Genomic DNA, 57,671 nt, shown 5'->3' with positions numbered 1-57,671 from the left:
TGAGATGATAAATCCCGGTGCACAGAACCCAATGCAGAAATGCATGGTTACTGTGTATCGGGATTTTTTTTCATAAAGAGGTATATGTATTGAATAATGTAGTTGTAGAGATTCATTGGTAAAATATCACAAAAAACACGTACGGATTTTGTGATGGGTTACACGCTTAACCTTTGTAAAACACACATTTCTGTTGTACCATATAATCAGAATATAAGAAAAAAGAGGAAATCGATATGGCACAGAACAGGATTCGAATTGCGGATGTTGCAGATGCGTTGGGTCTTAGTACAGCGACTGTCTCAAAGGTGATTCACGGCAAAACAGAAAAGATTTCGGATGAGACGGTAAAACGTGTCCAGCAGGAGCTTGAACGCTCAGGGTATATCCCTAATATGGCAGGCATTCTGCTTGCAAGAAATAATTCAAGAATCATCGGTGTGGTGGTGAATGAACATGAAAAATATGAAGGCAGGGTTTTAGAAGATGGATTTGTGATGTCTTCACTGAATGCCCTGTCCCATGAGGTAAATGAAAAAGGATATTTTCTGATGATAAAAACGACATCTGACATCAGTGAGATTCCGGTATTTGCATCCATGTGGAATATGGATGGGCTGATTCTGATGGGCTTTTGTGAAGCTGATTATGAGAAGCTAAGAAACCAGATGAGGATATCGTTTGTTGTGTATGATGGTTATTTTGAAAAATGCTCCAAGGTAGTAAATCTGGTCATCGATCATTATGATGGCGGTTATCAGGCTGGGAAATATTTAAGGGAGCTGGGGCATAAAAAAGCGTTGTGCATAGCGGATAATTTTATCTGCATGGACAAAGAGCGCATCGAGGGCTTTCGCAAAGCATTTGGACCGCAAGAAACATTAAGATGGGAAATACCTAGGACAGAAAAGGAAAGAATGCGCTTTTATGAGGATAAATATAGAGAGCTGATAAAGAGCAATGTTACCGCTGTTTTTGCAGTATCGGATTTTTACGCACTTGAGCTTATGAGGTTTCTGCAGGGAAAAGGCATGCAAATTCCAGAGGATATCCAGATCATTGGTTTTGATGACAATATGGCAAGCAGGGAAAGTAATCCTGCGCTTACAACGATTCATCAGGAGGCAGCCTTGAGAGCAAAAACAGCAATTGAATGTCTGGAGGCAATGCGTGATGGAGCAGAATGTGAGACAGAAATTGTGTTGCCGGTTGAGTTAATAAAAAGAGAAAGTACGAGGGGATTATAATGTCAAAGTTTATGAAATCATTGTGTAAAATTGCAATTCCGGTCACATTGCAAAGTATGCTGCAGGCTTCGTTCTCCATTGTAGATCAGATTATGATCGGGCAGTTAGGCGAGACAAATATAGCAGCAGTTGGATTATGCGGTAACTTTTCTTTAATATTTTCTGTGGTGATTGGTGCGGTAAGCACGGTTGCAGGAATTTTGATCGCACAGTTTATTGGGGCTGAAGATACAAAAGAGGCATGGTGCAGTTTTGATGTGAGTCTTATTTGCGGAATGGTGATATCAGCATTATTTCTGCTGGCAGCAGGAGTTTTTCCATTACAGATTCTTGGATTGTATACGAAGGATATGAGTATTATAAATTCGGGGGCAGTCTATTTTAGAATTGTAGCAATTTCCTATATTCCAATGGCGGTCAGCAATGTTTTATCTGCATGGCTGCGCTGCAGGGAGCATGCCACAATACCATTTTTAGCAAGTTTTGGAGCAGTTGCTGTAAACACAGGCCTTAATTATCTGCTGATATTTGGAAAATCTGGATTGCCATGTATGGGAATAAAGGGTGCTGCGATTGCAACGCTTATTTCCCAGTTGTTTAACCTGATATTTATTGTCATTGGATTTGTTTTATGCATCAGAAAAGATGGAGACCAGCCGGTACTGTCACTGCATTTTAGAAAGATTACCATCAGGGATTACCTGATCATGATTATGCCGATACTGGTCAGTGAATTTTTGTGGAGTCTTGGACAAAATGTGGAATCTGGTGTGTATGGTCATCTTGGCACATCAAATCTGGCAGCATACACACTTACCTGCCCGATACAGGGGCTTATTGTAGGAGCACTTAGTGGATTGTCGGCGGCTGCCGGTGTAATGGTCGGCAAGCGGCTTGGCAGGAAAGAATACGATGCGGCTTACGCAGAGTCAAAGAAGATTATGTATGCAGGCTTAGCAGGTGCGGTAGCCGTTTCTGCACTCCTTATTGTACTGGCAGGGGTCTATACCGGATTGTATCGTGTGGATGACAGCGTAAAAGCACTTGGAAAGATACTGCTTATTGTATTTGCTTTGTATGCACCGGTCAAGGTGGAAAATATGATCCTGGGCGGCGGAATTATAAGAAGCGGTGGCAACACTAAAATTATCATGATGATTGATATTATTGGCACATGGTGCATCGGAATCCCGTTGTGTCTGCTTGCAGCGTATGTATTTGAGTGGGGGATTGTGGGTGTGTATACGCTGCTTACCACAGAAGAAATATTCAGGCTGGTTGTATCACTTGTTATTTTCAAGAGGCGCAAATGGATGATCAGTTTAGCATAGGGGGGGCAAGCTGGATAGATTCGATGCTTTGGTTATTTCAACAAAGAGGTATATGCCCTGGCAGGTGATTTTCATATATATATCAATATGTGCAAATTATGTTGCGTAAGTATTGTGCATAGAGTTGCAGAGCTGGTTATGCCGGAACAGATGGAAACAGAAGAATTGAGTGAGACAGAGCAGATCAAGACAGAGCAGGATGAGGATGCAGAGATTGCAGTGGAGCCTATGGATGAGCAGCCTAAGCCCGTGGTGGATGAAAGTCCCAGGCAGGAAGCGGATGCGCAGGCTCCTGCGGATGTACAGGAGGAACCACAAAATCCGACTTCAGAAACTGCAGAAGCTGTGGCTCCAGCGCTTACCGTATACGATACAGGAAATGAGAGTTTAAATCAGCTTTGTGATGGAATCGTATATTCAATAGCGAATGATTCCATGTCCCAAAGAGATAAGGCGAGAGCAGTGTACGACTGGGTAGAAAACAATATCCGATACAGTGGAACAACACCGATCACAGACTGGATCACGGGGGGATCTCCACGCTGAATTCAAGAAAAGGAAACTGCTTTGGGTTTTACAGTGTTTCTGCATCGTTATTGACAAGGCTTGGAATTGAAAATATAGAGATCCATGAAGATGATGATTCACATTTCTGGAATCTGGTGAACATCGACGGAGCCTGGTATCATTTTGATACAACAAAAGGCTGGGGTACAGAACGGTTTTTATGGACAGATGCCCAGATGGATGCATATGAATATGATAATGGAACCTATGGTGTGATCCGCTATAACTGGGATCACAGTAAATATCCGGCGACACCGTAAGCTGATAGTACATGAAAGAAAATGAGGATTTAAAGTATGAAAAAGAAGAGAATATCTGTAGTAATAATGGTTGTATTAACAATGCTTTTGGCCGGATGTGGTCAGAAAAACAGCTCAGCTCAGGGGGAAGATACAACTGTAAAAGAACAAAAGCCGGATACACTTGGAGACCAGTCTGTAAAAGTCGGAGACAATGTGATTTCACTTGGGGATGAGATGAGTGATGTGACAGACAAACTTGGTGAAGCACAGGATGTCACAGAGGCAAAAAGCTGTATGTATGATGGGTATGACAGAACTTATTCCTATGACGATCTCACAATTATTACCAACGAAGAAGGAGAAAAAGAAATTGTCAATTCCATTTCTTTTTCCGGAGGGGAAGAGATAAAATGCGGACTCCATGTTGGGGATGCGGCATCAGATATTCCGGAATCGCTGAATGAGGGGAATGTTACAGAATCAGATACGGTGAATACTTACGAATTTTCGGACTATGGAATTGCCCTGTATCTGGAGAATCAGAAAATCAGTCAGATTGAATTGTATACAATTGCAGAGTAAAGATGGCGCAGGAGAGAAAAGATGGTATTTAGCTCATTATTGTTTATTTTATTTTTTTTACTGTTGACATGCCTGCTTTATTATCTGCCATTTGGGATTAAGTATAAGAACGCGATACTTCTTGTTATGAGTATCGTGTTTTATACGTTAGGGGAGCCTCGTTTTATCTGGCTGATTCTTGGATCATCGGTTGCAAATTATCTTGCAGGAATGGGGATTGCTTCCGGGAAGCATCCCAAAGTGTTTTTGGCAGTGATATTGATATTGGATCTGAGTGTATTGATCCTTTTAAAATATACCGGGATTGTACACAGTATGCCGGTTGGGCTTTCATTTTACACATTCCAGATGATTTCGTATATTGTTGATGTTTACAAAGATCCGACAATTGTACAGAAAAATCCGTTTTTGCTGATTTTATATATTATTTTCTTTCCACAGCTGATAGCGGGACCGATTGTAAAATATCATGCAATCCAAAAACAGTTGATGGAACGGACACATTCTGTGGAGTTATGGGTCAGCGGATGCAGGCGTTTTATCCTGGGGCTGGCAAAAAAGGTGATCATTGCAAATACCACAGGATATATGGTTGATTACGCATTTTCCATTACAACACATGTGACGGCTTTTACATCGTGGACAGTCGCAATCTTATACTGCCTCCAGATTTACTATGATTTTAGCGGATATAGCGATATGGCTATCGGGCTTGGGGAAATGTTTGGAATCCATATTGAGGAGAATTTCTGTGCACCATACCGGTCGACCAGTATTAAAGAATTCTGGCGGAGATGGCATATTTCGCTCGGAACATGGTTCCGTGATTATCTGTACATTCCTCTGGGTGGAAATCGTAAGGGAAAAATGCGTACTTACCTGAATAAATATATTGTTTTTTTTGCAACGGGTCTGTGGCATGGCGGGAATCTGACATTTATTTTGTGGGGTCTGATTCATGGAACCTGTGCAGTTTTTGAAGAGACAAATGCTGGAAAGGTATTACATAAAAACAAGGTGGTGGCATGGATCTGTACTGCTTTGGTGGTAAGCATTACATTTTTGGTGTTCCGTAGTCCGGATATTGGAACTGCTGGAAAGTGGATCATGGGACTTTTCCAGTGGAAGACCAATTCGGAAAATGTGAAATATTTTACAGTGTTTACCCCGTATCGTATTCTGATCTGCCTGATTGGATTACTTATGTCATGGCATGAGAGAAAAACAGATATATCAGAGAAACAGGGAATATGGAAAGAGGGGATTTCTCTGGCTGCAAGTGTGTTCTTATTGTTATTTTGCATTATGACACTTGGAACTGAGAGTTATAATCCGTTTATTTATTACAGGTTTTAAATGCATGGAGATATGAGATGAAGAAAAAAATTCAGATTATTTATATCATTGTGATCACCTTCATGACGGTGGCAATTGCGGTTGGAACATTTGTTATTGATAATCGTTCAGATAATGAAAACAATTCGTCTGCGCTGGAAGATACGGCATCATCCGGACTGGTTGAGCAGATGGAAAGCCGTATTTCCGGGAATTTTGGGTTTCGAAAACAGCTGATTGCACTGGATACTTTTTTACAGGAAAAAATATTACATACTTCGAATGTTTTGGATGTGATCATCGGGGAAAATGGCAATCTGTTTTTCGCAAAAACATCGGATGATTATCAGGGTATTGTTACGATGTCACAAAGACAACAATATAATACGGTGCGTACTCTGGAACTTATGCAGCAGTCGATAGAGAAAGACAATGGGAAGTTTCGGTTTGTGATCGCTCCGAACAAGAATTCTTTATATGATGAGATGCCGTTTAACTACCAGAAATATTCGGATAAGGGAAATGCGGACATAGTAATGCCTCAGCTTTCTGATGTGGATACGGTAGATCTGTTTCAGACATTTTATAATGAGCCGGAACAGATGTATTTCAGGCAGGATACGCATTGGAACAGTAAAGGTGCACTTCTGGCATACGATACCATTATGGCGGGTCTAAAACAGGAACACCCGGACTTTGATGGATGCGATTTCACAAGCCGGCGGGATTTCACGGGGGATCTTGAGAAGATGTTAAGACCGGAAGATCCTTCAAAAGATCTGGAATATTATCTGGATTATGATTTTGGGTATCATTATCTGACGAAGACGAGAAGTGTAGAGCAAAGTTATATTGAATCAGAGAATCCAGATGGAACAGGAAGCCTGTATATGTTCCGGGATTCTTTTGGGAATGCACTTTTACCATATTTTGCAGAGACATACTATCATGCAGTTTTCGATAAAAGCAGTAATTACAATTTACTGTTAAAACAGAAATACAATGCGGATACCGTCGTTCTTGAAATCGCAGAACGTAACTTGCCGCTTATTTCGCAAAGCCGGCCGGTATTTTATGCGCCGGAGTGTAAACCGGATCAAACGCAGCTTGTGGACGTTCCAGAATCTGCTGTTTCTGGAGAAGAAAACAAAGAAGGGACAGACAAGGAGATTAAAGAAGTGTCCCAGGAAAGTTACACAGGGTTTGCCGGTATACTGGATGCCGATTGGATTTCAGAAATGAAAGACATCGAAGAAGCACATATTCTGATCCGCTTGAAGGATAGATTTTATGAAATGACACCTCAGACAATAGAGGAAAATGACTATGGATTTTGTGCATATTTTCCGGAAGGCACAGATCTGACAGACTATGAAATCTACATTGAGCCAATGCTCAAATAGAGGCACCAGTTTTTAAAAAAATGTAAAAATATAAAACCTGTGGCAAAATTGACTCGTCTTATAGGTGAATCAAACAAAAGAAAGGAAGAAAAAAGCATGTTTTTCAATGAAGTATATTTTTCGCCGCAGGTACAAAAAGAGAGAGACCAGGTGGCTGCGGAAAGAGGGGATCTGTCTGCATTAATTCGGTTTAATTATAAACATGAGGAAATTTCCCATTTAAAAGAATTGGAGAGATGGGGCGTGAAGTTAAAATATCTTCCCATTGCAGATATGTGCGTGAAACAAAATAAGATGAACGATGCAGAACATTTTCTGCAAATGGCATATCAGAATAAGGAAGAGAATGCAGCGTATAAATTTGCTTTGTTCTGGGAAATGGCAGGAAACAGAGAAAAAGCGATTGAAAAGTTAATGGAAGTGTATCAGACACCGAAGGAGAAATGTTATCTGAGTGCCTGCCAGCGGCTTAGAACAAAATACCAGGTGAAGATACAAATGCCTCAGGAGATAGTGGACAAAGAGAAAAAGGTGAGAGATAGTGTGCTGGATATGAGCGAGCATCCGTTCAGTCAGTATCCGGTCAGATACATTGTGTGGTATGTTATGCTGGGAATAGCAGGTTTTATGGCTCTGTTTGTGAGTATCATCTTTGCAATACCATTTGCCATCACCATTTATCTGTTCAGGAAAAACCGTTACAGAAAGCCGATGCTTGAATGGGAGGATTTGCAGTCAGAATATTTGGATTATTGCAATGAATTTGGGCAGGAGTATAAAGACGATCCTGATCTTGGCCCGGTGAATGCGGATGATGCAGAGAATGAGCCAAAGCAGAGGGATTACCAGAAAACGGTTTTAGGATGTGATGGAGTCGAGTTTAAAGATGATGAGGAGGCATATGCTAAGGCACTGGCACAACATCGCATAGACAGGGATGAATTAACTAAAAAAATTCATCACATCAAAATGAATCACCTAATCCAGCGGTTTTATAAAGGAGAAAAGTGGCTTATGCCAATACTGGTCATTATGTATCATCTGAAATTTGATGGGGAAAAATTTATAGGTGATGCATATGGGCAGGCGGACTTCCCGATTGTATCGATGGATATGACAAAATCAAGCACTCTGAAAGAGGCAGATGAACCGTTGCAGGGTACATGTTTTTATTCAGATCAGATTTAAAAAAGACCTTCGGGTCTTTTTTTATATTTTTTTGAAAATTAAAACCTGATGTAATCTGGATTCGTCTTATAAGTGAAAACGAAAGGTTTATGAGAGGAGGAGAAGAGATGTCTGTGTATAAAATGTGCAAAGAAAACGAGAAATTAAAACAAATCTATCTCGAACAACAGCGCAGACCGCAGGAATATTTTCAGATTTCAGATGGAAACAGACTGACTGGAATGATGAATAAGTCGCTGAATTATGTGTTCGTGCCGGAGACGGTAACTGAAATTGGTGCTTTTGCATTTGCGGGCTGCAGACAACTGACCGGAATATTTATTCCGGATACGATAAAACACATTGAGGAGTGTATTTTTCCGAACTGTCCGAAACTGGCGGTGATCGTGGTGGATAAGGAAAATCGCTATTATGACAGTCACTGTGCATGCAATGCGATTATCGACAGACGGACAAATGAATTGATTGCGGGATGTATAAATACAATTATTCCACCAGATATCAGAGGAATTGGAAGATTTGCTTTTTACAGGCAGACGGGATTAAAGAGCATTACGATCCCGGGAAATATATTTTATATTGAGGCGTGTGCTTTTCGGGATTGTATACAACTTGTGGATGTGAAGCTGGCACAAAATCTGCACAGAATTGGAACCGAAGTATTTGCCGGCTGCGTGAGTCTTGAAGACGTGTATATTCCGCAGAATATTGTCTGTATAGAAGAAAATGCATTTGAAAGTGTGGATCATGTGTGGTATTGCGGAAAGTCAGCGGATGCACCATGGGGCGCATGGAAGCTGAATTAGAAATAAAACAGGAGAAAACTGGCAGATAAAACTACCGGTCCTCCTTGTTCAAATTGTCAAGTGCGAATTCACAGGATTGAACGACGAGTTCATTGACGGAAATGTCTTCTTCTTGTGCAACCTGTGACAACCGTTCTGCCAATTCTTTTGGAATCCGGTAAGTACGGTTTACATATTCCGTTTTTTTAATTTGAAATTGCATGATATCACCTGCCTAAAATCTTTCTTTACATCACTTATTTTAGTGACAAAAAGAGATGAAATATACACAGTAAAATTGCACGAATAAACTGTTGTGTTATATTGCAAGTATATAATGGCTAAGATATAATTATTTTGAAAAAATTTTAAAAATATAAAACCTGGAGAGGATTTCTTTCGTCTTAAAAGTAAAAGAAACAAAAAATGAGATTTTAGGAGGCTTGGAAAGCGCTATGAAAAAAGTATATGATTGTGGAATCGACCTTGGAACTACCAATTCCTGCATTGCGGTTTCGAAAGATGGGAACAGTGCAGAGATCATTGAAAGTACAACGGATAATCTTAGTACGACACCGTCAGCAGTTTATGTCAGCAAATCAGGAAAAATCATGGTTGGTCAGGCTGCATATCAGAATTTAGATCGTAAAAATGTTGCACTGCAGTTTAAACGTCTGATGGGAATGAATGAGAAAAATCTGTTTGCAGGAAGCCAGATGGAAAAATCCCCGGAGGAACTGTCCGCAGAGATTTTAAAAAAGCTGCGACAGGATTATCTGATCAGAGAAGGAAAAGAGGCACGGGATGCAGTAATCACGATTCCGGCGGCTTTTACTTCCATGCAGAATGAAGCAACACAGAAGGCTGCCAGGCTTGCAGGTTTTTCCAATGTACTGTTATTACAGGAGCCAATTGCGGCATCTATTGCATACGGAATGAAGCCGGATACGAAAGATCATTTCTGGATGGTTTTTGATTATGGCGGAGGAACTCTGGACGTGGCGATCGTTTCAACGTTTCACGGAAGATTGAAGGTGCTTAATACAGAAGGTAATAATTTCTTTGGGGGATGTGATCTTGACAGAGAAGTACTGGAGAAGATTGTGCTTCCAAGGCTGCGAAGAGAATATACGATTGGAGAACCGGTCAGACCGGCTCTGAAGAATCGTCTGCTTTTTGAAATTGAAAATGTAAAGAAAGCACTGGGAAGTGCGGAGTCGGCGTCGCTCTTTTTGTCAGGAGTTGTTGATGATGAAATGGAAGAGATTGAATTTGACTGTGATATTACAAGGAAAGAGTTCGATGAGGCGATAAGAGATGTGGTAGATGAAGGAATCAGAATTGCAGAAAAGGCATTGCAGGGAAGCAATATCACAGCAGATCAGCTTGAAAAGATCATTCTGGTCGGGGGAAGTACTTATGTGCAGCTGGTAAGACAACGGCTGGCAGAAGTGTTTGGAAAAGAAGTAGATTCGTCGGTTAATCCGATGCATGCGGTTGCGATCGGAGCTGCGATTTTTGCATCCGGCAATTATGTAGATGTCGAAGAACCGGAGCTGGACGCTTCACCAGAACAGGAAACAGAAGGAATCCGTGCGGAAATTTCGTATCTGCCACAGACTGACAGTGACAAAGCAGCAGTGCGCTGTGTGTTTCATGGAATAAAGGAAGAAGGATTTTCTGTCACCATCTGTAGTGAAGAGTGGGAAAGTGGTAAACTTGCGGTCAAAGATCAATGCGTAAAGACAAGACTTGAACTGCCGGAAGAAGGAATAAACAGATTTTCGGTTAAATTGTTTGACACAAATGGAACTCCTTGCGATTATGCGGGCGAACACACGATTGAGATCATGCGGAAAAAGCAGAATATGAAAATCTCCAGTGCACCACTGACGCATTCGGTATGTGTGGGAGTTATGAATAATGGATATGAGCAGTTGGATGTTGTGATTAAAAAAAATACGCTTTTACCAGCTGCAAACAGCGTTATATATCAACTGAATAAGACAATTCACAAAGGGTCTGAGGATGAGATTACCTTTAAGATCTATGAAGGCGAGATCTATGATAATCCGATTGCGAATACGGTTGCAGGGGTGATTCATATTAAGGGAAAAGATTTGAGCGAGGACCTTCGTGCCAATACAGAAGTGGAACTTCATCTTGCAGTCGATGAAAACCGTATCATCCATGTGTGGGGATGCTTTCAGGAAACAGGCGTACAGATTCCGGAAACGCAGCTTTTGGAAAAGACACAGCCGGTTCTGGAGGAAAGTCTGTATGGACTGGAACAGTACATGGAGGGAATGAGGATCAGTATCCGTAATATTCAGAATGCAGATCAGAAACAGGCTGCTTTTTACCAGAGCCGGTTTGAAAAAATGTATGAGCAGTATGAAAAGTATCTGGATCAGTATGATGCCGGAGAAGCGGATCCGGAATCGAATGATGTATATAAGTTTATCGAAGAATTTTATGGTCTTCATACGAGCATCGTCCGTGAAGAAAGAAAACTGAAAAAAGTTTCCGGAGCATCGGAACGTATGAACAAGGTTTTAAATCTGGAAAAAATGCAGCAGAATTACGGAACTCCCGAGGGAAGAGAAGTGACGAAGGAATGGAAACTCAGAATCGAACAGGCCAGATCCGAGGAAGAAGCAGAACGTTATATGAAAGAATTGTATGCCGCATGGGACAGGGATTGTTCACAGAATATTGAGTTTATCCACAACTGGTTTTCGAATCTGAAAGTCCGTGTGAGTGAACGGCAGATGGAGAATGATCCACGCTGCCAGAAGCTGTGCAGTGAATGTGAGGAAGCCTATGAGGAAAGAAATCTGGAGAATATGATGGGACTTGTCCGGAATCTGGAAACTTATATCTACTCCGAGCACAATGCTTTCACAGAAGAAAAAGAATTATTAGAACAATTAAAAGAGGATACTGGATTAGATATTGGAAGCAGAAAGGTTCAGATGCTGATCCATGACGGGGAAGAGGCAGTCAGAACTCAGGATATAGAGAGGTTAAAAGAAATTAATCAGCATTTGAAGAGTCTGCGAAGATTCAGTGCAACACAGCAGGTAGAGAACAGCAGATCAGATCTGAAAAAAGGATAGGTGACGATATGAATGAGAATTTTATGGAATTTTCGGAGGAATTATTTTCTGGGATGTACGATGTATACAGTACGTTGACCGGTGGCATGAAACAGGATCTGGGGCAGCTGCAGTGGATTGATACAGATCATATGTTAGTTGCGTATGACCGGATACTCAGTGAATGTTTTTTTCAGGTGGGAGCTGCAAAAGGTGCTCTTTCAGAAGAAGATCAGTATATGATAAAGAATTTCCCGGATCATGTAATGGATATTGCTGCGGATACCCACAGATATGCATTTTTACTTCGACATATCTCACTGGAGAACTATGAGAAAAACCGGGAAGAAGTATTCCCAAGGACGGAGTGGGATTTTTTTAAACAAACTTATGCAGAACTCAATTTGGAGAGACCTAAAGGTGGAACAGGCGATAATGAATATATCTGTGAGATTGTTGACCGCACAAAAGAACTTTTTTCCATATATACAGAAGATGAGCGGGGATTAGTAGCATGTTCGGCTTTTCTTGACAGTATTTTTGCCGACAATGTTTCAGACAGCAGAGAGGAAGAAAATCAGGAAAGCGTTGTGACCGGAGCCGAGGCGGCTGCGATACTGAAACAGGAGAAAAAAACAATCAGTGCAGAGGATAAGCGTAAGGCTTTGCTCGAAGAAAAGCTGCAGGAATTAAATGAACTGATCGGACTTGATCCGGTGAAAGAGGAAATATCAGGACTTGTTTATTCTTATCAGGTGAACAAAATGCGGAGAGAAATGGGGATAGATGTAAAGGATGATCTGTCCTATCATCTTATTTTTTCCGGAAATCCAGGAACCGGAAAAACGACCGTAGCCAGAATTGTCGCAGATATCTACTATTGTCTTGATATAATACCGGAACCGAAGTATACGGAGACAGATGCGGAAGGTCTCGTTGGACGATATGTCGGTGAGACTCCGACAAAGACGAAACGTATTGCGCAGGAGGCAATGGGAGGCGTTTTATTTATCGATGAGGCATATCAGCTTGTGGATGGAAGCCTTGCAGAATCTTATGGTCAGGAGGCGATAGATACACTTGTTAAGATTATGGAGGATCACAGGAATGAACTGATTCTGATTGTTGCAGGTTATCCGGAGGATATGAAAAAGTTTTTGCGGGCAAATGCAGGTCTGGAATCCCGGTTTAAAAGAACTATTGAATTTCCAGATTATTCACCGGAGGAAATGATGCAGATTCTGGAGCATTTCCTGGAAGGATGGATCTTATCGGAAGAGACAAGAGCATATATTCTGGAAAATTTATCGGAAGAGACAAAAAAGCGTGGTTTTGCAAATGGGCGGACAGTGCGTAAAATAGCAGGAAAATTGAAACAGTCTGTGGATGAGCGGATCGGACGTATGATGAGTGCAGGAAGTCTGGAGATCAGAAAAGAACTTCTTCAGACAATCACAATGGAGGATGCTGCCAGAGCATTCGAGGAAGAGGAGGATTCCGCAAGAATTGGATTTTGTGGAGGAGTTATGTAATGCAGAGTGAACGATGGATAAAATGGATGCTGGACAATCCGTTTCGGGTATTTTCGGTTCCGGCGGATATTTCAATGGAAGAACTGGATGAAAAAATTGAGGATATGCGCAATGACTTGCAGATCTTTGGAGATGAGGACGAACAGGAGACGGAATACGATCTGGAGGAACTGCCACTGCCAAAACGGTCATTGGAAAAGCTTTCAGTCGCACAGAAGCAGCTGCAGGATTCAGCGGAAATGTACAGGATGTTCTGGTTCGCGGATTCCAAATACTGTAAAAACTGGACGAAAGCGCAGGTTTACGAAGATCGTATCAGGGAAATACCGGATGCATCCAATTACGATGCGTTTCTGGCATATTTTTTGTTTTTTCTCACCATGCAGGATCAGCCAGATACGCTTAGCAACAAATTGCCACTTATATTGCGGTATATGGAACATTTGAAGGATGCCTCCTGTTTTCAGAGTGTTTATTCCGGCCGAAATCCGGAGGGGCAAAACGTCGGACACATACACAAGCAGCTGCTGGCAGAACTGGAAGATTGTATTTTTCAGGTAATCTTGGACGGAAGAAGATTCGGGGATTGCATAAAGACAGCAAAACAATGGGAAAATCAGGAATTTGCCATATATATCATCAATGACTGGTGTAAGAAATGGACCGCGAGATGGGAGAACATGTTAAAGTTGTTCAAAGAAGATCATAATTCCGTTTATCAGGAGAATCGGCCGGGAAGCCTGTACGTTCAGAATTTCGAGTATCTCTACTATAAAATATATTTGCCGGTAAGAAATATTTATCAGCTTTGGAATCATACAGAACTTGAAAGCTTATATTGTGATTCGTCAGTACAGTTAGGGATTGTCTATGAAAGTGCCACAAGGAAATTTGAAGAGACGGGGCAGGAAAGTTGTCGGTCTGATATGGAGTATATTGAAAAAAAATGTGGCAGCTGAGGACGATCTGGCGGAACATATCGTTATGTGTTTTAAGGAACGTACCAGAGGCATTCCTGTAGAAGTAGCAAAATGGGCAAAGATGGGTGCCGATTATGGAATCTATTATATGCTGGCCAAATATTTGGAGGCGTGTACAGTTTTAGAGGATTATAAAGAGGTATTGGAATATGTGGGGAAATACCGGACAATGAATCAACGGGAAGCTGATTATTATGAGGGAAATGCACGTGTCCATTTGGGGTATCTGGAGGAGGGAGAGAAACTCTTAAAACCTTTATGCGAAGGGGAAGACTTTATTGCGTGGAAGGCATTGGAACCTCTTGCTGTCAGCTATATTGGTGAAAAAGAAAATTTTAAGGCTGCACGTTGTTGTGCAAGAAGAATTTATCTGTATCCGGATTGGAACGAAAGTTATGATCGTACTGCACTGGGATTATTTCTTATGCTTGGGGCAGGGAACCCGGAATGGCTGGCTTTTCTTATGAAAAAGCTTACATTGATTTCATTTGATGAAAACTCTGAGGAAATTGGACTGCTGAGAGAACAGGGATATGATTATGATTTTACAAAGAGGGAGATCATTGGAGACGGAAGTGTTTTACGGAATTTTATGATCTTAAAGGCAAAAAACTATGATTTTGCAGTACTTGGCGACAGACTTGAAGATGCGGTGTATAAGACGGAAAAGATGATTCAGCAGGGAAAAGGAGACTATTGGATTTATAAAAAAGCATTTTACCTGAGGGAGCGTAAAATTTTTGCGTCAAAACAGACCGTACAGGGAGATCTGGCTGACCAGAAGCTTGCATTGCAGTGGCTGGAGAAAACACTGGAGCTGATGCCGCTACAGGAAGAAAGAAGACCGTTTGAGATTTTCCGTGAGAAGGTGATCGAGGATATTCAGAAGCTGGAAACGTTCTGCCGGCAGGAAGAACAGGATCCTTATACCGCATATCAGGGACTTATGGAATATTATAAAAACGCGTCTTTTATTCTTGGGCAGGATGCCGTCCCTTTCATGACGGATGACAAGCGTGCCTATTATAAAGAAAAATTGCAGCAGCTTGAGGAAACATGCACAAAGCAGAAACCGGTAGAGTCCATGACAAAGGCTCAGAAAATGGAATATGTGATTCAGCTGATCGGTAGTACGATAATCCCAAATGAAGAATTTAAGTGCATGTCAAGGGAGCAGCTGGTCACAAGGCTGAAACAGGATATCCAGAGTCTGCATGAAGCGGAACGGGTGATCCTGAGCGATGCATATCTGCTTAGAACGACAGACACGGATGAGATATTGAACCTTAGAAATGAAAAGATCACGCAGCTCCATATAGTTTGTGAAGAAATAAAATAGAGGGGAAACATACATATGAATAAAGAATTGAAAAAAATGATCTGGTGTCTGAACCTGTTCTGCATAATATCACTGGCGGGAACTATTGTGTCATCCGTGCCGGTCATTCTTATCTATCAGGCGATAAATGGAAATACAGATGGAAATGTACCAGATTCTGTAGTGATGCTTGGAATGGCAATTTATCGTGTGATAGAATCTTTGGTATTTGTCATGTTATTCCGGAAATGCACACTCACGGAGTTTAGGCAGGAGAAAGTTACAAAACAGATGATTGTGCCGTCAATCAGCCTTATGATGTTTTTCATAAGCTGCTACATACTGGCTGTGAATCAGCCGGTGGGGGTTGAGGATGCCGCTTCTGTTTTGAGAAATGTTTTGATTGCTCCGATATTTGAGGAATTGATGTTTCGTGGAGCCTTACAGAGAACCTTTCGTAAGTATTGTGGCCCGGCATTTGCAATTTTTGCCTCTGCATTGCTTTTTGCCATGTATCATATGTCATTCAAGCAGTTTTTTTACACGTTTCTGCTTGGATTGTTCTGTGCATACCTTGCAGAACACTATTCCATGAAAAATGCAATGATTGCACATATCGCATTTAATTCTGTCAATTCTATATACAGTCTGGCACCGTCAGCAATCATCCCGATCCTGTTTCTGACAGGCAGCATTTCTTTGATTTTTATCGGAAAACACAGAAAACAGATCCGCCATATGTGGGTGAAACCTGACAGAATGCAGATCAGGGCATTATTTCTCAATGTTCCGATGATATTGTTTACGATGATCTGGGCATTGTGTTTAATCGCAGATCTAGCTTAGGAGGTGAGCGCATGGATCGGTTTGGAATATTTCAACAATTGTTAAAAAAAGATATGGAAACAACCTGTCTTGCATTTGAGCAGGCAAGAATGATATTCTTAAATATAATGAGGAAAGTAAAGCAGAAGAAACTGGAAAATGGGAGGACAAAGGATGAATTGGACTGAAGCGGTAAAGCTTGCGAAAGAGGGGGATAACAGAGGTTACGATTTCCTGTATACACAGACCTATCAGAAGAATTATTATGTGGCGCTCCGTTATATGAAACAGGAGGATGCTGCAATGGATGTGTTGCAGGATGCATACATAAAGGCATTTAATAATCTGAGTCAGCTGCAGAATCCGGAAAAATTTCAGGGCTGGATGGCACGTATCGTGGCGACAAAGGCGCTGGATGAACTGAAAAAGACAAAAGTTTCTTTATTTTCACAGGTGAACACAGAAGATGAAGAAATATCTATGGAGGAGCTTCTTGAGGATCAGAGAATTGACACCAGACCGGATCTGGTGATTGATCAGGGAGAGACGAAAAGACTGGTGCAGGAGATGATTGATTCCCTGTCTGAGGAACAGAAAATCTGCATCATGATGTTTTACGTCGAGGAACTGTCGGTCAAAGAGATCGCAGAGACGTTACAGGTGTCAGAGAATACGGTAAAAAGCCGATTGAAATACGGAAGAAAAAATATCGAAGGTAAAGTTCTCGAACTGGAGAAAAAAGGAACCAAACTGTACAGCCTTGCTCCGATTGCATTTTTCCTGTATCTGCTTCGCAAAGATGTTATGGTTACACAGGCAGCAGACCTTCCGTTCAGTGCGCAGTTCAGGCAGGCGGATGCACCATCCGGACATGACAGGCCAAATGGCAGCAATCCGGATGCAGGAAGTCCGAGCGGTGGAAAACCAGATGCGGGAGTTCCAAAAGCAGGAAGCGGAAGCGCAGGTACTGCTGGGAAGGCAGTTTTGACAAAGACATCTGCGTTATCTGCAAAGAAAATTATCATTGGAGTAGTCATGGCTTTGGCTGTAGGCGGTGGTGTTGCATCCGGAGTCGGATTGGCAAAGAGCAATGCAAATGCAGATAAAGTGCAGGAACAGGCAGAGGAAGAACATACTTCAAGAAAAGACCGTGATACAGATAAGAAAAAGGAAGAAGTTTCTGAGGAGGTAATTCGGGAAACAGAGACTACAGAACCTGAGATACAGGACACTGATCAGGAATGGAAAGATGAGTATGCTGCTTTGGTAGACTCCATGCCGGAAGCGGGGAATGGATATACGCTTTTAGATGTGGAGGGAAGTGACGTTCCTGTCCTGGTGGTACGGGAAGGAATTTTTGAGATAAGTCCTACCTATACGTATCTGGAGGAAACCATACAGAATCCAAGTCTTGTGGAGATAACAGAAGACAGTCGTGTATATAAGGGCTATTGTGCAATTCAGCTTTACGTTTATAATAAACAGACAAAAACGGCTGAGCAGATTACAAGTGCAAAGGGAGATGGAGTGTATCCGGCATTACTCGATCAGTACATGGATGCATTTTATCTGACGTATCTTCCGGAAGAACGTCTGATCGTTGGGGATCTTGTTGGATCTTCTGCAGCAAACGAGAGTTATTCCGTTGATGTGGCAAATGCAAGTCTGAAAGCAGTGGAATCGTATACAGATGAGCAGCAGATTGATGCACTTCCGAAAAAGGATGTGATCGGTTACCGGACATTCGATCAGGCATTGGAAAATATCGATGCAGTATTACAATAAAAGAACAAATGTTCTATGATTAATGGACAAAATCAAAGCTTTGTAGTAGAATTAGCGTATAAATGCCATACTAGAAAGACATTGATTTTGTCCTTTTTTATTGGGATAATCAGTTACTACGATAGATTTTGAAGGGAGATGGAGCCATGGAGTTCAAACTGCACAGCAAATACAAACCAACCGGAGACCAGCCACAGGCGATTGCAGAGCTTGTGAAAGGATTCAGGGAAGGCAATCAGTTTGAGACACTGCTGGGTGTTACCGGTTCCGGTAAGACATTTACGATGGCGAATGTGATTGAGCAGCTGCAGAAGCCGACTCTGATCATTTCACATAATAAGACACTTGCAGGACAGTTGTATGGAGAGATGAAAGAATTCTTCCCGGAGAATGCGGTGGAGTATTTTGTCTCCTACTACGATTATTATCAGCCAGAGGCTTATGTACCTTCTTCCGATACGTATATTGCGAAAGATTCTGCAATCAACGATGAGATTGATAAATTACGTTTGTCAGCTACCGCTGCGCTGGCAGAACGCAAGGACGTTATTATCGTGGCGAGCGTATCGTGTATTTACGGCATTGGTAGTCCGGACGATTACATGCATATGATGCTGTCACTTCGGCCTGGAATGGAGATCGACCGGGATGAGGTGATCCATGGACTGATCGATATGCAGTATAACCGGAATGAGATGGATTTTAAGCGAGGTACATTCCGGGTTCACGGAGATGTGGTCGAGATTTTTCCAGCGAATGAGACGGACACAGCAATCCGTGTGGAGTTCTTCGGAGATGAGATCGACCGTATCACAGAAGTGGATGTATTGACTGGAGAAGTCAAGTGCGAATTGAACCATATTGCAGTTTTTCCTGCATCCCATTATGTGGTTCCGCAGGAGAAGATATTAAAGGCATGCGAGAATATTGAAGAGGAACTCAAGGAGCGCGTGGCGTATTTCAAGGGCGAAGATAAGCTGATTGAGGCACAGAGAATCGCCGAGAGAACGAATTTTGACGTGGAAATGATGAAGGAGACTGGTTTTTGCAGTGGAATTGAGAACTATTCGAGACATCTTGCAGGGAGACCGGCGGGGGCAACTCCGGATACATTGATGGATTTCTTCCCGGATGATTATCTGATCATTGTGGATGAGTCTCATATCACGATTCCGCAGGTGCGGGGCATGTATGCCGGAGACCGTTCCAGAAAGACCACACTGGTGGATTATGGCTTTCGCCTGCCGTCAGCATTGGATAACAGACCACTTAACTTTGAAGAGTTTGAGAGTAAGATTGATCAGATGCTGTTTGTATCTGCAACTCCGAATGTTTATGAACAGGAACACGAACTGCTTCGTGCGGAGCAGATCATTCGTCCGACGGGACTTTTGGATCCGGAGATCTCTGTCCGGCCGGTAGAGGGGCAGATCGATGATCTGATCGGAGAGGTAAATAAGGAGACCGCTGCGCATCATAAAGTATTGATCACGACTCTGACCAAGCGAATGGCAGAAGATCTGACCAAATACATGGGAGAGCTTGGAATCCGTGTGAAGTATCTGCATTCTGATATTGATACCTTAGAGAGAGCGGAGATCATCCGTGATCTGAGACTGGATGTGTTTGATGTCCTGGTCGGAATCAACCTGCTTCGAGAGGGACTTGATATCCCGGAGATTACACTGGTTGCAATTCTGGATGCAGATAAGGAAGGATTCTTACGATCGGAGACATCACTGATCCAGACGATCGGCCGTGCAGCGCGTAACAGCGAAGGACATGTCATCATGTATGCGGACAAGATCACAGATTCCATGCGTGTTGCGATCGATGAGACTGCGAGACGTCGTAAAGTACAGCAGGCTTATAATGAAGAACATGGCATTACACCGACAACGATTCAGAAATCCGTAAGAGAACTGATCGCTATTTCCAAGAAAGTTGCAGCGGAGGAGATGGATTTCAAGAAAGACCCGGAATCCATGAGCGCAAAGGAACTCGAGAAACTGATCGCAGATATCCAGAAGAAGATGCAGAAAGCTGCAGCAGAGCTCAATTTCGAGGCTGCCGCAGAATACAGGGATCAGATGGTCCGGCTAAAGAATATGCTGCGTGAGATAGACAGTTAGACAGAAAGGACAGTAAGCCCAATGGCAAAGAAACAGAGAAAATACATTAAGATCAGAGGAGCGAATGAGCATAATCTGAAAAATATAGATATTGATATCCCAAGAGACGAATTTGTTGTTTTAACCGGTCTGTCAGGTTCCGGTAAATCCTCCCTTGCATTTGACACGATTTATGCGGAAGGACAGAGACGTTATATGGAATCTTTATCCTCTTATGCAAGACAGTTCTTAGGACAGATGGAAAAGCCGAATGTTGAGATTATAGAAGGACTTCCACCGGCAATTTCCATTGACCAGAAATCAACGAACCGTAATCCAAGATCTACGGTTGGAACCGTAACGGAGATTTATGATTATTTCCGACTCCTTTATGCCAGAATCGGTGTGGTACATTGTCCGAAATGTGGCAAAGAGATCCGCAAGCAGACGATCGATCAGATCGTTGACAGTGTACTTGCGCTGCCGGAAAGAACAAGGATCCAGATTCTTGCACCAGTCGTCAGAGGACGTAAGGGAGAACATCAGAAGCTTTTTGAAAAAGCGAAGAAGAGCGGATATGTCCGTGTTGTTGTAGACGGTAATATGTATGACCTTTCGGAGAATATTCCGATGGAGAAGAATATCAAGCACAATATTGATATTGTGATCGACCGGTTGGTGATCAAAGAAGGAATTGAGAACCGTCTTACAGATTCTCTTGAGAACGCATTCCGCCTTGCAGAGGGCAATGCTATTGTCGATGTTGTAGATGGTGAGCCGATCAATTTTTCGGAGAATTTTGCCTGCCCGGATTGTGGAATCAGCATTGATGAAGTAGAACCAAGAAGCTTTTCATTCAATAACCCGTTTGGAGCCTGCCCGGTATGTTACGGACTCGGATACAAGATGGAATTTGATGAGAATCTTATGATTCCGGATAAGAATCTCGCAATTTCCGAGGGAGCGATCCAGGTAATCGGATGGCAGTCATGCACAGATCCTTCCAGTTATACGTATGCAACGTTACAGGCTCTGTCGCAGGGATATGGATTTTCCCTGGATACTCCTTACAAAGACCTTCCGAAGGACATCCGCCATATGCTGATTCACGGCGGAGACGGAAGAATCCTGAAAGTCCATTACAAAGGACAGCGTGGAGAAGGAGTGTACGATCTGAACTGGGAAGGGCTGATCCGTAATGTGGAACGGCGTTACCGTGAGACCGGTTCAGACACAATGAAGCAGGAATATGAGCAGTTCATGCGCATCACACCGTGTGCGGAATGTGGCGGACAGCGACTGAAGAAATCTTCGCTTGCAGTTACGGTATGTGGCAAGAATATCCATGAGATAACAGATATGTCAGTCAAGGATCTATGCGAGTTCCTGGATCAAATGGAACTGACAGAACAGCAGCATTTTATCGGAGATCAGATTTTAAAAGAGATCCGTGCCAGAGTGGGATTCTTAAAAGAAGTCGGACTGGAGTATCTGACACTGACACGTGCGACCGGAACTCTGTCAGGTGGAGAAGCTCAGCGTATCCGCCTTGCAACACAGATCGGATCCGGACTTGTCGGAGTGGCATATATTCTGGACGAGCCAAGTATCGGGCTGCATCAGAGAGATAATGATAAATTACTGCATGCACTGATGGATCTGAAAGATCTCGGAAATACACTGATCGTTGTGGAACATGACGAGGATACCATGCGTGCTGCAGATTATATTGTGGATATCGGACCAGGTGCGGGAACACATGGTGGAGAAGTAGTTGCAGCCGGAACAGCAGCAGACATCATGAAATGCAGGAAATCTATCACCGGTGCATATCTGAGCGGAAGAATCAAAATTCCGGTTCCGGAGGAGCGCAGAAAACCAACCGGATTTCTGACGATCCGCGGAGCAAGGGAGAATAACCTGAAGAATATCGATGTGAAAGTACCTCTTGGAATTATGACCTGCATCACCGGCGTGTCGGGATCGGGCAAGAGCTCATTGACGAATGAGATTCTTTACAAACATCTTGCACGTAAACTGAACCGGGCAAGATGTATCCCTGGAGATCACGATGGAATCGATGGTGTGGAACAGTTAGATAAGATCATTGACATTGACCAGTCTCCAATCGGACGGACACCAAGATCGAATCCGGCAACTTACACCGGGGTATTTGATATGATCCGTGATCTGTTTGCTGCAACTGCGGATGCGAAAGCAAGAGGATACAAGAAGGGACGTTTCAGTTTCAATGTCAAAGGTGGACGGTGTGAAGCCTGCAGCGGAGACGGAATACTGAAGATCGAGATGCATTTTCTTCCGGATGTATATGTTCCATGTGAAGTTTGTGAGGGAAAACGTTATAACAGAGAGACTCTGGAAGTCAAATACAAAGGAAAAAGTATATATGATGTGCTGAATATGACCGTGGAAGAGGCACTGGAGTTCTTCAAAAATGTTCCGACGATCCACAGAAAGATACAGACACTGTATGATGTTGGACTTTCCTATGTGAAGCTCGGACAGCCATCGACAGAACTTTCCGGAGGAGAAGCACAGCGAATCAAACTTGCAACAGAACTGAGCAAGAAAAGTACCGGAAAAACGATTTACGTTCTGGATGAGCCGACCACAGGACTTCATTTTGCAGACGTGCATAAGTTGATCGAGATTCTGAGAAGACTTTCGGATGGCGGTAATACGGTAGTTGTGATTGAACATAATCTGGATGTAATCAAGACTGCAGACTATATCATTGATATGGGGCCGGAAGGCGGAGATGGAGGTGGAACTGTGATTGCACAGGGAACACCGGAAGAGATCTGTGAAGTGCCGGAATCGTATACCGGACAGTTTTTAAAGCCATATCTGGAAAAGAAATAAGAAGTGCCTGAATATTTGGGGAGTACCTTCCGGATACAGCACAATATCCGGAAGGTATGAGTTATGAAAAATTATATTAGCTGATTAGCTAGTACTCTTAGAAGATATATGCCAAATGTGACAAGTGTGTGATGAAACCATGAAAAAATGAAGATTTTTTTAAATCTGCTTATAACAAAGAAAAAATATTTGAAAAATGAAGCGAATTGTATATAATGGTAATGTATATGTAAAAATATGATTAAATGCATCTCTGCGTCTATTTCTGGAAAAGAATGGCAGAGACGAATCACACATAAAGAGTCAGAACGAAGAAAGAGAGGAACGATTCATGATTGGATCAGATATCGGTATTGATTTAGGTACTGCGAGTATTTTGGTATATATAAAAGGAAAAGGTGTTGTGTTAAAAGAGCCATCTGTTGTTGCATTTGACAGAGACACCAATAAGATCAAAGCAATTGGTGAAGAGGCAAGACTGATGCTTGGAAGAACACCTGGTAATATCGTGGCTGTAAGACCATTGCGTCAGGGTGTTATCTCTGATTACACGGTAACAGAGAAAATGATCAAATACTTTATTCAGAAAGCACTTGGCAAGAAAACTTTCCGTAAACCACGTATCAGCGTCTGCGTTCCAAGTGGTGTTACCGAAGTAGAGAAAAAGGCTGTTGAAGATGCTACGTATCAGGCAGGAGCAAGAGAAGTGGCAATTATCGAGGAGCCAATCGCAGCAGCAATCGGTGCAGGCATTGATATTGCAAGACCATGTGGTAATATGATCGTAGATATCGGAGGCGGTACTGCAGATATCGCTGTAATCTCTCTTGGTGGATCTGTAGTAAGCACATCAATCAAGATCGCTGGTGATGATTTTGATGAGGCGCTTGTAAGATACATGCGTAAGAAACATAATCTTCTGATCGGTGAAAGAACAGCAGAAGACATTAAGATTAAGATCGGAACATGTTATCCACTGGCTCAGAATGAGACAATGGATGTACGTGGACGTAATCTGGTTACCGGACTTCCAAGAACTGTAACAGTAAGCTCTGAAGAGACGGAAGAAGCTTTACGTGAGCCAACACTTCAGATCGTAGAAGCTGTACATTCCGTACTGGAGAAAACTCCACCAGAACTTGCAGCTGACGTTGCAGACAGAGGAATTGTTCTGACGGGTGGTGGATCTCTTCTTCGTGGATTAGAAGAACTGATCGAGGATAAGACAGGCATCAATACGATGACAGCAGAGGAGCCAATGACCTGTGTTGCTATCGGAACAGGTAAATATGTAGAGTTTTTAGCAGGTAAGCGTGACGACGATTAAGATTCACGCCCAAAGGAGTAGCGTATGGTAAAGGGTCTTTATACTGCACATACAGGAATGGTGAACGAGATGAAACGTCTGGACGTTCTCTCGAATAACCTTGCGAATGCGGACACAACTGGATATAAGAAAGAAGGAACAACAGCGACAACATTTGGGGATGAGCTGGCGTTCCGTATCCGGGATACATCGGACTACGGTCTTCCGAAACGCATCGGAGGAATTACGTATGGAACAAAACTTGGACAGGTTTATACGGATTATTCGACCGGTAATTTAAAAGTAACGGATAATGATACGGATTTTGCAATCAACGGAGATGGGTTTTTCGCAGTTGCATTTACCAATAAGGCCGGAGAAACTTCAGTGAAGTATACCAGAGATGGTGCATTTACAGTGAACCGGAATGGCTATCTGGTTACCAAAGACGGAGACTATGTATTAAACACGAATGGCGCTCTGACTGGTAATGCAGGAGAAGGCAATTACGTGCGTGTTGATCCGAATGCTAAGATCCAGGTTAATGAACTTGGACAGGTTTATCAGAATAATCAGCTTGTCAGCAACATCGGAGTGGTGAATGTTGACAATTACGATTATCTTGAGAAATATGGCGAGAATATGTATAATCTCGTAGACGGCGGAAGAGTGGTGAACTCAGATGCAACAGTGGAACAGGGAGCCCTGGAGACATCAAACGTAAATGTTGTATCGGAGATGGTCAACATGATCACGATCCAGAGAGCATATGAAGCTGGACAGAAAGTGATCACATCGATCGATGGAACACTTGACATCGCAGCAAACCAGGTTGGTAAGGTATAAGTAGTCAATAAACGATTCTGCAAAGGAGAAAATGTCCTATGATGAGAGCATTATATACTGCTGCGACAGGAATGATCGCAGAGCAGACAAATCTGGATACCATTTCAAATAATCTTTCAAATGTGAATACAACAGGATTTAAATCCGAACGTACGGAATTCAAATCTTTGTTATATCAAACAATCCAGACAAGAACGACATCTGCAAATGGTGCAGAAAAGCCGGTTGGTGCACAGGTTGGTCTTGGAACAAGAGTTGCAGCAACTACATCCATGTATACACAGGGTAACTTGACAGAGACAGAGAGTGACACGGATTTTGCATTGGATGGAGACGGTTTTTTTGCGGTAAGAGGTGTTGATGGACAGACTTATTACACAAGAAACGGAAGCTTCACCTGGAGCATTGCAGCAGATGGAAGCACAATCCTTGCAACGAAACAGGGGTATCCGGTTCTTGACCGGAATGGTAATACGATTACGGTTCCGAATGGTGTGAGTGCCGAAAAAATGCAATTCTCCCAGACCGGCGAGATTGGATACTATAATAATGACAATCAGTATGTTCCATTGAACCAGTATTTTGGAGTATATCAGTTTAACAATCCGACAGGACTTGAGAAGCTTTCCAACAGTCTGCTTGAGGCAACAGCAGCATCTGGCAATCCAATGCAGGAGGGAACTACTGCAGGAGTGACAAACAGTAAGGTATGTCAGAAACGCCTGGAAGCATCCAATGTATCTGTCGCTGATGAGATGGTAAATATGATCGTTGCACAGCGTGCATATGAACTGAACTCAAAGGCAATCACAACAGCGGATTCCATGCTGGAGACCGCGAATAATCTGAAACGATAAGAGGTGTAGGATATGGACATTTCATCACTTGGTAATATGTCTGGTGTACTTAATTCAGCGCAGAACAGCAGTGCGGCATCGTCTGCCAATTCCCTGAGCAGCTCTTTAAAGGGATTGTCGAAAGATTCTTCAGAAGATGAACTGAAAGGTGTAATCAAAGACTTTGAGTCTTACTTTGTAGAACAGATCATCAAAGAAATGAAAGATACTTTAACAAGCGATGATGACGAAGATTCTACGGTGTCTCAGTACAAGGATATGTATATGGACAATGCCATTGAACTGATTTCGGACGAGATCGTGGATCAGGTTGGTGAGAATTATACACAGCAGTTATATGAGGCAATGAAGCGTAATTATAATATTGAGTAAAAGAGATGGGAGCAGAGTATGTTGGAACAGACGTAGTCTGCTCTTTTCCTGTGTGAAAAGACATAGAGGACAGAAAACGGAGAAAAGGAACAGATAGAGCTTGGAGACGATTAATGGATATGTAGACCATATCATTTACCGGAATGCAGATAATGGTTATACCGTTCTGGTACTGATATATGAAGAAGAGGAAGTGACCTGTGTCGGTTATTTCTCAGATATTGCCGAGGGTGAGAATATCGAGGCAAAAGGAGAGTATACGGATCATCCGACTTATGGAAGACAATTTAAGATTTCGTCTTTTGAAGAGAAGGCGCCTCAGGATGAAATTGCAATTGAACGTTATCTGGGATCGGGTGCGATCAAAGGAATCGGGATTGCACTTGCTGCCAGAATTGTAAGAAGATTTAAAGAGGACACATTCCGGATCATTGAGGAAGAGCCGGAACGACTTGCGGAAGTAAAAGGCATCAGTGAACATAAGGCGATGGAGATCGCAGATCAGGTGAATGCCAAAAAGGATTTACGGCAGGCAATGATTTTTTTGCAGCAATATGGAATCCATGTAAACCTCGCGGTAAAAATCTACAATACATACGGACAGGAGATCTATCGTATTCTGAAAGAGAATCCATATCAGCTTGCAGATGATATGGAAGGTGTCGGCTTTCGGACGGCAGATGAGATTGCGACAAAGGTCGGAATACGGACGGATTCAGACTTCCGGATCCGGAGTGGAATACAATATGCACTGCTTCAGGCTGCTGGAGAAGGACATACCTATCTTCCGATGGATGAGCTGACCAGGCGGACAAGTCTGCTTTTGGACATTGATCCGGAACATATTGAGAAACATTATATGAATCTGGCAATGGACCGCAAGATTGTAATGCGTCAGAACGAGGATGTGACACAGATCTATTCGGCCAGTTTCTTTTACATGGAGGCGAACACGGCGACCATGTTAAAACAGCTGAATATTAAATATGATGTATCGGATGCAGAGATTGAACAGCGGATACATGCAATTGAGAAAAAGTCAGACATTCAGCTTGATGAACATCAGATCCAGGCAGTGCGTGAGGCAATCCGGAATGGTGTGCTTGTTATAACAGGAGGACCTGGAACTGGAAAAACAACAACTATCAACACGATTATCCGGTATTTTGAAATGGAGGGAATGGACATTTTCCTTGCAGCTCCAACCGGACGTGCAGCGAAGCGTATGAGCGAGACAACAGGATTTGAGGCGCGCACAATCCACCGTATGCTGGAGCTTAATGGCGGAATGGACGGAAATGCAGGATTTGAGCGGAACGAGCAGAATCCACTGGAAACCGATGTGATCATTATCGATGAGATGTCCATGGTGGATATCAGCATTATGTATTCACTGCTCAAGGCTGTCGTAGCAGGAACAAGGCTCATCCTTGTGGGAGATGTCAACCAGCTTCCGAGCGTCGGACCGGGAAGCGTTTTAAAAGATATCATCGATTCGCACCAGTTTAACACCGTCATGCTGACAAAAATCTTCCGTCAGGCAAGCACATCAGATATTATCGTAAATGCACATAAGATCAACCGTGGAGAAGAAATTACGCTGGATAACAAGAGTATGGACTTTTTCTTCCTGAAACGATATGATGCGGATAAGATTATTAATGTCACATTGCAGCTGATCAAACAGAAACTTCCAAAGTTTGTAGATGCGGCGGAATATGATATACAGGTGTTAACACCAATGAGAAAAGGGCTTCTTGGTGTCGAACGTCTGAATGGAATTTTACAGCAGTATATGAACCCGCCCGATAAGAGAAAAACGGAAAAAGAATATAATGGCACGATCTTCCGTGAGGGAGATAAAGTTATGCAGACGAAGAACAATTATCAGCTGGAATGGGAGATACGCAGTAAATATGGACTTTCCATTGAAAAAGGTACTGGAATATTCAACGGTGATATGGGAATCATCCAGCAGATCAATGAATTCGCAGAGACGATGACGATTGCCTTTGATGAGAACCGCATGGTAGAGTATTCGTTTAAACTTCTGGATGAACTGGAACTTGCATATGCGATCACAATACATAAATCACAGGGATCAGAGTATCCGGCAGTTGTAATTCCGCTTCTTACCGGTCCTCGTATGCTGATGAACCGCAATCTGCTCTATACAGCAGTTACACGTGCAAAGAAATGTGTTACACTGGTAGGAAACGATGAAACGTTTAACATGATGATCCAGAACACGACAGAATTGAAACGATACAGCGGATTAAAAGACAGGCTGATCGAGGCATAAAGGAAAGGATAATAGACAGATGGAAACAAGAATGTTATATGAGAATGAGATTCCGGCGGCGGCAGAGACGGCCAGAGGAATTTTTGAACATTGTGTCAAAGAGAAGATTGCAGATCCGCAGATCATACGTTATACAGAGGAATATCTGCAAACAGAGCATCTGCTTGGAATGATCCGGCAGTCACAGCTTTATATGTGGGGAACTTTTGATGCGGGACGGATCATAGCAGTTGGCGGACTGCAGAGAGAAGGGCATATTACGATGCTTTATGTTTTCCCGTATTACCAGAAACATGGGATCGCGCGGACCATTGCATCCGAAATGAAAAAATATGCAGGCAGATTTCTGCATCTGAAACGTATTACGGTCAATGCCATGCCAGTTGAGGCAGCCGGATATTTTGAAACACTTGGATATTCCAGAATGGACACGAAAGGAAATGGAACCAATGGCTTTGTATCACTTAGTTTGTCCACGGAAGGAAAATGCGATTATCCGGTAAAACACATCAAAGAACGCACTCTGATCGGAATTATCGTTGGATTTCTGGCTGCAATCTTTGTGATTGCGATTGGTTTTGTGTTATCCTGTTTATGAGCATTCTAAACAAAATGCATAAAACATTTTAGAAATTGTATAAAATCTCGGCACTTTTATTCGCCCAAAAAGGTTGAAAAAAGTGCCTTGATATGATAAACTTTTTACAATTTAGGCAGATACTGTGCGAGAAGTATGCCTCAGGCATTCTTAAGACACATAAAAGGCGAAAAAGAGCATCCCTCTTTTTTTTTGCCAAAATGAAGAAAGGGCAAGGTGAAACATGAAAGCATTTTTAATACTCGAAGATGGAAATGTATTTACTGGAACCAGCATTGGTTCTACCAGAGAAGTCATCAGCGAGATCGTATTCAATACTTCAATGACAGGATATCTTGAAGTACTGACAGACCCGTCCTATGCAGGACAGGCAGTTGTAATGACATATCCTCTGATTGGTAATTACGGAATTACTCCGGATCAGGAGTCGAAAAGACCATGGCCGGATGGCTATATTGTAAGAGAGCTGTCCCGTATGCCAAGTAACTTCCGCTGTGAAGGAACGATTCAGGATTACCTGGTAAAATACGACATCCCGGGCGTTGCCGGAATTGATACCCGAGCATTGACCAAGATCCTTCGTGAGAAGGGAACTATGAATGGAATGATCACAACCAATGAGAATTACAATTTAGACGAGATTATTCCAAGACTGAAAGAATATAACACAGGTAATGTGGTAGATAAAGTAACCTGTGATAAAGAGAGAGTATTAAAAGGCACCGGTAAAAAAGTTGCATTACTTGATCTCGGCGCGAAAAATAACATTGCCCAGTCATTAAATAAACGTGGATGTGAAGTGACCATTTATCCGGCACATACTTCCGCAGAAACAATTCTTGCTTCCAATCCGGACGGAATTATGTTAAGTAACGGACCTGGAGATCCAAAGGAATGTACAGAGATCATCAAAGAGATTAAGAAACTGTACGATTCCGATACACCAATTTTTGCAATCTGTCTTGGACATCAGCTTATGGCACTTGCAACAGGTGCAGATACACACAAAATGAAATACGGACATCGTGGAGGAAACCATCCGGTAAAAGATCTGAAGACAAACCGTGTTTACATTTCTTCCCAGAACCATGGCTATGTGGTAGATACCGAGACATTGGATCCGGCGGTTGCAAAACCGGCATTTGTAAATGTAAATGATGGAACAAATGAAGGTCTTGAGTATGTTGGAAAGAACATCTTTACGGTTCAGTTCCATCCGGAAGCATGTCCTGGACCACAGGATTCATCTTACCTTTTTGACCGGTTTATTGAAATGATGGGAGGAAAACAGTAATGCCAAGAAATCATGACATCAAAAAAGTATTAGTAATTGGTTCTGGTCCAATCGTCATTGGACAGGCTGCCGAGTTCGATTACGCCGGCACACAGGCCTGCCGTTCACTGAAAGAAGAAGGCGTGGAAGTATGTCTGGTCAATTCCAACCCGGCAACAATCATGACCGACAAAGAGATTGCAGACCAGGTATATATTGAGCCATTAACAGCAAGTGTTCTCGAAGAGATCATTTTAAAAGAGAAACCGGACAGTATCCTTCCGACATTAGGAGGACAGGCTGGATTAAACCTTGGTATGGAGCTTGCTGAGAGCGGATTTTTAGAGAAACATGGTGTAAAACTGATCGGAACGACAGCAGAGACAATCTTTAAAGCAGAAGACCGTCAGGCATTCAAAGACACCATGGAGAAGATCGGTGAGCCATGTGCTGCATCACAGGTCGTAAAAAATGTAGAGGATGGTATTAAATTTACGAATACCATTGGATACCCGGTTGTACTTCGTCCTGCATTTACATTAGGAGGAAGCGGCGGTGGTATCGCCCATAACGAGCAGGAACTGGTTGATATCTTATCCAACGGACTTCGTCTGAGCCGTGTTGGAGAGGTACTGGTAGAGCGTTGTATCGCAGGCTGGAAAGAGGTTGAGTACGAAGTAATGCGTGATGCGAACGGCAACTGCATTACCGTATGTAACATGGAGAATATTGATCCGGTTGGTGTTCATACCGGAGACTCCATCGTAGTAGCACCTTCCCAGACACTTGGTGATAAAGAGTACCAGATGTTAAGAAGTTCTGCACTGAACATTATCAATGAATTAAAGATTACCGGTGGATGTAACGTACAGTATGCATTGAATCCGGATTCTTTCGAATACTGTGTCATTGAGGTAAACCCTCGTGTATCCCGTTCATCTGCACTTGCATCAAAAGCAACCGGATACCCGATCGCTAAAGTTACTGCAAAGATCGCGCTTGGTTATACACTCGATGAGATTAAAAATGCAATCACACAGAAAACATACGCAAGTTTCGAGCCAATGCTTGACTACTGTGTCGTTAAGATTCCGAGACTTCCATTTGATAAATTCCTTACAGCAAAGAGAACTCTTACAACACAGATGAAAGCAACCGGAGAGGTAATGAGTATCTGCGATAACTTTGAGGGTGCTCTGATGAAGGCAATCCGTTCTCTGGAGCAGCATGTTGACTGTCTGCGTTCCTATGATTTTACAGGACTTTCGGATGAAGAACTGGATGAACAGCTTCATGTTGTAGATGACCGTCGTATCTGGGTAATCGCTGAAGCACTTCGCCGTGGAGTAAGCTACGATCACATCTATGATATTACCAAGATCGACCGCTGGTTTATCGATAAGCTTGCAATTCTGGTTGAGATGGAAGCACGTCTTGAGAAGGAAGAACTGACAGTTGATCTGTTAAAAGAAGCAAAACGTATCGAATTCCCGGATACCGTGATCGCACGTCTCACTGGAAAAACAGAAGAAGAGATCCGCGATATGCGTTATGCAAACGGAATCGTTGCTGCATATAAGATGGTTGATACCTGTGCTGCAGAGTTCGCAGCAGAGACTCCATATTACTATTCTGTTTATGGAAGCGAAAACGAAGCAGCAGAGACAAAACCGGAGAAAAAAGTACTCGTACTTGGATCAGGTCCAATCCGTATCGGACAGGGTATCGAGTTTGACTTCTGTTCTGTACACTGTACCTGGGCATTTGCAAAAGAAGGATGGGAGACTGTCATTGTAAATAATAACCCGGAGACTGTTTCGACAGACTTTGATATTGCAGATAAACTGTATTTTGAGCCACTTACAGCAGAAGATGTTGAGAGCATCGTAAATCTTGAAAAACCGGATGGAGCTGTTGTGCAGTTCGGTGGACAGACTGCAATCAAACTGACGGAAGCCCTGATGAAGATGGGAGTTAAGATCCTCGGAACAAAGGCAGAGGATGTCGATGCAGCAGAGGATAGAGAGTTATTTGACGAGATTCTTGAGCAGACAGGAATTCCGAGAGCAGCAGGTGGAACTGTATTTACTGCTGAGGAGGCAAAAGAAGTTGCAAACCGTCTTGGTTATCCGGTACTGGTAAGACCTTCTTACGTACTTGGTGGACAGGGCATGAAGATTGCTTTTAACGATGAAGAGATCGAAGAATTTATCGGTATCATCAATCGTATTGCACAGGATCATCCAATCCTTGTAGATAAATATTTACAGGGTAAGGAAATCGAAGTAGATGCTGTATGTGATGGTGAGGATATTCTGATTCCTGGTATCATGGAGCATATTGAACGTACTGGTGTACATTCCGGCGACAGTATTTCTGTATATCCGGCACCGACGATTAGCGAGCATGTAAAAGAGACAATCGTAGAGTATACCAAACGTCTTGCAAGAGCACTGCATGTAGTTGGACTGATCAATATCCAGTTCATTGCCATGAACGAAGAAGTATATGTAATTGAGGTTAACCCACGTTCTTCAAGAACAGTTCCATACATCAGTAAAGTAACAGGTATTCCAATCGTAGATCTTGCTACAAAAGTGATTATCGGTAATACGATCAAAGGACTTGGATATAAACCTGGACTTGCACCGGTTGCAGATTATATTGCAATCAAGATGCCGGTATTCTCATTTGAGAAACTGCGTGGTGCTGAGATCAGCCTTGGACCTGAGATGAAGTCTACCGGTGAATGCCTTGGTATTGCAAAGACATTCAATGAAGCATTATATAAAGCATTCCTTGGAGCAGGCGTGACACTGCCAAAATACAAACAGATGATCATGACCGTAAAAGATGCGGACAAGGAAGAAGCAGTAGGTGTTGCAAAACGTTTTGAAGCACTTGGATATAAGATTTATGCAACAAGAAGTACAGCAAAATACTTACAGGAGCATGGAGTAGCTGCGCTTCGCGTAAACAAGATCAATCAGGAGTCACCAACCGTTATGGATCTGATTCTTGGACATAAGATCGACCTTGTCATCGATACTCCGACCCAGGGTAATGGAGATAAGACAAGAGACGGCTTCCTGATTCGTCGTAATGCAATCGAGACAGGTGTTTACTGTATCACATCTCTGGATACAGCAAATGCACTTGCACGTTCACTGGAAACAGCAGACGGCAAACTTACACCAATCGATATTGCAACCGTTAAAAATATGTAATATGTAAATAAAAAATGTTAGCATGTATCACGAGTACAAATGATTGCAGGCCTGATTTATTATAAATTTTGCAATTGCTAACATGAAAAAAAGAGAATGAAAACCTAGAGTGGGGTTTTCATTCTCTTTTTTAAAAGCAACAATTAGAGTAATTTCCGGCGTGGAGCCTTGGTTGTTGGTGGAACTTCCATCGAAGGCGCGGCTGTTTTTGGAGTGGATCGTGCAGCACTCGCAACTGGTTTGGAGACCTCTTTTGGAGAAGCCGCTTTCTTATCTGGGGCTTTGGAAGTGGCTGGTGACGCTGCAGCAGATTTTGGAATGGCAGTCTTTGCAGTATGCTCAGAACGCATTTTTTTATCATGGAACCGTTTGGCGGTTTCTTTGATCCGGTCATCTGCAACAAACAGTTTTAAAGTATCTTCATTGATTGCGATGCGGTTGTCCATTGTCTTCATGATATCTGTAATCTGCATATGACGTGCAATGGTTGGATTGCTTAAATCATAAAGCTGATTATTGTCGATACGAAGAAGGAGTGGCTTCATGAAGTCATTTGGATTCTCCACAAGTACGATTGCTTTTTTGCCATTGGACAGATCCACGCTTGCTCCGGCCGGGACAATGTGGATACAGTCGGCGAGAGCATCTACAATCGTTTTTTGATAATTATCCGGATCTTCCTGGAGCTTTTGCATAGCAATAATTTCGGAAACCGGAGCATAATCGATGTTCATAGCAGTTAAAATATCGTATTCATCTGCAACCTGTAAAACTGCAGACATGGCAATCAGATCCTGATTGGCTTTGTTAATCTTACGTTTTACGCTCTTGCGGAAAATGAAATATTCAATGAGCGCCATAGAACGATCGACAAGCTGTGTACGGTCAAAATGGGCATTCAGATCTTCATAGCCTTTTTCAAGGCAGAGCTGGATCGTATCGCGGTCGCCGGTTGTCATGTGGCTTCCTTTGATCAGGACAGTCTTTGGAACATAAAGATATCCGATGTTGTATAAAAGGGCAGCAGTTACCATTGCAGATTGAAAGTCCCTTTTAAAATTCATTTTATGTGCAATCATTGCAGTAAGGATTGCGGTATTGATCATATGCTTGTAAATAAAATCATCCGAACTGCGGAGATTCTGGGTAAAATTAATCTGATGGTTCAAAGAACCGTAATGAGAGATAATATGGTCGATCAGTTCATGAAAGCTTGCAGGCAGTTTGCCGGTCTTAATAGAGTCCAGACAGTCGCGGAGCTTGAACATATAGATCGTCTGATTCTGCTCGAATTCAATATCTTCCTGGGACAGAGGAGGGAGCGGTTCTGCCGGTTCAAGAATATAAATACCAATCAGCCCGAAATTATGGATGCTGTTGATGGCAGGCGCAGTCAGTTTGGAATCCCTGTCATAGAGAAGGATTCCCATTTTGTTATAAATTGGTTTTGCCAGACGCATGCCGGGTTTTAAATTCTCAGTACGGATAAATTGCATAATATTTGTCCCCCCTTGTAGCCGAAATCTCATGTATTTATATAAATACAATTTTAACATAATGAGGTTCGAAAAACAATGTGTGAAAATGGAGAAAACAGGGGGCAGCAATATGCATTTATATTGAAAGGATTTGTACAATCTGCTATGATAAGGATAAACCAAACGGAAAAAATATTTGAAAAAAACGGGAGAAATAAGGGAACATTATGGCAAAACACCATATGATAAAAGCAATCTGTTTATCGACAGCGGTATGCATGGCGGTCGCAACAGCAGCGATCCCGGCGGGCGCGGCAGAGACCGGCAACAGTGATACAAGCGAATCCATTGAGGATATGAAGCAGAAACAGCAGGACGCACAGGACAGTGCAGATGCGCTTGAAGAAGCAAAGAAAAAGCTTGAGGCATCAATCGGAGATATGAATTCAGATCTCGGTGATATTGGTTCCTCGATCGAAGAGATCCAGGACAAGATTTCCGAGACAGAAGCGAAGATAACAGAATCTGAGCAACTTCTTGCTGATGCACAGGCTGCGGCAGACAAACAGTATGCGGACATGAAGAAAAGAATCCAGTTCATGTACGAGAATTCGGATCGTTCCATCTGGATCACATTATTGGAAGCGGGCTCTTTTGCGGAGTTTGTAAACCGCGTGCAGTATATTGCCGATGTCAGTGCATATGACAGAAATATGTTAAACACTTATCAGGAAACGCAGCAGACGATCGCTTCTTATAAAGATACACTTGAACAGCAGAAGACAGAACTGTTAGCTTCCCAGGAAGAACTGAAGAATAAGGAAAACGATCTGAATCAGGTCATTGCAAGCAGACAGAGTGAACTTGAAGATACCAGCGATGCGCAGCAGGAAAGCCAGCAGCAGGCGGACCAGTATGCGGATCAGATTGCAGCGATGGAAGAATTTGAGCGGCAGATGGAGGAGCAGAAAGCTGCCGAAGATGCTGCTAATATGGCGATGATCAAACAACAGGAGGAAGAACTCCGTCAGGAACAGGAAGCTGCAAAACAGCGAAGAGAAGAAGCAAAAAGACAACAGCAGGCGCAGAATGAACAACAGGCTCAGAATCCGGATAATGCAGGTGATACATCTGGAAGTGATCAGAATGGAGACAATAATGGTGGCACAGATACGCAGCCGGGGTCGGGAGATAATAACGGTTCTGATAATACGGGAAACAATACGAATCCTGGAACAACAGATCCCGGAACTGATACGGATATCGATGATAATCCGTTTGCAAATGTTTCGGAAAGTGAAGTATATCTTCTTGCCTGCATCATCGACTGTGAGTCGGAGGGAGAACCTTATGCAGGCCAGCTGGCAGTTGGAAGCGTTGTCCTGAACCGTGTGGAAAGTAAATACTTTCCGGACACAATCACGGGAGTTATTTATCAGAAAAATCAGTTTTCACCGGTTGCCAGTGGAAGACTTGCCTATATGTTAGACAGGGGGCCGACAGCCAGATGCATGAAAGCGGCAAGAGAGGTCCTCGGGGGAAACCGGACGGTAAGCTGTCTGTATTTCCGTGTAAACACCGGAGTGATCAGTGGAACCGTGATCGGACATCATGTGTTCTACTAGAGATTTTGTATAAATTACATAAAGATATTCAGAAAAAAGATGAAGTCTGTTACAGGAGTTATGATAGATACGTTAGCGTTTTATCGTGTTCATGTGACAGACTTTTGTTTTTTAAGACAAATTTTAGAAATGTATTAGAAAATTTATAGAAAGAATTGTAAAATCCATTGATTTTATGAATAGAATGTGCTATTATGAGTTTGTTAAAAAATTAACAGCATTTTTTGGCACTAATTTAAATTTAAAAATAAAGGAGAGACGAACATGGCAAGAAAAGTTGTTTTAGCAGGTGCTTGTCGTACAGCAATCGGCAAGATGGGTGGAGCATTAAGCAATACTCCAGCAGCAGACTTAGGAGCAATCGTTATCAAAGAAGCATTAAGAAGAGCAAACGTAAAACCAGAGATGGTAGATGAAGTTAAAATGGGTTGTGTAATCCAGGCAGCTCAGGGACAGAACGTTGCACGTCAGGCTTCTATCAAAGCTGGTTTACCAATCGAAGTTCCAGCAATCACATTAAACGTTGTATGTGGATCAGGTCTGAAATGTGTAAACGACGCAGCTACAATGATCATGGCTGGAGAGGCTGATATCGTTGTTGCTGGTGGTATGGAGAACATGTCTATGGCTCCATATGCTATGACAAAAGCTCGTTTTGGATATCGTATGAACAATGCAACAATCATCGATACAATGGTTAACGATGCATTAACAGATGCATTCAATCATTATCATATGATGATTACTGCAGAGAACGTATGTGATAAATATGGAATCACAAGAGAAGAACTTGATGAGTTCTCAGCAAACAGCCAGCAGAAATGCGAGAAAGCAATCGCTGAAGGCAAATTCGATGATGAGATCGTTCCTGTACCTGTTAAGGTTAAGAAAGAGATCGTTGAATTCAAGAAAGATGAAGGACCTCGTGCTGGAACAACAGCTGAGTCTCTGTCTAAATTAAGATGCTGCTCTGGTAAAGAGGGCGGACTTGTTACAGCTGGTAACGCATCTGGTATCAATGATGGTGCTGCAGCAATCGTTGTAATGAGCGAAGAGAAAGCAAAAGAGCTTGGTGTTACACCAATGGCTACATGGGTAGCTGGAGCACTCGGCGGAGTTGAGCCAGAGATCATGGGTGTTGGACCAGTTGCTTCTACAAAGAAAGTATTAGCTAAAACAGGACTTTCAATCGATGACTTCGATCTGATCGAGGCTAACGAAGCATTCGCTGCTCAGTCTATCGCAGTTGCAAGAGATCTGAAATTCGACATGTCTAAAGTTAATGTTAACGGTGGTGCAATCGCACTTGGACATCCAGTTGGAGCATCCGGATGCCGTATCCTTGTTACATTATTACATGAGATGCAGAAGAGAGATTCTAAGAGAGGTCTTGCTACACTGTGTATCGGTGGTGGAATGGGCTGCTCTACAATCGTTGAGAGATAATCAGAATAAAATAACGGCTGTCATGCCACTTCAGGTATGACAGCTGATTTACATTAATTTTTAATTATAATCAGGAGGTACTAACATGAAAGTTGGTGTAATTGGTGCAGGAACCATGGGACAGGGTATTGCAAAAGCATTTGCCCAGACAGAAGGCTATGAAGTAGCTCTTTGCGATATTAAGCAGGAGTGGGCTGAGAATGGTAAAGCCAAAATCGAGAAAGGCTATGCAAGACTTGTTCAGAAAGGAAAAATGACACAGGAAGCAGTTGACGCTATCGTAGCAAAGATTACTCCTGGTTTAAAAGAAGACCTTTGCAAAGACTGCGATCTGATCGTTGAAGCTGCATTCGAAGATATGCAGGTTAAGAAGACAACATTCAAAGAGTTAGACGAGATTGCAAAACCAGAATGTATCTTCGCTTCTAATACATCAAGCCTTTCTATCACAGAGATCGGAAACGGCCTGAACCGTCCAATGGTTGGTATGCATTTCTTCAACCCGGCAGACCGTATGAAATTAATCGAGGTTATCGCTGGTGTGAATACTCCAGATGAGACTGTTGAAGCAATTAAGAAGATTTCTGTTGAAATCGGAAAAACACCAGTACAGGTTAATGAGGCAGCTGGATTCGTTGTTAACCGTATCTTAATCCCAATGATCAATGAAGCAGCTTTCATCAAAATGGAAGGTGTATCAGATATCGCTGGTATCGATGCAGCTATGAAACTTGGTGCTAACCATCCAATGGGACCATTAGAGTTAGGAGATTTCATTGGTCTTGATATCTGCCTTGCAATCATGGACGTACTTTACAAAGAGACAGGCGATAGCAAATATCGTGCATGCCCATTGATCCGTAAAATGGTTCGTGGTGGCAACCTTGGTGCTAAGAGCGGAAAAGGATTTTATGTATACAATGCTGACCGCACAAAAACACCAGTGGATGCTCAGTAATTAATAAAAAGATCAGGAAAATGCACTCCGGACAGGAATGCATTTTCCTATGAAAAACAAGGAGGATAGGAAATCATGGATTTCACTTTAGACAAGAAACATGAGATGGCTCGCACTCTTTTCAAAGAGTTCGCTGAGACAGAAGTAAAACCTCTCGCACAGGAGACTGACGAAACAGAGCAGTTCCCAGCTGAGACAGTAGCAAAAATGGCAAAATATGGATTCATGGGAATCCCGGTTCCAAAGGAATACGGCGGACAGGGTTGTGATCCATTAACATACGTTATGTGTGTAGAAGAGTTATCAAAAGTATGCGCAACAACAGGTGTTATCGTATCTGCACATACATCTCTCTGCATTGACCCGATTATGACATATGGTACAGAAGAGCAGAAACAGAAATACGTAAGACCACTTGCAACAGGTGAGAAGATCGGTGCATTTGGTTTAACAGAGCCAGGTGCTGGTACAGATGCTCAGGGATGCCAGACAAAAGCTGTATTAGACGGTGACGAGTGGGTATTAAACGGATCAAAATGCTTCATCACAAACGGTAAAGTTGCTGATGTTTACATTGTAATCGCTGTCACAAGCATTACAGAAGACAAGAGAGGAAGAAAGAAAAAGAACTTCTCTGCATTTATCGTAGACAAAGATGCTCCAGGATTCTCCTTCGGAACAAAAGAGAAGAAGATGGGTATCCGCGGATCTTCTACATACGAATTAATTTTCGAAGACTGCAGAATTCCAAAAGAGAACATCTTAGGACCACAGGGAAAAGGTTTCCCAATCGCTATGCATACTCTGGATGGTGGACGTATTGGTATCGCTTCTCAGGCACTTGGAATCGCAGAAGGTGCTTTAGAGAGAGCAATCGCTTACACAAAAGAGAGAAAACAGTTCGGAAGATCTATCGCTCAGCAGCAGAATACACAGTTCAAGTTAGCTGATATGGCTACAAGAATTGAAGCTGCTAAATTGTTAGTATACAAAGCTGCTATGGCAAAAGCTACACAGAAAGTTTACTCTGTAGAAGCTGCCAAAGCTAAATTATTCGCAGCAGAAACAGCAATGGCTGTAACAACAGAAGTTGTTCAGTTATTCGGTGGATACGGATACATCAGAGAATACGATGTTGAGCGTATGATGCGTGATGCTAAGATCACAGAGATCTACGAAGGAACTTCAGAAGTTCAGCGTATGGTTATTTCTGGTTCATTACTTAAGTAATCACAAAGAGCGGTATAAAAGCTTGTAGAATAAGATAGAAGGAGAACAAATACATGAAAATCGTAGTATGTATTAAACAGGTTCCTGATACAAAGGGCGGCGTTAAGTTCAACCCAGACGGAACTCTTGATAGAGCAGCTATGCTTGCTATCATGAACCCAGATGACAAAGCTGGTCTTGAGGCAGCATTAAGAATTAAAGAACAGACAGGTGCAGAAGTAACTGTACTTACTATGGGACTTCCAAAAGCTGATGATGTACTTCGTGAAGCTTTAGCTATGGGAGCTGATCATGCAGTACTTGTAACAGACAGAGTTTTAGGTGGAGCTGATACATGGGCAACATCTACAACAATCGCTGGTGCATTAAGAAACATCGATTATGATCTGATCATCACAGGACGTCAGGCTATCGATGGAGATACTGCACAGGTTGGACCACAGATCGCTGAGCATCTTGGAATCCCTGTAATCTCTTATGCAGAGGATATCAAAGTTGAGGGAGATTCTGTTGTAGTAAAACGTCAGTATGAAGACAGATACCATATGCTGAAAGCAAAAATGCCTTGCTTAGTTACAGCACTTTCTGAATTAAACACACCTAGATACATGACTCCAGGCGGAATCTTCGATGCATATGACAAAGAAGTAACTGTTTGGGGAAGAGCTGATCTGAAAGATGTTGATGATTCAAACCTTGGATTAAAGGGATCACCAACAAAGATCGCAAAAGCTTCTGATAAAGTTCGTAAAGGTGCTGGAGAGAAAGTTACTCTTGATCCAACAGAATCCGTAACTTATATCATGGACAAATTAAAAGAGAAACATGTAATCTAACATTCTGAAAGAAAAGTGGTGAAAAAAATGGGTTTAGAAGAATATAAGGGCGTATTTATCTACGCACAGCAGGTTGACAATGAAATTAGTCCAATCGCTTTTGAGTTAATTGGAAAAGGTAAAGAATTAGCAAAAGATTTAAATACTGAGGTAACAGCAGTACTTCTTGGATCCAACGTAAAAGGTTTAGCAGATCAGTTAGCAGTATATGGCGCTGATAAGGTAATCGTTGTTGATAATCCATTATTAGAGACATACAGAACTGAGCCATATGCACAGGCTTTAACAGCTGTTATCAATGAGTACAAACCAGAGATCATGTTAGTTGGTGCTACAGCAATCGGTAGAGATTTAGGTCCTACTGTATCTGCAAGAGTACAGACAGGTCTTACTGCAGACTGTACAATGCTTGAGATCGGAGATTTCCCATTAGTAGCAGTTCCAGGTAAAGAAGATCAGCAGAAACACAATCAGTTACTGATGACTCGTCCTGCATTCGGTGGAAACACAATTGCTACAATCGCATGTCCAGACAACCGTCCTCAGATGGCAACCGTTCGTCCTGGTGTTATGCAGAAGATCGCTCCAATCGAAGGTGCAAAAGCAAACGTTGTAGAGTTCAATCCAGAACTGAAAGAGAACAACAAATATGTTGAGATCGAAGAAGTTGTTAAGGCAGTTGGAAACGTTGAGAACATCATGGACGCTAAGATCCTTGTATCTGGTGGTCGTGGAGTTGGAAGCGCTGAGAACTTCGGTATGTTAAAAGAGCTTGCTGACGTATTAGGCGGAATGGTAAGCTGCTCACGTGCTGCTGTAGAGAACGGCTGGTTAGCACAGGATTATCAGGTAGGGCAGACTGGTAAAACAGTACGTCCAAACGTATACTTTGCAATCGGTATTTCCGGAGCAATCCAGCACGTAGCTGGTATGGAAGAGTCTGACATCATCATCGCAATCAACAAAGATGCTGATGCTCCAATCTTCGATGTAGCTGATTATGGTATCGTTGGAGACTTAAACAAGATCGTTCCAGCACTTACTGCTCAGTTAAAAGCTGAATTAGGTAAATAATTTACCTGCTCAGGTAGACTTATAGAGACAGTCATGCCGTAAGGCATGGCTGTTTTTGTTTACAAATCATTATTGCAGTGATATTATGGGAAAGATGACTGGTTACCGGATTCTGGAATCAAGTGATCTGACCCTGGAAAGACAGAAAATGCAAAATAGTTGCATTTGCAAAAAAGAGGAAGAGACCAAAAATGGATCTTACCTGGAATGAGAGGAAAAAGCAATGCGAAACAACAAAACATCTGAACTGGTACTGACCAGTCTATTCACTGCCATTATTATTATCATGGCATTCACACCATTGGGATATATCCCACTCGTAGTAATCAATGCAACGATCATACATATCCCGGTAATCTTAGGCTCACTTTTCTGCGGCCCGAAAAAAGGAGCATTTCTTGGGTTTGTATTTGGATTCACAAGTTTTATTAAAAATACGATTATGCCGTCATCACTGTCTGCGTTTGTATTTTCACCGGTACTTGCGAGCAGCGTAGTCGGAACAGCAGGAATTTTTAAAAGCTTATTTATCTGCTTTGTACCACGTATTTTAGTAGGTGTACTGCCATATTTTGTATATATGCTGATCAAAAAGGCATTATCATCAGAAAGCAAAAAACTATGGGGAATTATTTTAAATCTTGCAGTATGTGTACTGCTTGGATTTGGACTTCATGCTTTTATCGCAAAAATGTCAGATGGAAACATGGCTGAGAGTGTCAATCTGATCATCAGCATCATTGTTGCTGCAGTTATATTTGTTGTACTTCAGTTCGCAACCATGAAAAAAGATGCGAATGTGCTGTCATTTGTATATGCCGGAATTTCCGGAGCATTTATTAACACACTGTTAGTTATGGGCGGAATTTTTGTTTTATACAAAGATGCATATGCCAATGCACTCAGTATTGATGCGAATGCGGTACTTGGTGTAATTGGTGGTGTAATCAGCTTTAACGGTGTAATTGAAGCAATCGTCGCTGCAGTGATCGTATATGCGATCGGAGCAGTACTCACAAAGATCAAACCGATTAAATAACAAGGATAGGAACGAAACGGAGGATTTATATTATGCTGAAAGGAAAAACAGTTGTGCTTGGTGTGACAGGAAGTATTGCTGCGTATAAGATCGCATATCTTGCGAGTGCGCTGGTCAAGCTTCATGCGGACGTGAATGTCATCATGACACAGAATGCAACGAATTTTATTAATCCGATCACATTTGAGACACTGACAAGTCATAAATGTCTGGTGGATACATTTGATCGCAATTTTCAGTATAATGTGGAACATGTTGCGCTTGCAAAACGTGCAGATATTTTCATGGTAGCACCTGCATCAGCCAATGTGATCGGAAAGATGGCCAATGGAATCGCGGATGATATGCTGACCACAACGATTCTTGCTGCAAAATGTCCAAAGCTTGTATCTCCTGCCATGAATACGAATATGTATACCAATCAGATCGTACAAGACAATCTGGAGAAACTGAAACATTATGGATTTGAGATTATTGACCCGGCAAACGGATATCTTGCATGTGGTGATACCGGAGCCGGCAAAATGCCAGAACCGGAGACACTTCTTCAGTACATTTTAAGAGAGCTTGCCAGTGAGAAAGATCTTGCAGGAAAGCGTGTGCTTATTACAGCAGGCCCGACACAGGAGAAGATTGACCCGGTGCGGTATATTACCAATCACTCGACCGGGAAAATGGGATATGCGCTGGCAGAATGCTGTATGCGTCGAGGTGCAGAGGTGACACTTGTAAGCGGACCGGTTGCAATCCAGCCTCCGATGTTCGTTGATGTTGTTCCGGTAACTTCAGCGGAAGACATGGCACGAGAGGTAAAAACAAGAGCTGACAGCCAGGATATCATTATTAAGGCGGCTGCAGTAGCTGACTATCGTCCGGTCAATCCTGCGGATGAGAAAATCAAGAAAAAAGACGGAGATTCTTCCATTGAACTCGAACGTACGGAAGATATCCTGAAATATCTTGGTGAGCACAGGAAACAAGGACAGTTTATTTGTGGATTTTCAATGGAGACAGAGCATATGGTTGAGAATTCCACTGCAAAACTGGATAAGAAGAACGTAGATATGATCGTTGCAAATAACCTGAAAGTGAGTGGTGCGGGATTTGGTACGGATACCAATATCGTAACACTGATCACGAGAGCGGGAGCAAAAGAACTTCCGATCATGTCAAAATCAGAAGTTGCAGATGCAATCATGGATGAGATCCTTACACAGATAGAGAAATAAAGCTTTGTGAAGCACTTAAAATGAAATTGAACAATGTAATATATGCAAAAATATATGTAAAAAACGCATGCCAGCAAGATCCTGCCGGCATGCGTTTTTTGCGTTTCCATGAGATAAATATCGTTTTTATTTTTCTGCTTCTTTGCGAAGTTCTTCTTCAAGCTCATGAGGACGAAGATCTACACCACGGGATGCATCTCCTTCAGGATCGTTTCCAAAATCATAATCATTTCCAGGAAGGATTGCATTTAATACAACACCGGCGATTGCAGCAATTGCAAGAGAGGTCAGTGTGATGGATGTTCCTGCAATGGTGAAAGTAAGTCCGTTGGAGAAACCAAGACCGGATACCAGAATTACAGCTGCAATGATCAGATTGCGGGATTTGGTAAAGTCTACATGGTTTTCTACAACATTACGGACGCCGATTGCAGAGATCATTCCATAAAGAATGAAGCTGACACCGCCAATGATGGAGGCTGGCATGGAACCGATGATTTCGGCAACTTTAGGAATGAAACTTAAAACGATGGCATAGCATGCTGCGATACGGACAACTTTAGGATCATGTACACGGCTTAATTCCAGAACACCGGTATTTTCTCCATAAGTTGTGTTGGCCGGACCACCGATCAGGGCTGAGAAGGAGGTTGCAAGACCGTCACCGATCAGCGTACGGTGAAGACCTGGATCTTCAATAAAATTCTGACCGACAGTAGCAGAAATTGCAGACATATCTCCGATATGCTCCATCATGGTTGCAATTGCGATCGGAGCCATAACGAGGATTGCAGTCAGGTCAAATTTGCAGATACGGAAAGGTGGAAGTCCGACGATACTTGCGGATGCAACGTTCGTAAAGTCCAGAATCGCAGAGCCATCCGGGTTGGTTATACCAAAACTGTTTAAAATAAATGCAAATGCATAAGAGATTACAACACCGAGAAGAATCGGGATGATCTTAAACATACCCTTTCCACAGATGTTGAAGATTATGATAACGGCAAGTGCAACCAGTGCGATCAGCCAGTTGGTTGAGGCATTGGATACCGCAGATGGGGCAAGGCTTAATCCGATACAGATGATGATCGGACCGGTTACAACTGGTGGAAGGAAACGCATGACACGTTTTACACCGGCCAGTTTAATGATCAGTGCAAGAATCAGATATAACAGTCCTGCGACAACGATACCGCCACATGCATACTGCAGTTTTTCGATGTCGGGCATATTGGCATACATTCCAGAGTCAAGGTTGGCAACAGTAGCAAATCCACCAAGAAAAGCAAAGGATGAACCAAGAAAAGCAGGAACTTTGAACTTGGAACAAAGGTGAAAAAATAAGGTTCCGATGCCGGCGCAGAACAGTGTTACCTGAACGGAAAGAACCTGGCTGGAACTTTCAAAGTAGCTGTTAACCAGAATCGGGACAAGGATTGTTGCTCCGAACATGGCAAACATGTGCTGCAGACCGAGCAGAAGCATTTTTGGAACACCGAGCACGCTTGCATCACGAATTACATCATTTTTGTGAGTCATAATGAAACTCCTCCTTAAAGTATTTTATATGTGTTTATACATATTCATTAAATGTTGGCTGATCCTGCTGTGGAGCAGAACCGGATGCGGATACTTCCGGAAGTTGTCCAGTGATATCCAGATAGAAAAGAGTATAAGTCTGAGACTGATATGGCATGATCCAGAGTGAGCCGATGCCAAGTGAAAGAAGCACAAGGATATCCATGCCAAGGAAACTTAAAAGAATATAGAACAGGCGTCCTTTATGTCCTTTCATGAGACGTGCAGATTCTTTGATGCATCCCATGGCACTTAAGTCCTGACGGTCAAGCAGCAGAAAATAGATCTGCTGGAACATCAGCTGGAGCAGAATGCACAGGATCAGACTGATGATCATGGTAGCTGCACAGACGATGACACCTGGAATTCCCTGTTTCAGGAGAAAGAAGATCGTTCCGGCAATTGCGGGAATGCAGGCAAGCACAGTGAATATTATAACCAGCAGGGAACATAAAATGATCCGGTCTGGATGATTTTTGAATCCGTAGAAAAGCTGTTTGAGCTCATAAGGCTGTTTCCGTGCCATAGAAAGGTGGACACGAAACTGACCAACGATCAAAACGGAACTGAGCAGTCCGATCAGAAATTCAGCCAGACCAAATACAATTGTCTGAAGGGTTGTCTGGGTGTTATTCTGCAACATGGAAAATGGAAGTTCAATGGCAAGGCTGATGGCACTTGCACAGACGAAAGCTCCCATCGGGGTAGAATAGTGACCAGTCAGATTCTCTCTGGCGAGTCTTTTTAATTCTTTAGAAGATCGGTTCATAAAAATAGGTACTCCTTTGATTGTGTTTTTGACAAAAAAATAAAAGTGTGTGTATACTGACTAAAATAGTTGATATGGAGAAAAAGCATGAAAACAAATCCAGAGATCGATCGCGGCTTTTATATTGCAGGATGGCTGCTTATAATAGCTGCAGTCATCTATGCCTTAATTGAAAAAATAACAGGAGTCCGTCTGATGGCATACTATCCGCCGTGTGCATTCCATATGCTCACAGGACTGTATTGCCCAGGCTGCGGCGGAACAAGGGCCGTGCGTGCATTGATGCATGGCAGGCTGCTTTTGTCGCTCCGGCTGCATCCGTTTGTGTGCTATACATTTTTTCTTGGAACCATATTTATGGTCAGCCAGACGAACGGAAAAATAAGTCATAGAAAAACAGGTATGCATTTTCGTATGATTTATCTGTGGATTGGACTTGTAATCATTCTTGTAAACTGCATCGTACAAAATACGTTATTGATCCGTTATGGAATCCGGATTCCGGGATAAGGTATTACTGTGCAAAAAGATCTCCGTATAATTCGTTAAAGTCCATCCCGGTCAGATTGCAGTATTCCTTCAACAGATTCTCAATGCTGCCATAGGTGTGGATTGCATAGGCAAAAGCTGAGGCATACATAATGACGGTTGCGATCAGACCGATCAGACCAAGAATCAGCGCATAACGTGCACGATTACTCATAGATGTAGCGCCACCTTTGGAAAGCAATGCAAACATGATAGCAAGTGCACCGCAGATGACAGAAATATAGATACATGTACAGGTCACGATTGAAACGATGCCAAGTACAAAAGCAGCGGTCTCCATTCCGGCTGAACGTTTATTTGGTACAGGCGGCTGGTACATGGGACCGGATTGATAATTTGAGTATTGCATAAAAAAGTAACCTCCAAATGCCCGACTTTTGTCCGGGCGCTCTTGCAAATATTTTACCACGTCATATATAATAGGGAAAGATAAATCTGACCATGAAAGGAAAAATAAATGGACATTATAGCAAAAATTGCCGAAGAACTGAACATCAGGAAAAATCAGGCAGAAGCAGCCGTAAAACTGATCGATGAGGGAAACACGATCCCTTTTATTGCCCGTTACCGGAAAGAAGCGACAGGGGCATTAAATGATGAAGTGCTCAGAAATCTGTTTGACCGGCTGAATTATCTCAGAAATCTGGAAGAGAAAAAAGAGTCCGTATTATCCAGTATAGAAGAACAGGGAAAACTCACAGAGGAGTTAAAAGCACAGATCCTTGCAGCAGAGACACAGGTTGCTGTTGACGATCTGTATCGTCCGTATCGTCCAAAACGTCGTACACGTGCGACAATCGCAAAGGAGAGAGGACTTGAGCCGCTTGCCAATCTGATCATACTTCAGCAGCCGGGGTGTGATTATATGGCGGAGGCAGCAAAATATGTCAATGAAGAAAAGGAAGTGCTTACTGCGGAAGAGGCACTGGCAGGAGCAAAGGATATTCTTGCAGAGGCAGTTTCTGATGATGCAGCGTATCGGACAAGAATCCGTGAACTCACAATGAAAAATGGACGGATCATTTCGACTGCAAAAGATCCGGAAGCGGAATCGGTATATGAGATGTACTATGAATTTGATGAACCGCTGAACAAACTTGCAGGGCATCGGATACTGGCTTTAAACCGTGGCGAGAAAGAAAAAATCTTAAATGTTAAAGTGGAAGCTCCGGAGGAAGATATATTAAGATACCTGGAGAAGAAGATGATCCGCAGGGAAAGTTCCGCAGCGGATATTCTGAAAGAAGTTGCAAAGGATGCATATGACAGGCTGATCGCACCGGCGATTGAGCGTGAGATCCGAAGTGATATGACCGAGCGTGCGGAAGATGGTGCAATCAAGGTTTTTGGAAAGAACCTGGAACAGCTTTTGATGCAGCCGCCGATCGCAGGCCAGGTTGTACTTGGATGGGATCCTGCATTCCGTACGGGATGTAAGCTGGCTGTTGTTGATCCGACCGGAAAAGTGCTTGATACGACGGTAATTTATCCAACTGCGCCGCAGAACAAAGTAGAGGAAGCAAAGAACGTTTTAAAGAAATTAATCTCAAAATACCATATTACATTGATTTCCCTGGGAAATGGAACTGCTTCCAGGGAATCAGAGCAGATCATTGTACAGCTTTTGAAAGAAATTCCGGTGCAGGTCCAGTATATTATTGTAAATGAGGCTGGAGCGTCCGTATATTCTGCCAGCAGGCTTGCAACAGAAGAATTTCCGAATTTTGATGTGGGACAAAGAAGCGCAGCTTCCATGGCAAGACGACTGCAGGATCCGCTGGCGGAGCTTGTTAAGATCGATCCAAAATCCATTGGTGTTGGACAGTATCAGCATGATATGAACCAGAAGAAGCTGAGTGAAGCACTTGGCGGTGTTGTTGAGGACTGCGTGAATAAGGTCGGAGTAGATCTGAATACGGCATCTGCGTCACTTTTGGAGTATATATCCGGTGTCAGCAAAACCATAGCAAAGAATATCGTAGCTTACCGTGAGGAACATGGCAGATTTGCATCAAGAAGTGAACTGCTGAAGGTTGCAAAACTTGGACCGAAAGCTTATGAACAATGTGCCGGATTTATGCGCATCACAGATGGAAAAAATCCACTGGATGCGACCGGGGTTCATCCGGAATCCTATGCAGCAACCAAAGAACTTCTTGCAAAGCTTGGCTATACGATGGATGATGTGCGAGAGAGAAGCCTTGCAGGAATTTCCGGTAAGATCAAAAATTCCAAAACACTCGCAGAGGAACTTGAAATCGGGGAACTCACTCTTTTGGATATTGTGAAAGAGCTGGAGAAGCCGGCGCGTGATCCGAGAGAGGACATGCCAAAGCCGATCTTACGAAGCGATGTACTCGAGATGAAAGATCTGACTCCGGGTATGATCTTAAAAGGAACCGTAAGAAATGTTATCGACTTTGGTACTTTCGTGGATATCGGAGTACACCAGGACGGACTTGTGCATATCTCACAGATGTGTGATCGTTTTATCAAACATCCGTTAGAGGTGGTAAGCGTGGGCGATGTTGTGGAAGTCAAGGTCATGAGTGTTGACCTGAAGAAGCAGAGGATTCAGCTGACCATGAAGGTGAATGGATAGAATGGTATCGCGAATTGATAAAAAATACGCAGAGATGATGAAAACCTCTTGACAGCAGGGTATGAACTGCATATGATAGTGGTAGAAAAAATATAGGAATTCTTCGGGGCAGGGTGATATGCCAAGGCATAGATTCCCGACCGACGGTAACCTGGCAACAGGAAGTCCGTGAACTGCTTCGGCAGCCGATCCGGTGTGAATCCGGAACCGACAGTATAGTCTGGATGAGAGAAGATGAGTTATCGAACATGCGGAAGGAAGCGGAAAGCTTAAATCCGTATGACAACAATGACTTACAGCCCCGGATCTTTGATCCGGGGTTTTTTACTTTACAGGAAGATTCTTTTCCTGTAAAGCAATCTCCTGGAATTCCCATAAAAAAGGAGAGAATGACTATGAGTAATGAAACAGCAACAGCAAGAAGCAACACAAGAGTAAATCAGACGGGCAATATACGTTATCTGACGGTAACGGGAATGTTATCTGCAATCGCATTCGTTTTGATGTATTTTGAGTTCAGTGTACCATTTATGCCAAACTTTATTGCACTGGATATTTCCGAACTTCCAGCATTGATTGGATCTTTTGCAATGGGACCTGCATGTGGTGTGATCGTATGTCTGATCAAGAACCTGCTTCACATGACCGTATCAAGAACTGCATTTGTCGGAGAACTGTCCAATTTTATCCTGGGTGCAGTATTTGTATTTACCGCAGGTACAATTTATAAATTTAAAAAGACCAAAAAGGGCGCATTGATCGGATCTTTTGCGGGAGCAATCGTAATGGCACTGGTTTCAATCGTGTCAAACTACTTTATCGTATATCCGTTCTATTATAATTTCATGCCAAAAGAGGCAATTCTTGCGGCATATCAGGCAATTGTACCTGGAATGAAATCCATCCTTCAGTGCCTGATCTGCTTTAATGTACCATTTACCTTTTTGAAGGGTATGATCAGTGTTGTGATTACACTGCTGATTTACAAACACATTTCGCCATTATTAAAAGGAAATAAAAATTAATACGATCAGATGCATATTTACAGGAAGAAGAGACGCGGGGAATCGCGTCTTTTCTTTTTTTCTGGATAATGATATAATGAGCGCAGAAAAAATATTTGGGAGAATAAGATGACAGTAGAATTTGATGTGAAATTGGAGCCAAAGGATCTGTATCGTTTTAATCTGTATCAGACATATACAGGAAGTCAGGGAATTATTTCCATTCTGATCATTATCCTTGCAGGAATTATGACAGCAGTTTCCTATAAAGATGGTAATTACAGTTATGCAGTGATGTATGGAATTTTCTTTGTGATTTTTATCGGATATATCCCGGTTACTTTATGGACAAAGGCAAAGCTTACATTAAAGAGCAACAAAGTGCTTGCAGACACTCTGCATTATGAAGTGTCAGAGGACGGCATCCGCGTGACTCAGGGAGAGGAAAGCGGAGAACTTCCATGGAAACAGATCTATAAAATGATTTCCACCAGGAATAATGTGCTGATCTACAGTGGACGTAAGAATGCCTACATTATTCCGAAAAGCCAGCTGGATGGACAGTATGACAGGCTGGCAGAGCTTGCCAATGACAGACTGGAAAAATTCCGTGTAAAAATGAAATAGGAGATATCAATGAGCAGTATTACAACGATTGAAACATATTCAGCCGAAGAGACCGCAGAACTTGGCAGACGAATGGGACTTGAAGCAAAGCCGGGAGATGTTTATACACTGGTGGGGGATCTTGGAGTCGGCAAAACGGTTTTTACACAGGGAATCGCGCTTGGTCTTGGTATTACGGAGGCAATCAGCAGTCCGACATTTACCATTGTGCAGGTTTATGAGGAAGGCCGCATGCCATTTTACCATTTTGATGTTTACCGGATCGGAGACATTGAGGAGATGGACGAGATTGGCTATGAAGATTATTTCTACGGAGAAGGACTTACAATGATCGAATGGGCGAATCTCATTGAGGAAATACTTCCGGAGAAACGCAAAGAGATCACGATTGAGAAAGACTTGGAAAAAGGGTTTGACTACCGCAGGATTACAATTAAAGAGGTTGGAGAATGAAAATATTAGCATTAGACAGCTCGGGACTGGTTGCCAGTGTCGCAGTTGTGGAAGATAATAATCTTCTTGGAGAATACACGATCAATTATAAGAAAACACATTCACAGACACTGCTTCCAATGCTGGATACGGTGGATAAGATGATCGAACTGGATCTGAATACACTGGATGCAATTGCTGTGTCGGGTGGACCGGGATCGTTTACAGGCCTCCGTATCGGATCGGCAACTGCAAAAGGGCTTGGACTTGCACTGGACAAGCCACTTGTGCATGTACCAACGATCGATGCCCTTGCCTATAATATGTGGGGAACAACAGATCAGGTGTGCCCGCTTATGGATGCAAGAAGACAGCAGGCGTATACCGGGCTTTATGAATTTCGTGAGAATGAACTGAATACACTCATTCCACAGTGTGCAGTTGGCATTGATGAAATCATTGAGCGCGTGAATCAGACTGGTAGGAAGACAATTTTCCTTGGAGATGGCGTAGACGTATTCCACGATTATATTGAAGAACACTGCGTGGTTCCATATGCATTTGCTCCGGCAAACAACAATAAACAGCGTGCTGCATCTGTTGCTGCGCTTGGAGCGGTTATGTTTGAAAAGGGACAGGTGGAGACTGCAAGAGATCACAAACCGGATTATCTCAGATTATCCCAGGCTGAACGGGAACGTCAGGAAAAAGAAAGGGATTTTCGCATATGCTGATCCGGCAGATGACAGAGGCGGATGTCCCACAGGTGGCAAAGATTGAGAGCCTGTGTTTTTCACGACCGTGGAGTGAAAAAGGATTTCTGGATTCCCTGGCGCTGGATTATACAGAATTTCTTGTGGCAGAAACAGAAGGCAGGATTGCCGGATATATTGGAATCTATTATTCCGCTTACGAAGGCGAGATTACAAATGTAGCGGTACACCCTGATATGAGGGGAGAAGGGGCTGGAAAATGCCTGGTACATGCCATGCTGGAAGCTGCTGAAGAGAAAAAGATACAAAATATCATTCTTGAAGTGCGAAAGTCAAATGATGCTGCAATCCATGTTTATGAACAGAGCGGATTTGAATCGGTAGGCATTCGCAAAGGATTTTATGATCTTCCGAAGGAAGATGCACTGATAATGAATAGAAAGTTGGATAGAACATGTTAGACGTATGTCTGTTGGGAACAGCAGGAATGATGCCATTGCCACACCGGTGGCTGACATCACTGATGCTCAGATACAATGGAAGCAATCTTCTGATTGACTGTGGCGAGGGAACACAGATCGCCATTAAAGAAAAAGGACTGAATTTTAAACCGATCGATATTTTATGTGTCACGCATTTTCATGCAGATCATATCAGCGGACTTCCGGGACTTTTACTTACGATGGGGAATGCGGAGCGCACAGAGCCGCTTACAATTATCGGACCGAAAGGACTGGAAAGAGTAGTTTCGGCAATGCGTGTCATTGCACCGGAGCTTCCGTTTGAGATTCAGTGTATTGAGATTACTGAGCCGGATGCACATTTTTCCATAAATGGTTATGAAATCCATGCATTTCGGGTAAAGCACAATGTCGTGTGCTATGGATATTCGGTGGAGATTAAACGTGCCGGAAGATTTTCCGTGGAGCGTGCAAAAGAACAGAATGTCCCGATGAAACTCTGGAGCCATCTTCAGAAAGGGGAAACTGTCGAACAGGATGGAAATACCTATACGCCGGACATGGTTCTTGGCCCATCAAGAAAAGGACTGAAGGTCACTTATTGTACGGACAGCCGCCCGGTGGATGCAATTGTGGATGCGGCAGAAGGGTCCGATCTTTTTATCTGCGAAGGCATGTATGCAGAAAAGGATAAGATTACAAAGGCGAAGAAATACAAACATATGACATTTTACGAAGCAGCAGAAATGGCAAAAAAAGCACAGGTTCAGGAATTGTGGCTGACGCATTTTTCGCCATCGCTGATTCGTGGAGAAGATTATATGCCGGCGGTGCGCGAGATTTTTAACAATGCGTATCTTGGCAAGGATGGAAAAAGTGTAGAACTGGTATTTCAGGAGGGATGAAAATGAAAAAAGCAGGAATCGTTGTAATTGCACTCATCTGTATTGGCGTGATCTGTGGTGGATTTTTTTATGTTTCCAAACACCATAAGCCATCAGTGGATGACACAAAACTGACAGAAGTCCAGAAAGTGATCGGAAAGAATCTGGAAACAGACTACCCGGAAACACCAAGGGAAGTTGTGAAGTTCTATAACCGTATTCTGAAATGCTATTATAGTGAAGAACATACAGATGAAGAAATGGACGAACTGGTGGATCAGGCTCTGGCTTTATTTGATGATGATCTGAAGGCGAATAATCCGAAAGACCAGTATAAGACTTCCGTTGAGACTGACATTGCACAATATCAGGCAGATTCGAAGACTATTGCACAGTATGATGTATGTGACAGTAATGACGTTTTATATAAGAAAGATAACGGATCGGACGTAGCATATGTGTCAGCGTCTTATTTTATCAAGGAAAATGGTTCCTATAGTAAGACATATCAGACATATGTTCTTCGCAAAGATGAAGACGGCAAATGGAAAATCCTTGTTTTTTATCAGACAGAAGCTCCGGATACCGTGGAGGAATAAAATGAATAACCCAGAAAAAGAAATTAAAATATTGGCGATTGAAAGTTCCTGCGATGAAACCGCAGCAGCAGTCGTAGTAAATGGAAGAGATGTAAGGTCGAACGTGATCTCATCCCAGATTGCACTTCATACACTTTATGGAGGTGTTGTCCCGGAAATCGCTTCCAGAAAACATATTGAGAAGATTAATCAGGTAATCGAACAGGCGCTTGAGGACGCACACATGACACTGGATGATATGGATGCAATCGGTGTTACATATGGTCCTGGACTTGTTGGAGCACTTCTGGTTGGTGTGGCAGAAGCAAAGGCAATCGCTTACGCAAAGAATCTTCCGCTGGTTGGAGTACACCATATTGAGGGACACATCAGCGCAAATTATATTGAAAATAAGGACTTAGAGCCTCCATTTTTATGCCTTGTTGTATCCGGAGGACATACACATCTTGTAAAAGTGACGGATTACGGCAAATATGAGATCCTTGGAAAAACACGTGATGATGCAGCAGGAGAAGCTTTTGATAAAGTGGCCAGAGCGATTGGGCTTGGCTATCCGGGCGGACCAAAGATTGAGAAAATCTCTCATGAAGGCAATCCGGATGCAATCCAGTTTCCACGCGCAAAAGTCGGGGGCGGAGCCTATGACTTTAGCTTCAGTGGCTTAAAATCCGCAGTTTTGAACTATCTGAATGGCTGCAAAATGAAAGGAATTGAAATTCACCCGGCCGATGTGGCTGCTTCATTCCAGAAAGCAGTTACGGATGTGCTGGTCGAACATGCAATGCATGCAATCGATGAGTTTGGAATGGACCGCTTTGCGATTGCAGGCGGAGTGGCTTCTAATGGAACACTGCGTGCTGCAATGGAAGAGGCATGCAGGAAAAAGGGAGTGCAGTTCTATCATCCTTCTCCAATTCTTTGCACGGATAATGCAGCTATGATCGGGGCAGCTGCATACTATGATTTCCTTGCCGGAAAGAGAGACGGACTTGATCTGAACGCGATTCCGAATCTGAAACTTGGAGAACGCTAGAGATTCTGCCATGTATTGCAGAATATAAAAACCGGAAGTACTTTTTCGGAAAAGATTAATTCAGATGAAAATGAGGTAAGTAGAATGTGCACATATGCGGCAATTGTATTGTCTGCGGGCAGTGGAAAAAGAATGAAGAGTAATATTCCGAAACAGTACATGGATCTGAATGGAAAACCGGTGATTTATTACAGTCTGAAGGCCTTTCAGGAGAGTAAGGTGTCGGAAATTATACTGGTCTGTGGCAAAGATGATGTGGAGTATTGCACAGAAGAAATCATAAAGAAATACCATTTTACAAAAGTGTCAGCGGTTGTCCCGGGAGGAAAAGAACGTTATCATTCTGTTTTTGAAGGGCTGAAAGCGATTCAGGGGGCAGATTATGTCCTGATACACGATGGAGCCAGACCGATGATTGATGATGAGATCATTGAACGAACGATGGAAGGAGCCAGACAGCAGAAAGCCTGTGTCGCAGCTATGCCGGTGAAGGATACGATCAAGGTGGCAGATCCGAATGGGTATGTAGATCATACACCGGATCGCAGCACGCTCTGGATGATACAGACACCACAGGCTTTTTCCTATCCATTGATTTTCGATGCATATGATAAGGTGTTGAAGGCGGAAAAGAACGCAGAACAGATTCCTGCGATAACCGATGATGCAATGGTTGCGGAATATGCAACAGGCTGTCGTGTTAAGCTTGTACAGGGGAGCTATGAGAATATAAAAATAACGACACCGGAAGACATTCATATTGCGGAATTATTTTTGAGAAAAAATGAAAAAATTGGTTGACACATGTTGGTTTTGATGATAATATATCTCTTGCACTGAGCAAGTGCAGAACAGCATATGGAGAGGTATCGAAGTGGTCATAACGAGGCGGTCTTGAAAACCGTTTGTCCGCAAGGGCGCGTGGGTTCGAATCCCACCCTCTCCGTTTTCCCTTTTTACAGCAATCCTGACAGGAGTAAAGTTTACCTACTGGATGAAAGTAAAAAGGTATTTTATTCTATAAGAGTTCGATTTGATTCGAGCAACTTGGAGAAGTACCCAAGCTGGCCGAAGGGACACCCCTGGAAAGGGTGCAGGTCGTTAACAGCGGCGCGAGGGTTCAAATCCCTCCTTCTCCGCTCGCTTGATAAAAAATGTAAAAAGTTGTTGACAAACATTTTACATTATGATAATATAATCAAGCTGACCGCGAGATAAGCGGTTGAACATTGATAACTGAACAGTGAAAAACCTTGAAAGATTCAATGAGAATTATTTAGGCAAATCAAAAAGATTTGACGAACAGCATCGAAAGATGCACCTTTAAACATTAAATCAAAGGATAAATTTAGCCAAGCTAAGTTTTGAACATGATTAAACTTTTTAACATGAGAGTTTGATCCTGGCTCAGGATGAACGCTGGCGGCGTGCTTAACACATGCAAGTCGAACGAAGCACTTTACTTGATCTCTTCGGAGTGATTGTTCTGTGACTGAGTGGCGGACGGGTGAG

General features: G+C 42.7%; 50 protein-coding genes, 2 tRNA genes, 1 rRNA gene and 1 riboswitch. Of the genes, 48 read left to right on the top strand and 5 right to left on the bottom strand.

The features are described 5' to 3' along the window. Positions 1-236: 236 nt before the first annotated feature. From FYJ75_RS06950 to FYJ75_RS06910, 9 genes are all read left to right on the top strand, one after another. Positions 237-1,247, top strand: coding sequence for a LacI family DNA-binding transcriptional regulator (locus FYJ75_RS06950; RefSeq protein WP_154429746.1), 1,011 nt, complete (start codon positions 237-239; stop codon positions 1,245-1,247). Beyond that, on the top strand, positions 1,247-2,578 hold the full coding sequence (locus FYJ75_RS06945) for an MATE family efflux transporter (RefSeq protein WP_154429745.1): 1,332 nt from the start codon (positions 1,247-1,249) through the stop codon (positions 2,576-2,578). Before FYJ75_RS06950 ends, FYJ75_RS06945 begins: the two co-directional genes overlap by 1 nt. Before the next feature lie 138 nt (positions 2,579-2,716). Continuing rightward, positions 2,717-3,124 (top strand): hypothetical protein, encoded by a 408-nt coding sequence (locus tag FYJ75_RS06940; RefSeq protein WP_154429744.1) that lies wholly within the window; start codon positions 2,717-2,719, stop codon positions 3,122-3,124. Positions 3,125-3,174: 50 nt separating this feature from the next. Continuing rightward, complete coding sequence (locus tag FYJ75_RS14995) at positions 3,175-3,405, top strand: hypothetical protein (RefSeq protein ID WP_154429743.1); 231 nt, start codon at positions 3,175-3,177, stop codon at positions 3,403-3,405. 36 nt (positions 3,406-3,441) lie between these two features. Further along, the gene (locus FYJ75_RS06930; RefSeq protein WP_154429742.1) at positions 3,442-3,969 is read left to right on the top strand and encodes an LptM family lipoprotein; all 528 of its coding nucleotides are present in this window, start codon (positions 3,442-3,444) and stop codon (positions 3,967-3,969) included. Positions 3,970-3,990: 21 nt separating this feature from the next. Then, entirely contained in the window at positions 3,991-5,325 is a 1,335-nt protein-coding gene (locus tag FYJ75_RS06925) for an MBOAT family O-acyltransferase (RefSeq protein ID WP_154429741.1), read from the top strand. 17 nt (positions 5,326-5,342) lie between these two features. Then, complete coding sequence (locus tag FYJ75_RS06920; protein WP_154429740.1) at positions 5,343-6,707, top strand: alginate O-acetyltransferase AlgX-related protein; 1,365 nt, start codon at positions 5,343-5,345, stop codon at positions 6,705-6,707. 96 nt (positions 6,708-6,803) lie between these two features. After that, a complete protein-coding gene (locus tag FYJ75_RS06915; protein ID WP_154429739.1) occupies positions 6,804-7,895 on the top strand; it encodes a hypothetical protein in 1,092 nt (363 codons plus the stop codon). Between the two features lie 107 nt (positions 7,896-8,002). Beyond that, the gene (locus FYJ75_RS06910) at positions 8,003-8,701 is read left to right on the top strand and encodes a leucine-rich repeat domain-containing protein (protein WP_195838964.1); all 699 of its coding nucleotides are present in this window, start codon (positions 8,003-8,005) and stop codon (positions 8,699-8,701) included. A gap of 31 nt (positions 8,702-8,732) precedes the next feature. Here the strand turns inward: FYJ75_RS06910 and FYJ75_RS06905 are convergent, their stop codons facing one another. Next, positions 8,733-8,903 (bottom strand): toxin-antitoxin system HicB family antitoxin, encoded by a 171-nt coding sequence (locus tag FYJ75_RS06905; protein WP_154429737.1) that lies wholly within the window; start codon positions 8,901-8,903, stop codon positions 8,733-8,735. Positions 8,904-9,135: 232 nt separating this feature from the next. On the opposite strand from FYJ75_RS06905, the gene FYJ75_RS06900 reads away from it, so the two are divergent. From FYJ75_RS06900 to carB, 17 genes are all read left to right on the top strand, one after another. Further along, a complete protein-coding gene (locus tag FYJ75_RS06900) occupies positions 9,136-11,799 on the top strand; it encodes an Hsp70 family protein (protein ID WP_154429736.1) in 2,664 nt (887 codons plus the stop codon). Positions 11,800-11,807: 8 nt separating this feature from the next. After that, positions 11,808-13,310 (top strand): AAA family ATPase, encoded by a 1,503-nt coding sequence (locus tag FYJ75_RS06895; RefSeq protein ID WP_154429735.1) that lies wholly within the window; start codon positions 11,808-11,810, stop codon positions 13,308-13,310. Continuing rightward, the gene (locus FYJ75_RS06890) at positions 13,310-14,269 is read left to right on the top strand and encodes a hypothetical protein (RefSeq protein ID WP_154429734.1); all 960 of its coding nucleotides are present in this window, start codon (positions 13,310-13,312) and stop codon (positions 14,267-14,269) included. Before FYJ75_RS06895 ends, FYJ75_RS06890 begins: the two co-directional genes overlap by 1 nt. Then, positions 14,247-15,629 (top strand): hypothetical protein, encoded by a 1,383-nt coding sequence (locus FYJ75_RS06885; RefSeq protein WP_154429733.1) that lies wholly within the window; start codon positions 14,247-14,249, stop codon positions 15,627-15,629. The genes FYJ75_RS06890 and FYJ75_RS06885 overlap by 23 nt, the downstream gene beginning before the upstream one ends. A gap of 15 nt (positions 15,630-15,644) precedes the next feature. Further along, the gene (locus FYJ75_RS06880) at positions 15,645-16,454 is read left to right on the top strand and encodes a CPBP family intramembrane glutamic endopeptidase (protein WP_154429732.1); all 810 of its coding nucleotides are present in this window, start codon (positions 15,645-15,647) and stop codon (positions 16,452-16,454) included. 11 nt (positions 16,455-16,465) lie between these two features. Further along, a complete protein-coding gene (locus FYJ75_RS06875) occupies positions 16,466-16,621 on the top strand; it encodes a hypothetical protein (protein WP_154429731.1) in 156 nt (51 codons plus the stop codon). Beyond that, complete coding sequence (locus tag FYJ75_RS06870; protein WP_195838963.1) at positions 16,608-18,218, top strand: RNA polymerase sigma factor; 1,611 nt, start codon at positions 16,608-16,610, stop codon at positions 18,216-18,218. The genes FYJ75_RS06875 and FYJ75_RS06870 overlap by 14 nt, the downstream gene beginning before the upstream one ends. 146 nt (positions 18,219-18,364) lie before the next feature. After that, complete coding sequence (gene uvrB / locus FYJ75_RS06865; RefSeq protein ID WP_154429729.1) at positions 18,365-20,350, top strand: excinuclease ABC subunit UvrB; 1,986 nt, start codon at positions 18,365-18,367, stop codon at positions 20,348-20,350. Positions 20,351-20,371: 21 nt separating this feature from the next. Beyond that, on the top strand, positions 20,372-23,212 hold the full coding sequence (gene uvrA / locus FYJ75_RS06860) for an excinuclease ABC subunit UvrA (RefSeq protein ID WP_154429728.1): 2,841 nt from the start codon (positions 20,372-20,374) through the stop codon (positions 23,210-23,212). 331 nt (positions 23,213-23,543) lie between these two features. Further along, positions 23,544-24,539, top strand: a complete 996-nt coding sequence (gene mreB / locus FYJ75_RS06855; protein WP_154429727.1) for a rod shape-determining protein — start codon at positions 23,544-23,546, stop codon at positions 24,537-24,539. Between the two features lie 24 nt (positions 24,540-24,563). Continuing rightward, positions 24,564-25,364 (top strand): flagellar hook-basal body protein, encoded by an 801-nt coding sequence (locus FYJ75_RS06850; protein WP_154429726.1) that lies wholly within the window; start codon positions 24,564-24,566, stop codon positions 25,362-25,364. Between the two features lie 38 nt (positions 25,365-25,402). Further along, positions 25,403-26,221, top strand: coding sequence for a flagellar hook-basal body protein (locus FYJ75_RS06845; protein WP_154429725.1), 819 nt, complete (start codon positions 25,403-25,405; stop codon positions 26,219-26,221). A gap of 12 nt (positions 26,222-26,233) precedes the next feature. After that, positions 26,234-26,593 carry a hypothetical protein gene (locus FYJ75_RS06840; RefSeq protein WP_154429724.1) on the top strand — a complete coding sequence of 120 codons (360 nt, stop codon included), beginning with the start codon at positions 26,234-26,236 and terminating at the stop codon, positions 26,591-26,593. 100 nt (positions 26,594-26,693) lie between these two features. Further along, positions 26,694-28,895, top strand: a complete 2,202-nt coding sequence (recD2, locus tag FYJ75_RS06835; RefSeq protein ID WP_154429723.1) for an SF1B family DNA helicase RecD2 — start codon at positions 26,694-26,696, stop codon at positions 28,893-28,895. A 19-nt stretch (positions 28,896-28,914) separates the two neighbouring features. Then, positions 28,915-29,493, top strand: coding sequence for a GNAT family N-acetyltransferase (locus FYJ75_RS06830; RefSeq protein ID WP_154429722.1), 579 nt, complete (start codon positions 28,915-28,917; stop codon positions 29,491-29,493). 223 nt (positions 29,494-29,716) lie between these two features. Beyond that, positions 29,717-30,787 carry a carbamoyl phosphate synthase small subunit gene (locus FYJ75_RS06825; RefSeq protein ID WP_154429721.1) on the top strand — a complete coding sequence of 357 codons (1,071 nt, stop codon included), beginning with the start codon at positions 29,717-29,719 and terminating at the stop codon, positions 30,785-30,787. Beyond that, entirely contained in the window at positions 30,787-33,993 is a 3,207-nt protein-coding gene (gene carB, locus FYJ75_RS06820) for a carbamoyl-phosphate synthase large subunit (RefSeq protein WP_154429720.1), read from the top strand. The genes FYJ75_RS06825 and carB overlap by 1 nt, the downstream gene beginning before the upstream one ends. A gap of 143 nt (positions 33,994-34,136) precedes the next feature. On the opposite strand, the gene FYJ75_RS06815 is transcribed toward carB, so the two are convergent. Continuing rightward, positions 34,137-35,489: a phosphohydrolase gene (locus FYJ75_RS06815; RefSeq protein WP_154429719.1), complete on the bottom strand. Its 1,353-nt coding sequence runs from the start codon at positions 35,487-35,489 to the stop codon at positions 34,137-34,139. 209 nt (positions 35,490-35,698) lie between these two features. On the opposite strand from FYJ75_RS06815, the gene FYJ75_RS06810 reads away from it, so the two are divergent. The 8 genes from FYJ75_RS06810 to coaBC all read left to right on the top strand — a co-directional run bounded on the left by FYJ75_RS06810 (position 35,699) and on the right by coaBC (position 44,908). Then, positions 35,699-37,096 carry a cell wall hydrolase gene (locus tag FYJ75_RS06810; RefSeq protein ID WP_235907028.1) on the top strand — a complete coding sequence of 466 codons (1,398 nt, stop codon included), beginning with the start codon at positions 35,699-35,701 and terminating at the stop codon, positions 37,094-37,096. A 264-nt stretch (positions 37,097-37,360) separates the two neighbouring features. Continuing rightward, positions 37,361-38,542, top strand: coding sequence for an acetyl-CoA C-acetyltransferase (locus FYJ75_RS06805; RefSeq protein ID WP_154429718.1), 1,182 nt, complete (start codon positions 37,361-37,363; stop codon positions 38,540-38,542). An 85-nt stretch (positions 38,543-38,627) separates the two neighbouring features. Next, positions 38,628-39,500 (top strand): 3-hydroxyacyl-CoA dehydrogenase family protein, encoded by an 873-nt coding sequence (locus tag FYJ75_RS06800; RefSeq protein ID WP_154429717.1) that lies wholly within the window; start codon positions 38,628-38,630, stop codon positions 39,498-39,500. Positions 39,501-39,575: 75 nt separating this feature from the next. Beyond that, positions 39,576-40,730, top strand: coding sequence for an acyl-CoA dehydrogenase (locus tag FYJ75_RS06795; protein WP_154429716.1), 1,155 nt, complete (start codon positions 39,576-39,578; stop codon positions 40,728-40,730). Between the two features lie 53 nt (positions 40,731-40,783). Then, positions 40,784-41,566: an electron transfer flavoprotein subunit beta/FixA family protein gene (locus FYJ75_RS06790; protein WP_154429715.1), complete on the top strand. Its 783-nt coding sequence runs from the start codon at positions 40,784-40,786 to the stop codon at positions 41,564-41,566. Between the two features lie 27 nt (positions 41,567-41,593). Continuing rightward, complete coding sequence (locus FYJ75_RS06785) at positions 41,594-42,640, top strand: electron transfer flavoprotein subunit alpha/FixB family protein (RefSeq protein ID WP_154429714.1); 1,047 nt, start codon at positions 41,594-41,596, stop codon at positions 42,638-42,640. Positions 42,641-42,863: 223 nt separating this feature from the next. Beyond that, positions 42,864-43,679 (top strand): ECF transporter S component, encoded by an 816-nt coding sequence (locus tag FYJ75_RS06780; protein WP_154429713.1) that lies wholly within the window; start codon positions 42,864-42,866, stop codon positions 43,677-43,679. Positions 43,680-43,711: 32 nt separating this feature from the next. Further along, positions 43,712-44,908 (top strand): bifunctional phosphopantothenoylcysteine decarboxylase/phosphopantothenate--cysteine ligase CoaBC, encoded by a 1,197-nt coding sequence (gene coaBC / locus FYJ75_RS06775; protein WP_154429712.1) that lies wholly within the window; start codon positions 43,712-43,714, stop codon positions 44,906-44,908. Positions 44,909-45,034: 126 nt separating this feature from the next. Here coaBC and FYJ75_RS06770 read toward each other — a convergent pair whose 3' ends face one another. Then, entirely contained in the window at positions 45,035-46,447 is a 1,413-nt protein-coding gene (locus FYJ75_RS06770; protein ID WP_154429711.1) for a uracil-xanthine permease family protein, read from the bottom strand. Between the two features lie 34 nt (positions 46,448-46,481). After that, on the bottom strand, positions 46,482-47,255 hold the full coding sequence (locus FYJ75_RS06765; RefSeq protein WP_154429710.1) for a DUF975 family protein: 774 nt from the start codon (positions 47,253-47,255) through the stop codon (positions 46,482-46,484). A gap of 87 nt (positions 47,256-47,342) precedes the next feature. Between FYJ75_RS06765 and FYJ75_RS06760 the strand changes: the two genes are divergently transcribed. Then, positions 47,343-47,765: a DUF2752 domain-containing protein gene (locus tag FYJ75_RS06760; protein ID WP_154429709.1), complete on the top strand. Its 423-nt coding sequence runs from the start codon at positions 47,343-47,345 to the stop codon at positions 47,763-47,765. A 4-nt stretch (positions 47,766-47,769) separates the two neighbouring features. On the opposite strand, the gene FYJ75_RS06755 is transcribed toward FYJ75_RS06760, so the two are convergent. After that, positions 47,770-48,153, bottom strand: coding sequence for a hypothetical protein (locus tag FYJ75_RS06755; protein WP_154429708.1), 384 nt, complete (start codon positions 48,151-48,153; stop codon positions 47,770-47,772). 108 nt (positions 48,154-48,261) lie between these two features. Between FYJ75_RS06755 and FYJ75_RS06750 the strand changes: the two genes are divergently transcribed. The 13 genes from FYJ75_RS06750 to FYJ75_RS06690 all read left to right on the top strand — a co-directional run. Next, positions 48,262-50,406: a Tex family protein gene (locus tag FYJ75_RS06750; protein ID WP_154429707.1), complete on the top strand. Its 2,145-nt coding sequence runs from the start codon at positions 48,262-48,264 to the stop codon at positions 50,404-50,406. Between the two features lie 95 nt (positions 50,407-50,501). Continuing rightward, a riboswitch (FMN riboswitch) is annotated at positions 50,502-50,646 on the top strand. Between the two features lie 155 nt (positions 50,647-50,801). Further along, the gene (locus FYJ75_RS06745; RefSeq protein WP_154429706.1) at positions 50,802-51,431 is read left to right on the top strand and encodes an ECF transporter S component; all 630 of its coding nucleotides are present in this window, start codon (positions 50,802-50,804) and stop codon (positions 51,429-51,431) included. Positions 51,432-51,539: 108 nt separating this feature from the next. Then, positions 51,540-52,037: a YcxB family protein gene (locus tag FYJ75_RS06740; protein WP_154429705.1), complete on the top strand. Its 498-nt coding sequence runs from the start codon at positions 51,540-51,542 to the stop codon at positions 52,035-52,037. Between the two features lie 9 nt (positions 52,038-52,046). Then, a complete protein-coding gene (gene tsaE / locus FYJ75_RS06735) occupies positions 52,047-52,490 on the top strand; it encodes a tRNA (adenosine(37)-N6)-threonylcarbamoyltransferase complex ATPase subunit type 1 TsaE (protein ID WP_154429704.1) in 444 nt (147 codons plus the stop codon). Then, positions 52,487-53,203, top strand: coding sequence for a tRNA (adenosine(37)-N6)-threonylcarbamoyltransferase complex dimerization subunit type 1 TsaB (gene tsaB / locus FYJ75_RS06730; protein WP_154429703.1), 717 nt, complete (start codon positions 52,487-52,489; stop codon positions 53,201-53,203). The genes tsaE and tsaB overlap by 4 nt, the downstream gene beginning before the upstream one ends. Continuing rightward, on the top strand, positions 53,197-53,643 hold the full coding sequence (gene rimI / locus FYJ75_RS06725; RefSeq protein ID WP_154429702.1) for a ribosomal protein S18-alanine N-acetyltransferase: 447 nt from the start codon (positions 53,197-53,199) through the stop codon (positions 53,641-53,643). Before tsaB ends, rimI begins: the two co-directional genes overlap by 7 nt. Beyond that, positions 53,637-54,548, top strand: a complete 912-nt coding sequence (locus tag FYJ75_RS06720; RefSeq protein ID WP_154429701.1) for a ribonuclease Z — start codon at positions 53,637-53,639, stop codon at positions 54,546-54,548. Before rimI ends, FYJ75_RS06720 begins: the two co-directional genes overlap by 7 nt. Positions 54,549-54,550: 2 nt before the next feature. Beyond that, positions 54,551-55,126: a DUF6715 family protein gene (locus tag FYJ75_RS06715; RefSeq protein WP_154429700.1), complete on the top strand. Its 576-nt coding sequence runs from the start codon at positions 54,551-54,553 to the stop codon at positions 55,124-55,126. A gap of 1 nt (position 55,127) precedes the next feature. Beyond that, on the top strand, positions 55,128-56,159 hold the full coding sequence (gene tsaD / locus FYJ75_RS06710; protein WP_154429699.1) for a tRNA (adenosine(37)-N6)-threonylcarbamoyltransferase complex transferase subunit TsaD: 1,032 nt from the start codon (positions 55,128-55,130) through the stop codon (positions 56,157-56,159). An 84-nt stretch (positions 56,160-56,243) separates the two neighbouring features. Continuing rightward, positions 56,244-56,960 carry a 2-C-methyl-D-erythritol 4-phosphate cytidylyltransferase gene (ispD, locus tag FYJ75_RS06705; RefSeq protein WP_154429698.1) on the top strand — a complete coding sequence of 239 codons (717 nt, stop codon included), beginning with the start codon at positions 56,244-56,246 and terminating at the stop codon, positions 56,958-56,960. A gap of 59 nt (positions 56,961-57,019) precedes the next feature. Beyond that, positions 57,020-57,105: transfer RNA gene (locus FYJ75_RS06700), tRNA-Ser, on the top strand. Positions 57,106-57,208: 103 nt separating this feature from the next. Then, positions 57,209-57,298: transfer RNA gene (locus FYJ75_RS06695), tRNA-Ser, on the top strand. Between the two features lie 245 nt (positions 57,299-57,543). Then, positions 57,544-57,671, top strand: a 16S ribosomal RNA gene (locus FYJ75_RS06690); the annotation flags it as partial.

The organism is Roseburia porci (assembly GCF_009695765.1).
GTDB lineage: Bacteria > Bacillota > Clostridia > Lachnospirales > Lachnospiraceae > Roseburia > Roseburia porci.
The sequence above is the reverse complement of the archived record's forward strand: the minus strand, read 5'-3'. Positions and strand labels throughout refer to the sequence as shown.

Excerpts from the sequence above, each read along its gene's own strand:
- FYJ75_RS06950 (WP_154429746.1), top strand. The coding sequence starts at position 237 with ATGGCACAGAACAGGATTCGAATTGCGGATGTTGCAGATGCGTTGGGT.
- FYJ75_RS06945 (WP_154429745.1), top strand. The coding sequence starts at position 1,247 with ATGTCAAAGTTTATGAAATCATTGTGTAAAATTGCAATTCCGGTCACA.
- FYJ75_RS06940 (WP_154429744.1), top strand. The coding sequence starts at position 2,717 with ATGCCGGAACAGATGGAAACAGAAGAATTGAGTGAGACAGAGCAGATC.
- FYJ75_RS06930 (WP_154429742.1), top strand. The coding sequence starts at position 3,442 with ATGAAAAAGAAGAGAATATCTGTAGTAATAATGGTTGTATTAACAATG.
- FYJ75_RS06925 (WP_154429741.1), top strand. The coding sequence starts at position 3,991 with ATGGTATTTAGCTCATTATTGTTTATTTTATTTTTTTTACTGTTGACA.
- FYJ75_RS06920 (WP_154429740.1), top strand. The coding sequence starts at position 5,343 with ATGAAGAAAAAAATTCAGATTATTTATATCATTGTGATCACCTTCATG.
- FYJ75_RS06915 (WP_154429739.1), top strand. The coding sequence starts at position 6,804 with ATGTTTTTCAATGAAGTATATTTTTCGCCGCAGGTACAAAAAGAGAGA.
- FYJ75_RS06910 (WP_195838964.1), top strand. The coding sequence starts at position 8,003 with ATGTCTGTGTATAAAATGTGCAAAGAAAACGAGAAATTAAAACAAATC.
- FYJ75_RS06905 (WP_154429737.1), bottom strand. The coding sequence starts at position 8,903 with ATGCAATTTCAAATTAAAAAAACGGAATATGTAAACCGTACTTACCGG.
- FYJ75_RS06900 (WP_154429736.1), top strand. The coding sequence starts at position 9,136 with ATGAAAAAAGTATATGATTGTGGAATCGACCTTGGAACTACCAATTCC.
- FYJ75_RS06895 (WP_154429735.1), top strand. The coding sequence starts at position 11,808 with ATGAATGAGAATTTTATGGAATTTTCGGAGGAATTATTTTCTGGGATG.
- FYJ75_RS06890 (WP_154429734.1), top strand. The coding sequence starts at position 13,310 with ATGCAGAGTGAACGATGGATAAAATGGATGCTGGACAATCCGTTTCGG.
- FYJ75_RS06880 (WP_154429732.1), top strand. The coding sequence starts at position 15,645 with ATGAATAAAGAATTGAAAAAAATGATCTGGTGTCTGAACCTGTTCTGC.
- FYJ75_RS06875 (WP_154429731.1), top strand. The coding sequence starts at position 16,466 with ATGGATCGGTTTGGAATATTTCAACAATTGTTAAAAAAAGATATGGAA.
- FYJ75_RS06870 (WP_195838963.1), top strand. The coding sequence starts at position 16,608 with ATGAATTGGACTGAAGCGGTAAAGCTTGCGAAAGAGGGGGATAACAGA.
- uvrB (WP_154429729.1), top strand. The coding sequence starts at position 18,365 with ATGGAGTTCAAACTGCACAGCAAATACAAACCAACCGGAGACCAGCCA.
- uvrA (WP_154429728.1), top strand. The coding sequence starts at position 20,372 with ATGGCAAAGAAACAGAGAAAATACATTAAGATCAGAGGAGCGAATGAG.
- mreB (WP_154429727.1), top strand. The coding sequence starts at position 23,544 with ATGATTGGATCAGATATCGGTATTGATTTAGGTACTGCGAGTATTTTG.
- FYJ75_RS06850 (WP_154429726.1), top strand. The coding sequence starts at position 24,564 with ATGGTAAAGGGTCTTTATACTGCACATACAGGAATGGTGAACGAGATG.
- FYJ75_RS06845 (WP_154429725.1), top strand. The coding sequence starts at position 25,403 with ATGATGAGAGCATTATATACTGCTGCGACAGGAATGATCGCAGAGCAG.
- FYJ75_RS06840 (WP_154429724.1), top strand. The coding sequence starts at position 26,234 with ATGGACATTTCATCACTTGGTAATATGTCTGGTGTACTTAATTCAGCG.
- FYJ75_RS06830 (WP_154429722.1), top strand. The coding sequence starts at position 28,915 with ATGGAAACAAGAATGTTATATGAGAATGAGATTCCGGCGGCGGCAGAG.
- FYJ75_RS06825 (WP_154429721.1), top strand. The coding sequence starts at position 29,717 with ATGAAAGCATTTTTAATACTCGAAGATGGAAATGTATTTACTGGAACC.
- carB (WP_154429720.1), top strand. The coding sequence starts at position 30,787 with ATGCCAAGAAATCATGACATCAAAAAAGTATTAGTAATTGGTTCTGGT.
- FYJ75_RS06815 (WP_154429719.1), bottom strand. The coding sequence starts at position 35,489 with ATGCAATTTATCCGTACTGAGAATTTAAAACCCGGCATGCGTCTGGCA.
- FYJ75_RS06810 (WP_235907028.1), top strand. The coding sequence starts at position 35,699 with ATGGCAAAACACCATATGATAAAAGCAATCTGTTTATCGACAGCGGTA.
- FYJ75_RS06805 (WP_154429718.1), top strand. The coding sequence starts at position 37,361 with ATGGCAAGAAAAGTTGTTTTAGCAGGTGCTTGTCGTACAGCAATCGGC.
- FYJ75_RS06800 (WP_154429717.1), top strand. The coding sequence starts at position 38,628 with ATGAAAGTTGGTGTAATTGGTGCAGGAACCATGGGACAGGGTATTGCA.
- FYJ75_RS06795 (WP_154429716.1), top strand. The coding sequence starts at position 39,576 with ATGGATTTCACTTTAGACAAGAAACATGAGATGGCTCGCACTCTTTTC.
- FYJ75_RS06790 (WP_154429715.1), top strand. The coding sequence starts at position 40,784 with ATGAAAATCGTAGTATGTATTAAACAGGTTCCTGATACAAAGGGCGGC.
- FYJ75_RS06785 (WP_154429714.1), top strand. The coding sequence starts at position 41,594 with ATGGGTTTAGAAGAATATAAGGGCGTATTTATCTACGCACAGCAGGTT.
- FYJ75_RS06780 (WP_154429713.1), top strand. The coding sequence starts at position 42,864 with ATGCGAAACAACAAAACATCTGAACTGGTACTGACCAGTCTATTCACT.
- coaBC (WP_154429712.1), top strand. The coding sequence starts at position 43,712 with ATGCTGAAAGGAAAAACAGTTGTGCTTGGTGTGACAGGAAGTATTGCT.
- FYJ75_RS06770 (WP_154429711.1), bottom strand. The coding sequence starts at position 46,447 with ATGACTCACAAAAATGATGTAATTCGTGATGCAAGCGTGCTCGGTGTT.
- FYJ75_RS06765 (WP_154429710.1), bottom strand. The coding sequence starts at position 47,255 with ATGAACCGATCTTCTAAAGAATTAAAAAGACTCGCCAGAGAGAATCTG.
- FYJ75_RS06760 (WP_154429709.1), top strand. The coding sequence starts at position 47,343 with ATGAAAACAAATCCAGAGATCGATCGCGGCTTTTATATTGCAGGATGG.
- FYJ75_RS06755 (WP_154429708.1), bottom strand. The coding sequence starts at position 48,153 with ATGCAATACTCAAATTATCAATCCGGTCCCATGTACCAGCCGCCTGTA.
- FYJ75_RS06750 (WP_154429707.1), top strand. The coding sequence starts at position 48,262 with ATGGACATTATAGCAAAAATTGCCGAAGAACTGAACATCAGGAAAAAT.
- FYJ75_RS06745 (WP_154429706.1), top strand. The coding sequence starts at position 50,802 with ATGAGTAATGAAACAGCAACAGCAAGAAGCAACACAAGAGTAAATCAG.
- FYJ75_RS06740 (WP_154429705.1), top strand. The coding sequence starts at position 51,540 with ATGACAGTAGAATTTGATGTGAAATTGGAGCCAAAGGATCTGTATCGT.
- tsaE (WP_154429704.1), top strand. The coding sequence starts at position 52,047 with ATGAGCAGTATTACAACGATTGAAACATATTCAGCCGAAGAGACCGCA.
- tsaB (WP_154429703.1), top strand. The coding sequence starts at position 52,487 with ATGAAAATATTAGCATTAGACAGCTCGGGACTGGTTGCCAGTGTCGCA.
- rimI (WP_154429702.1), top strand. The coding sequence starts at position 53,197 with ATGCTGATCCGGCAGATGACAGAGGCGGATGTCCCACAGGTGGCAAAG.
- FYJ75_RS06720 (WP_154429701.1), top strand. The coding sequence starts at position 53,637 with ATGTTAGACGTATGTCTGTTGGGAACAGCAGGAATGATGCCATTGCCA.
- FYJ75_RS06715 (WP_154429700.1), top strand. The coding sequence starts at position 54,551 with ATGAAAAAAGCAGGAATCGTTGTAATTGCACTCATCTGTATTGGCGTG.
- tsaD (WP_154429699.1), top strand. The coding sequence starts at position 55,128 with ATGAATAACCCAGAAAAAGAAATTAAAATATTGGCGATTGAAAGTTCC.
- ispD (WP_154429698.1), top strand. The coding sequence starts at position 56,244 with ATGTGCACATATGCGGCAATTGTATTGTCTGCGGGCAGTGGAAAAAGA.